Source organism: Enhydrobacter sp. (assembly GCF_030246845.1).
Classification (GTDB): Bacteria; Pseudomonadota; Alphaproteobacteria; order Reyranellales; family Reyranellaceae; genus Reyranella.
Genome location: NZ_CP126889.1, coordinates 994,353 through 1,050,858 on the forward strand (window position 1 = coordinate 994,353; position 56,506 = coordinate 1,050,858).

The 56,506-nt window shown below is 64.6% G+C and carries 53 protein-coding genes and 1 tRNA gene (2 of these 54 only partly in view); 31 read left to right on the top strand and 23 right to left on the bottom strand.

The features are described 5' to 3' along the window. The 5 genes from OJF58_RS05175 to OJF58_RS05195 all read left to right on the top strand — a co-directional run. Window positions 1–1,011 carry the 3' portion of a serine hydrolase domain-containing protein gene (locus OJF58_RS05175; protein WP_300782246.1) on the top strand. 216 nt of this gene lie to the left of the window's left edge, so 1,011 of the gene's 1,227 nt are visible here — the last part of the coding sequence; the start codon falls outside the window, past its left edge; it ends in the stop codon at window positions 1,009–1,011. Then, a complete protein-coding gene (locus tag OJF58_RS05180) occupies window positions 1,011–1,886 on the top strand; it encodes a TauD/TfdA family dioxygenase (protein ID WP_300782249.1) in 876 nt (291 codons plus the stop codon). Before OJF58_RS05175 ends, OJF58_RS05180 begins: the two co-directional genes overlap by 1 nt. Window positions 1,887–1,889: 3 nt before the next feature. Beyond that, the gene (locus OJF58_RS05185) at window positions 1,890–3,308 is read left to right on the top strand and encodes an MFS transporter (protein ID WP_300782252.1); all 1,419 of its coding nucleotides are present in this window, start codon (window positions 1,890–1,892) and stop codon (window positions 3,306–3,308) included. Window positions 3,309–3,312: 4 nt separating this feature from the next. Continuing rightward, window positions 3,313–3,441, top strand: a complete 129-nt coding sequence (locus OJF58_RS05190; RefSeq protein WP_300782255.1) for a hypothetical protein — start codon at window positions 3,313–3,315, stop codon at window positions 3,439–3,441. A 78-nt stretch (window positions 3,442–3,519) separates the two neighbouring features. Continuing rightward, window positions 3,520–3,678, top strand: a complete 159-nt coding sequence (locus OJF58_RS05195; protein WP_300782257.1) for a hypothetical protein — start codon at window positions 3,520–3,522, stop codon at window positions 3,676–3,678. On the opposite strand, the gene OJF58_RS05200 is transcribed toward OJF58_RS05195, so the two are convergent. After that, window positions 3,679–4,659, bottom strand: a complete 981-nt coding sequence (locus tag OJF58_RS05200; RefSeq protein ID WP_300782259.1) for a GlxA family transcriptional regulator — start codon at window positions 4,657–4,659, stop codon at window positions 3,679–3,681. Between the two features lie 86 nt (window positions 4,660–4,745). Between OJF58_RS05200 and OJF58_RS05205 the strand changes: the two genes are divergently transcribed. Continuing rightward, entirely contained in the window at window positions 4,746–5,432 is a 687-nt protein-coding gene (locus OJF58_RS05205) for a DJ-1/PfpI family protein (protein ID WP_300782262.1), read from the top strand. 87 nt (window positions 5,433–5,519) lie between these two features. Beyond that, on the top strand, window positions 5,520–6,917 hold the full coding sequence (locus OJF58_RS05210; protein ID WP_300782265.1) for a serine protease: 1,398 nt from the start codon (window positions 5,520–5,522) through the stop codon (window positions 6,915–6,917). Window position 6,918: 1 nt separating this feature from the next. On the opposite strand, the gene OJF58_RS05215 is transcribed toward OJF58_RS05210, so the two are convergent. From OJF58_RS05215 to OJF58_RS05230, 4 genes are all read right to left on the bottom strand, one after another. After that, a complete protein-coding gene (locus OJF58_RS05215; RefSeq protein WP_300782267.1) occupies window positions 6,919–7,467 on the bottom strand; it encodes a hypothetical protein in 549 nt (182 codons plus the stop codon). Between the two features lie 67 nt (window positions 7,468–7,534). After that, window positions 7,535–8,698: an acyl-CoA dehydrogenase family protein gene (locus tag OJF58_RS05220; RefSeq protein ID WP_300782270.1), complete on the bottom strand. Its 1,164-nt coding sequence runs from the start codon at window positions 8,696–8,698 to the stop codon at window positions 7,535–7,537. A gap of 9 nt (window positions 8,699–8,707) precedes the next feature. Next, the gene (locus OJF58_RS05225) at window positions 8,708–9,730 is read right to left on the bottom strand and encodes an ABC transporter substrate-binding protein (protein WP_300782272.1); all 1,023 of its coding nucleotides are present in this window, start codon (window positions 9,728–9,730) and stop codon (window positions 8,708–8,710) included. After that, a complete protein-coding gene (locus tag OJF58_RS05230) occupies window positions 9,727–10,515 on the bottom strand; it encodes a YdcF family protein (protein WP_300782275.1) in 789 nt (262 codons plus the stop codon). Before OJF58_RS05230 ends, OJF58_RS05225 begins: the two co-directional genes overlap by 4 nt. A gap of 245 nt (window positions 10,516–10,760) precedes the next feature. Between OJF58_RS05230 and OJF58_RS05235 the strand changes: the two genes are divergently transcribed. Continuing rightward, window positions 10,761–12,005 carry an MFS transporter gene (locus tag OJF58_RS05235; RefSeq protein ID WP_366526818.1) on the top strand — a complete coding sequence of 415 codons (1,245 nt, stop codon included), beginning with the start codon at window positions 10,761–10,763 and terminating at the stop codon, window positions 12,003–12,005. Window positions 12,006–12,015: 10 nt separating this feature from the next. Continuing rightward, window positions 12,016–13,263, top strand: a complete 1,248-nt coding sequence (locus OJF58_RS05240; protein ID WP_300782278.1) for an arsenic transporter — start codon at window positions 12,016–12,018, stop codon at window positions 13,261–13,263. 4 nt (window positions 13,264–13,267) lie between these two features. Here the strand turns inward: OJF58_RS05240 and OJF58_RS05245 are convergent, their stop codons facing one another. After that, window positions 13,268–14,620: an MFS transporter gene (locus OJF58_RS05245; RefSeq protein ID WP_300782281.1), complete on the bottom strand. Its 1,353-nt coding sequence runs from the start codon at window positions 14,618–14,620 to the stop codon at window positions 13,268–13,270. A gap of 86 nt (window positions 14,621–14,706) precedes the next feature. On the opposite strand from OJF58_RS05245, the gene OJF58_RS05250 reads away from it, so the two are divergent. From OJF58_RS05250 to OJF58_RS05280, 7 genes are all read left to right on the top strand, one after another. Then, entirely contained in the window at window positions 14,707–15,381 is a 675-nt protein-coding gene (locus tag OJF58_RS05250; protein ID WP_300782284.1) for an HAD family hydrolase, read from the top strand. A gap of 121 nt (window positions 15,382–15,502) precedes the next feature. Then, entirely contained in the window at window positions 15,503–16,669 is a 1,167-nt protein-coding gene (locus OJF58_RS05255; RefSeq protein WP_300782287.1) for an ABC transporter substrate-binding protein, read from the top strand. Between the two features lie 2 nt (window positions 16,670–16,671). Continuing rightward, a complete protein-coding gene (locus OJF58_RS05260) occupies window positions 16,672–17,448 on the top strand; it encodes an ATP-binding cassette domain-containing protein (protein WP_300782289.1) in 777 nt (258 codons plus the stop codon). Continuing rightward, a complete protein-coding gene (locus tag OJF58_RS05265; protein ID WP_300782292.1) occupies window positions 17,445–18,176 on the top strand; it encodes an ABC transporter ATP-binding protein in 732 nt (243 codons plus the stop codon). Before OJF58_RS05260 ends, OJF58_RS05265 begins: the two co-directional genes overlap by 4 nt. Next, window positions 18,173–19,027, top strand: a complete 855-nt coding sequence (locus tag OJF58_RS05270) for a branched-chain amino acid ABC transporter permease (protein WP_300782294.1) — start codon at window positions 18,173–18,175, stop codon at window positions 19,025–19,027. The genes OJF58_RS05265 and OJF58_RS05270 overlap by 4 nt, the downstream gene beginning before the upstream one ends. Beyond that, window positions 19,024–19,983: a branched-chain amino acid ABC transporter permease gene (locus tag OJF58_RS05275; protein ID WP_300782297.1), complete on the top strand. Its 960-nt coding sequence runs from the start codon at window positions 19,024–19,026 to the stop codon at window positions 19,981–19,983. The genes OJF58_RS05270 and OJF58_RS05275 overlap by 4 nt, the downstream gene beginning before the upstream one ends. Beyond that, on the top strand, window positions 19,973–21,538 hold the full coding sequence (locus OJF58_RS05280; RefSeq protein WP_300782299.1) for a GMC family oxidoreductase N-terminal domain-containing protein: 1,566 nt from the start codon (window positions 19,973–19,975) through the stop codon (window positions 21,536–21,538). Before OJF58_RS05275 ends, OJF58_RS05280 begins: the two co-directional genes overlap by 11 nt. A gap of 1 nt (window position 21,539) precedes the next feature. On the opposite strand, the gene OJF58_RS05285 is transcribed toward OJF58_RS05280, so the two are convergent. After that, window positions 21,540–23,915 (bottom strand): xanthine dehydrogenase family protein molybdopterin-binding subunit, encoded by a 2,376-nt coding sequence (locus OJF58_RS05285; protein WP_300785177.1) that lies wholly within the window; start codon window positions 23,913–23,915, stop codon window positions 21,540–21,542. Between the two features lie 28 nt (window positions 23,916–23,943). Continuing rightward, window positions 23,944–24,846 carry a polysaccharide deacetylase family protein gene (locus OJF58_RS05290; RefSeq protein ID WP_300782302.1) on the bottom strand — a complete coding sequence of 301 codons (903 nt, stop codon included), beginning with the start codon at window positions 24,844–24,846 and terminating at the stop codon, window positions 23,944–23,946. A gap of 90 nt (window positions 24,847–24,936) precedes the next feature. On the opposite strand from OJF58_RS05290, the gene OJF58_RS05295 reads away from it, so the two are divergent. Next, window positions 24,937–26,034 carry a hypothetical protein gene (locus OJF58_RS05295; RefSeq protein ID WP_300782304.1) on the top strand — a complete coding sequence of 366 codons (1,098 nt, stop codon included), beginning with the start codon at window positions 24,937–24,939 and terminating at the stop codon, window positions 26,032–26,034. A gap of 4 nt (window positions 26,035–26,038) precedes the next feature. On the opposite strand, the gene OJF58_RS05300 is transcribed toward OJF58_RS05295, so the two are convergent. Genes OJF58_RS05300 through OJF58_RS05325 form a run of 6 tightly spaced genes read right to left on the bottom strand, consistent with a single transcriptional unit; the run spans window position 26,039 to window position 32,102 of the window. After that, a complete protein-coding gene (locus OJF58_RS05300; protein WP_300785179.1) occupies window positions 26,039–26,734 on the bottom strand; it encodes an ABC transporter ATP-binding protein in 696 nt (231 codons plus the stop codon). Then, window positions 26,727–27,449 (bottom strand): ABC transporter ATP-binding protein, encoded by a 723-nt coding sequence (locus tag OJF58_RS05305; protein WP_300782305.1) that lies wholly within the window; start codon window positions 27,447–27,449, stop codon window positions 26,727–26,729. Before OJF58_RS05305 ends, OJF58_RS05300 begins: the two co-directional genes overlap by 8 nt. Before the next feature lie 4 nt (window positions 27,450–27,453). After that, the gene (locus OJF58_RS05310) at window positions 27,454–28,515 is read right to left on the bottom strand and encodes a branched-chain amino acid ABC transporter permease (RefSeq protein WP_300785180.1); all 1,062 of its coding nucleotides are present in this window, start codon (window positions 28,513–28,515) and stop codon (window positions 27,454–27,456) included. A gap of 8 nt (window positions 28,516–28,523) precedes the next feature. After that, window positions 28,524–29,390, bottom strand: a complete 867-nt coding sequence (locus OJF58_RS05315; protein ID WP_300782306.1) for a branched-chain amino acid ABC transporter permease — start codon at window positions 29,388–29,390, stop codon at window positions 28,524–28,526. Between the two features lie 28 nt (window positions 29,391–29,418). Then, complete coding sequence (locus tag OJF58_RS05320) at window positions 29,419–30,657, bottom strand: urea ABC transporter substrate-binding protein (protein ID WP_300782309.1); 1,239 nt, start codon at window positions 30,655–30,657, stop codon at window positions 29,419–29,421. Window positions 30,658–30,701: 44 nt separating this feature from the next. Further along, window positions 30,702–32,102 (bottom strand): amidase, encoded by a 1,401-nt coding sequence (locus OJF58_RS05325; RefSeq protein ID WP_300782312.1) that lies wholly within the window; start codon window positions 32,100–32,102, stop codon window positions 30,702–30,704. 455 nt (window positions 32,103–32,557) lie between these two features. On the opposite strand from OJF58_RS05325, the gene OJF58_RS05330 reads away from it, so the two are divergent. Continuing rightward, window positions 32,558–33,781, top strand: a complete 1,224-nt coding sequence (locus tag OJF58_RS05330) for an ABC transporter substrate-binding protein (protein ID WP_300782314.1) — start codon at window positions 32,558–32,560, stop codon at window positions 33,779–33,781. Window positions 33,782–33,833: 52 nt separating this feature from the next. On the opposite strand, the gene OJF58_RS05335 is transcribed toward OJF58_RS05330, so the two are convergent. Beyond that, complete coding sequence (locus OJF58_RS05335) at window positions 33,834–35,552, bottom strand: dihydroxy-acid dehydratase (RefSeq protein WP_300782316.1); 1,719 nt, start codon at window positions 35,550–35,552, stop codon at window positions 33,834–33,836. A gap of 91 nt (window positions 35,553–35,643) precedes the next feature. On the opposite strand from OJF58_RS05335, the gene OJF58_RS05340 reads away from it, so the two are divergent. Genes OJF58_RS05340 through OJF58_RS05355 form a run of 4 tightly spaced genes read left to right on the top strand, consistent with a single transcriptional unit; the run spans window position 35,644 to window position 37,530 of the window. Continuing rightward, window positions 35,644–36,222, top strand: a complete 579-nt coding sequence (locus OJF58_RS05340; protein WP_300782319.1) for an SDR family NAD(P)-dependent oxidoreductase — start codon at window positions 35,644–35,646, stop codon at window positions 36,220–36,222. Further along, complete coding sequence (locus OJF58_RS05345) at window positions 36,192–36,416, top strand: SDR family oxidoreductase (RefSeq protein WP_300782321.1); 225 nt, start codon at window positions 36,192–36,194, stop codon at window positions 36,414–36,416. Before OJF58_RS05340 ends, OJF58_RS05345 begins: the two co-directional genes overlap by 31 nt. A gap of 26 nt (window positions 36,417–36,442) precedes the next feature. Continuing rightward, window positions 36,443–37,201: a dienelactone hydrolase family protein gene (locus OJF58_RS05350; RefSeq protein WP_300782323.1), complete on the top strand. Its 759-nt coding sequence runs from the start codon at window positions 36,443–36,445 to the stop codon at window positions 37,199–37,201. 11 nt (window positions 37,202–37,212) lie between these two features. Then, window positions 37,213–37,530, top strand: a complete 318-nt coding sequence (locus tag OJF58_RS05355) for a DUF6295 family protein (RefSeq protein ID WP_300782326.1) — start codon at window positions 37,213–37,215, stop codon at window positions 37,528–37,530. Between the two features lie 172 nt (window positions 37,531–37,702). On the opposite strand, the gene OJF58_RS05360 is transcribed toward OJF58_RS05355, so the two are convergent. Continuing rightward, window positions 37,703–38,047, bottom strand: coding sequence for a hypothetical protein (locus OJF58_RS05360; RefSeq protein WP_300782328.1), 345 nt, complete (start codon window positions 38,045–38,047; stop codon window positions 37,703–37,705). A gap of 134 nt (window positions 38,048–38,181) precedes the next feature. Here OJF58_RS05360 and OJF58_RS05365 point away from each other — a divergent pair. From OJF58_RS05365 to OJF58_RS05385, 5 genes are all read left to right on the top strand, one after another. Next, window positions 38,182–38,271 (top strand) — tRNA-Ser (locus OJF58_RS05365). A gap of 595 nt (window positions 38,272–38,866) precedes the next feature. Continuing rightward, complete coding sequence (locus OJF58_RS05370) at window positions 38,867–39,868, top strand: ABC-three component system protein (protein ID WP_300782330.1); 1,002 nt, start codon at window positions 38,867–38,869, stop codon at window positions 39,866–39,868. A gap of 10 nt (window positions 39,869–39,878) precedes the next feature. Continuing rightward, window positions 39,879–40,367 carry an ABC-three component system middle component 2 gene (locus tag OJF58_RS05375; RefSeq protein WP_366526836.1) on the top strand — a complete coding sequence of 163 codons (489 nt, stop codon included), beginning with the start codon at window positions 39,879–39,881 and terminating at the stop codon, window positions 40,365–40,367. 3 nt (window positions 40,368–40,370) lie between these two features. Continuing rightward, window positions 40,371–42,230: a hypothetical protein gene (locus OJF58_RS05380; RefSeq protein ID WP_300782334.1), complete on the top strand. Its 1,860-nt coding sequence runs from the start codon at window positions 40,371–40,373 to the stop codon at window positions 42,228–42,230. A gap of 458 nt (window positions 42,231–42,688) precedes the next feature. Then, the gene (locus OJF58_RS05385; RefSeq protein ID WP_300779380.1) at window positions 42,689–43,888 is read left to right on the top strand and encodes an IS256 family transposase; all 1,200 of its coding nucleotides are present in this window, start codon (window positions 42,689–42,691) and stop codon (window positions 43,886–43,888) included. Between the two features lie 636 nt (window positions 43,889–44,524). Here OJF58_RS05385 and OJF58_RS05390 read toward each other — a convergent pair. Further along, a complete protein-coding gene (locus OJF58_RS05390) occupies window positions 44,525–44,992 on the bottom strand; it encodes a hypothetical protein (RefSeq protein ID WP_300782335.1) in 468 nt (155 codons plus the stop codon). A gap of 113 nt (window positions 44,993–45,105) precedes the next feature. On the opposite strand from OJF58_RS05390, the gene OJF58_RS05395 reads away from it, so the two are divergent. Then, window positions 45,106–46,302, top strand: a complete 1,197-nt coding sequence (locus OJF58_RS05395; RefSeq protein WP_300782337.1) for a DNA methyltransferase — start codon at window positions 45,106–45,108, stop codon at window positions 46,300–46,302. A gap of 5 nt (window positions 46,303–46,307) precedes the next feature. Here OJF58_RS05395 and OJF58_RS05400 read toward each other — a convergent pair whose 3' ends face one another. From OJF58_RS05400 to OJF58_RS05415, 4 genes are all read right to left on the bottom strand, one after another. Beyond that, window positions 46,308–48,857 (bottom strand): hypothetical protein, encoded by a 2,550-nt coding sequence (locus tag OJF58_RS05400; protein WP_300782338.1) that lies wholly within the window; start codon window positions 48,855–48,857, stop codon window positions 46,308–46,310. 35 nt (window positions 48,858–48,892) lie between these two features. Then, window positions 48,893–49,162 (bottom strand): hypothetical protein, encoded by a 270-nt coding sequence (locus OJF58_RS05405; RefSeq protein WP_300782340.1) that lies wholly within the window; start codon window positions 49,160–49,162, stop codon window positions 48,893–48,895. A 558-nt stretch (window positions 49,163–49,720) separates the two neighbouring features. Next, window positions 49,721–50,638 (bottom strand): bacteriophage abortive infection AbiH family protein, encoded by a 918-nt coding sequence (locus OJF58_RS05410; protein ID WP_300782341.1) that lies wholly within the window; start codon window positions 50,636–50,638, stop codon window positions 49,721–49,723. Between the two features lie 46 nt (window positions 50,639–50,684). After that, the gene (locus tag OJF58_RS05415) at window positions 50,685–50,933 is read right to left on the bottom strand and encodes a hypothetical protein (RefSeq protein ID WP_300782344.1); all 249 of its coding nucleotides are present in this window, start codon (window positions 50,931–50,933) and stop codon (window positions 50,685–50,687) included. 220 nt (window positions 50,934–51,153) lie between these two features. On the opposite strand from OJF58_RS05415, the gene OJF58_RS05420 reads away from it, so the two are divergent. From OJF58_RS05420 to OJF58_RS05430, 3 genes are read left to right on the top strand one after another with little or no spacing between them, the layout of a single operon-like run. After that, complete coding sequence (locus OJF58_RS05420; RefSeq protein WP_300785182.1) at window positions 51,154–52,725, top strand: recombinase family protein; 1,572 nt, start codon at window positions 51,154–51,156, stop codon at window positions 52,723–52,725. After that, window positions 52,722–53,594 carry a plasmid partitioning protein RepB C-terminal domain-containing protein gene (locus OJF58_RS05425; RefSeq protein WP_300782345.1) on the top strand — a complete coding sequence of 291 codons (873 nt, stop codon included), beginning with the start codon at window positions 52,722–52,724 and terminating at the stop codon, window positions 53,592–53,594. The genes OJF58_RS05420 and OJF58_RS05425 overlap by 4 nt, the downstream gene beginning before the upstream one ends. Window positions 53,595–53,604: 10 nt before the next feature. Next, entirely contained in the window at window positions 53,605–54,513 is a 909-nt protein-coding gene (locus OJF58_RS05430) for a plasmid partitioning protein RepB C-terminal domain-containing protein (protein WP_300782347.1), read from the top strand. Window positions 54,514–54,550: 37 nt separating this feature from the next. On the opposite strand, the gene OJF58_RS05435 is transcribed toward OJF58_RS05430, so the two are convergent. Together OJF58_RS05435 and OJF58_RS05440 are read right to left on the bottom strand one after the other, a co-directional pair. Further along, window positions 54,551–56,155 carry a recombinase family protein gene (locus tag OJF58_RS05435; RefSeq protein ID WP_300782348.1) on the bottom strand — a complete coding sequence of 535 codons (1,605 nt, stop codon included), beginning with the start codon at window positions 56,153–56,155 and terminating at the stop codon, window positions 54,551–54,553. After that, a protein-coding gene (locus tag OJF58_RS05440; RefSeq protein WP_300782350.1) for a DUF2924 domain-containing protein crosses the window boundary here: on the bottom strand, window positions 56,152–56,506 show its 3' portion. Its footprint extends 92 nt past the window's final position; 355 of the gene's 447 nt are visible here — the last part of the coding sequence; the start codon falls outside the window, past its right edge — the gene reads right to left on this strand; its stop codon occupies window positions 56,152–56,154. The genes OJF58_RS05435 and OJF58_RS05440 overlap by 4 nt, the downstream gene beginning before the upstream one ends.

Consider the following 56,506-nt stretch of genomic DNA (forward strand, 5'->3'; position numbering starts at 1 on the left):
ATCTACTCCATGACCAAGCCGCTCACCTCGACGGCGATCATGATGCTCTACGAGGAGGGCCGCTTCCAGCTCGACGACCCGATCTCGCGCTTCCTGCCGGCGTTCAAGAGCATGCGCGTCTTCGCCGGGGGCAGCCGAGGCAAGATCGAATCTGTGCCGGCCGAACGCGAGATCACTTTCCGCGATCTCCTGACCCACACCTCCGGCCTCACCTACGGCTTCATGGAAAGCAATCCGGTCGATGCGCTCTATCGCGCCAAGGATGGCGTCGATTTCCAGACGGCGGAGACGAGCCTCGCCGAGGTCGTCGACAAGCTCGCGACCTTTCCCCTGATCGCCCAACCCGGCAAGGCCTGGAACTACAGCGTCTCGACCGACGTGCTGGGCCGCCTGGTCGAGGTGATCGCCGGCGAGCCGTTCGAGAAGTATCTGGTCGAGAAGGTCATCAGGCCGCTCGGTATGGTCGACACGGACTTCCACGTGCCGAAGGAGAAGCATGGACGCTTCGCCGCGAACTACAGTGCCACGCCGGAGGGCAAGCTCTCCCTGCTCGACGATCCGGCCAAGAGCCGCTACCTCAAGCCGCGCAAGGTGAACTCGGGCGGCGGCGGCCTCGTCTCGACGGCCGCCGACTATCTGCGCTTCTGCAAGTTCATGCTGAACAAGGGCGAGCTCGACGGCGTGCGGCTGCTCGGCCGCAAGACGGTCGAGCTCATGACCATGAACCATCTCAACGGCGACATGGCCGACATGGGCACGCCGCGTTTCTCCGAATCGACATACTACGGCATCGGCTTCGGGCTGGGCTTCTCGGTCATGATCGATCCGGCCAAGGCGCATATCGTGGGCACGCCCGGCGAATATGCCTGGGGCGGCGCGGCCTCCACCGCCTTCTGGTGCGACCCCATGGAGGACATGGCGGTGGTGCTCCTGACCCAGCTCATGCCCTCCTCGACCTATCCGATCCGCCGCGAGCTGCGCGTGCTCGCCTATCAGGCGATCGTGGATTGATGCGCAATACCGGGTCCATCACCGTCAGGAAGCTGCATCCGCTCTTCGGCGCGGAAATCTCGGGCATCGACATCACCAGGCCGCTCAGCGTGCGCGAGTTCGGCCCGATCCGGGCGGCGTTCGAGGAGCACTCGGTGCTCCTCTTTCGTGATCAGCCGATGGATGACGAGAAGCAGATCCGCTTCAGCGAATATTTCGGCCCGCTCGAGACCACCGGCAGCGCCAATCCCGCGGCCGGCACCAAGTTCGCCCGTCAGTCGAATCGCGACATCCGGACGGGCGAGCCGATCCCGCCCGACGACATGCGCATGATCTACCAGAAGGCCAACTGCTTCTGGCACTCGGACTCCTCGTTCAAGCGCATCCCCTCGCTCTGCTCCGTCCTGACCGCGCGCATCTGCCCGCCGGAAGGCGGCAACACCGAGTTCCTCTGCATGCGCGCGGCCTGGAACGCGCTGCCGCCGGCGCTGCAGGCGACGATCGGGCCGCTCGTTGCCGAGCATGCGCTCGAATATTCGCGCAACCGCGTCCAGAAGGGAATCCTGAGCGCGAAGGCGCTGGCCGAGCTGCCGCCGGTGAAGCAGCGGCTGTTCCAGGACAATCCGATCAACGGCCGGCGCGCGCTCTATATCGGCGCACATGCCGGCTTCATCGTCGGCTGGCCGCGCCCGACCGGCGAGGCGCTGCTGGCCGAGCTGACGGCGCGCGCCGACCAGCCCGAATTCCGGCTGTCGCATGCGTGGCGCGAAGGCGACGTGATCGTCTGGGACAATCGTGCCGTCCTGCATCGCGCGACGTACTACGATGCGGTGAAGCACAAGCGCCTGATGCAGCGCACGACGATCGGCGGCGATGCACCGACGGTGATGCAATAGGCGATGCCCTACTCGACGTCCGTCGCCCAGCCCGTCAAGCCGACTGCCGCTCCGGACGGCCTTCCGCCCGGGGCGCCGCGCATCCTTGCCGTGGCCACCATCACGATCGGCCTGTCGATGGCGGTGCTCAGCAACTCGATGACCAACCTTGCCCTGCCCTATATCGCGCAGGACCTGGGCATCTCGGCCGAGACCTCGATCTGGATCGTCAACGCGAGCCAGATCGCGCAGATGGTGTGCCTTCTGCCGCTGGCGGCGCTGGGCGACATCGTGGGCTATCGCCACGTCTATCGCGCCGGCCTGCTTCTGTTCTGCATCGCCTCGGTGGGCTGCGTGCTCGCGCCGTCGTTCGCCTGGCTGCTGGCCGCGCGCACCTTCCAGGGACTCGGCTCGGCGGGCCTGATGGCGATTCAGCCGGCGCTGGTACGCGCCATCTACCCGCGCAGCATGCTGGGACGCGGGCTCGGCTTCAATACCACGGTTGTCGCCACGTCGCTTGCGGCCGGTCCCAGTATCGGTGCCGCGCTCCTCACCGTCTCGTCCTGGCCGACCCTGTTCGCGGTCTACATCCCGCTCGGCCTCGCCTCGTTCCTTCTCGGCGAGCGCTATCTGCCGCGCACGGTCCATGTGCAGCGTCCGTTCGACATCCTGTCGGCGATCCTGTCCGGCACCACCTTCGGCTTGTTGATCTTCGGCATCGACGGCATGGCGCACGGCCACACTTGGATGGCGATCCTAGCCGAGATGGGTGGCGCGGCGGCGCTGGGCACGCTTTTCATCTGGCGGCAGATGCGGCTTGCCCATCCGATGATGCCGATCGACATCTTCAGGCGGCCGATCTTCTCACTCTCGATCACCACTTCGAGCTGCACTTTCGTGGCGCAGGGCCTGGCCTATGTCAGCCTGCCGTTCTTCTTCCATACCGTGCTGGACCGCAGCGCCACCGACACCGGCATCCTGCTCACGGCCTGGCCGGCGGCGCTCGCCCTTGTCGCGCCCTTCGCCGGGCGGCTCGCCGACCGCTATCATGCCGGCATCCTGGGGGTGATCGGGCTGGGCAGCATGACGACCGGCCTCGTTCTGACCGCGCTCCTGCCGGAGCATCCTTCGACCGCCGACATCATGTGGCGGCTGATGCTGTGCGGCGCGGGCTTCGGCATCTTCGCCTCGCCCAACAACCGCTTGATGATCAGTGCGGTGCCGCGCGACCGCAGCGGCAGCGCGGGCGGCATCATCGCCACGTCACGCACGCTCGGCCAGACCATGGGCGCGGCGCTGGTGGCGCTGACCTTCGGTCTGTTCGATTTCTCGGCAGGCGGAGAGGAGGCGAACGCCGCCGCTCACGCCGCCCTCTGGCTGGGTGCGGGTTTCGCTGGCACCGCGCTCCTGATCGGCAGCACGCGCATGCGATTGCAGAGGTAGCGACATGATGCGGACAGCTCTTGCCTTGCTCCTGGCGGCCCTTCTCGGCGGCTGCGTCACGGCCTCCGATGGCGACAACTCGCTCGAACGAATGATCCGCAACCACAACGCCGCGGTTCAGTCGGCGGGCTGAGATCACGGCTTCCTAGCCAGTTCGTGATTCCCCATGGCGAGCGAGGCGAACCTATCCTGATCGCGTCAGGAGGTGCCCATGCCTCTTCTGCCGCTGATCATGATCGCGATCCTGATCCTGGACCTTTGCGCCTGCAGCACCGACCCGGGCAAGCAGGCCGCCATCGACGAGATGCAACGCCGGCACACGATTTGGGCGGAGACCATGGGTGGTGGCGGCGGTGGCGGCGGCATGTGATCAGCCGGGCCGGTGCATCTCGCGGAAGAGCGAGGGCGTCATGCCGAAGCCACGCTCGAACGCCGCCCCCAGCCGCGCCGGCGAGCCCAATCCGACACGGCCCGCGATCACCTTCAGCGGCAAATCCCTGGTCATCAAAGTACGCGCCGCCTCGAGCCGCAAGCGCTCGACGAACTGTGCCGGAGTCTTGCCGGTGGCCCCGGTGAACTTGCGATAGAAACTTCGTTCGCTGAGTCCGGCGCGACGGGCGAGCGCCGGCACGTCGAGCGCCGCGTCGAGGTGGGACTGCATCCACTCGATAAGGGCGGCAAACGGCGCCTCGGCCTTCGTCTGGACCTGCAGGAGCGGGCTGAACTGCGACTGATAGCCCGGACGGCGGGCGTAAAGCACGAAATGGCGCGCAATCAGGTTGGCGACGCTGGCGCCGAGATCAGCCTCGACCAAGGCCAGCGCCATGTCGATGCCGGTGGTGACGCCCGCCGAGGTCCAGACCTTGCCGTCGACGACGTAGAGTGCGTCGGCATCGACCGAGAGCGCGGGATAGCGCCGCGCAAGCTTCTCGCAACTCGCCCAGTGCGTGGCCACGCGCTTGCCGTCGAGCAGGCCCGCAGCGGCGAGCACGAAAGCACCGGTGCAGACCGAGCCGTAACGCGCGGCAAACGGTGCCATCCTCTGCAGCCAGCGCCGCACGTCGGTGCGCGCCGTCACTGCCGGCAAGCCGCGCGATCCGCCGGCCACCAGAAGGGTGTCGGCCCGGCCACCGAATCGGCGTGTCTGGATCGCGACTCCACTGTTGGTCGCCACCATGCCGCCGTCGGGCGACAGGATCCGCAGATCGTACGCCCGACGGCCCACCGCCTCGTTGGCCGCGCCGAATACCGCGGCGGGACCGGTGACGTCGAGAAGCTGGCACCCGTCATAGGCCAGGAGAAAGAGACGATGCGTATGCTGCATTGGCAGAAAGTAGATGATATTTGTCATTTCTGCCACCGCTACTTCTTGTCATCCTGAGCGCAGCCAAGAATCTCGCGCCGGCACCAGGCTCGACACACTCAAGAGAGACACCCATGACCGTCCCGCTCCATATCGGCATCCTGATCTTCCCCAAGGTGACGCAGCTCGACGCCACCGGCCCGGCACAAATGCTGGCCCGCGTACCGGACGCCCGGATCCACATGATCTGGAAGACCCGCGAGCCCGTGCCGACCGACGCTGGCTTTTCGATCGTGCCCAACGCCACCTTCGCCGACTGCCCGCAGCTCGACCTCGTCTGCGTGCCGGGCGGCACCGGCCAGATCGACTTGATGACCGATCGGGAGACGCTCGACTTCCTGCGCAAGCAGGCGGCCGGTGCCCGCTACGTCACCTCCGTCTGCACGGGATCGCTGGTGCTGGGCGCCGCGGGCCTGCTCAAAGGCTACAGATCGGCCTGCCACTGGGCCTGGCGCGACATGCTGGCGGATTTCGGCGCCATTCCCGTTGCCGAGCGCGTGGTGCGAGACCGCAATCGAATCTCGGGCGGCGGCGTGACGGCCGGGATCGACTTCGGGCTCGCCGTGGCGGCCGAGCTCGCGGGCGAGGAGGTGGCCAAGTCGATCCAGCTCGGCTTCGAGTACGACCCGCAGCCCCCTTTCGATTGCGGCTCGCCCGAGAAGGCCGGCCCCGAGCGCGTTGCCCGGATGCGCCACCAGCTCTCCGGGCTGCTCGAGATCCGGCGCCGGGCGAACGACGCCGCCGCAGCCCGACTACGCTAGGAGCCTCGCCGCGAAGCGATTGATACAGAAGGACCGTTGGCCGCAGCCCCGGCTGCGGCGATGATGCGACGGGGAGAAGCGTTTCCCGTGCCTTTGACCGTCGCCTCCGTCCGATCTGCTGTCTGTGCGCTCGCGAGCGGCCTCGCGCTGCTGTCCGCTGCCGGCGCATCGGCTCAGGAACTCCCGGCCGCCAAGGGCGACGACCTCCGCCGCGCGCTGATCTGGACGGGCCATTACAGCGTCATGGCCAAGGGTGACGCGACAACCATCTTCCACGACGCGTTCCAGGGTTGGCAGAAGTCGAAAGGCTACCCCGCGGCCGACAGTCTGCCGGACGAGCAGGTGTCCGAGCTCCTGGCCGAGGGAGACAAGCAGCGCGATGCCGTCGGCTGGACAACGCTCGAGGACAAATCGATCGGCTTCTCGATCGGTGTTCCGACCAAGCTCGTGAAATTCGTGGCGGCGCGGCCAAGCGACGGTTCGCTTCGGTACGACTTCGAGGGCAAGGTCGGCTACCGGATCTGGGTCCACTACGGCGATCTGAGCTGCAGCAGGATGGTGGCGACCTATACGAGGTTGCTGCGCTTCGCCCGCCCCTCCTACCGGGCCTACTATGGCGGCGGGTTCGTCATGGCTGCCAACGCCGGCGGCGGCCAGATGGACTACCTCTACGCCCTCTGCCGGACATCGGGCGGTGTCGTTGCCGAGATCGATATCCCCGGCGATCAGGCCGACCGGCAGGAATTTCTGTTCTCGGCCATGGTCGACAGCCTGCGCATCAGCCCCAACTTCAACCCCACGGCCCTCGCGCACCCCAGGATCGCGCCGCCGACACCGACGGCGGCCGACTTCTACGCCGTCTCGGCTTCGGGTCGTCCCAAGGCCGGCTCCAAGCCGTCAGGAACGACCGACGACGCCGGAAAGACCGCCGAGATCAAGCGTGAAGCGCGCGGCGACAGCGATCTCAACACCGAGCAGATCTTCGACAAGGCCTCGGCCGCCGTCTACAAGGTCGACGCCGGCGAGCGGCTGGGCTCGGCGGTGGCGATCAGCGAGCATGACCTGCTCACCAACTGCCATGTCGTGAAGGACAAGGCGCGCGTCACCATCGCCCACGACAAGACGCAGCAGTCGGCGGATGTGATCTCGGTCAACGAAAAGGCCGACCGCTGCGTGCTGCGCGCCGAGACGGCGCTGCCCAAATGGGTGACGGTCCGGCCCTATGACGACATCAAGGTCGGCGAACGCGCGGTGACGATCGGCACACCCCAGGGTCTGGAGCTCACGGTCGCAGAGGGGATCGTCTCCTCCAAGCGCACGCTCGACGGCCGGCGGCTGGTCCAGACGACGGCGGCGATCTCACAGGGCTCCTCCGGCGGCGGCCTGTTCGACGGCGAAGGCCATCTGCTCGGCATCACGACCTTCTATCTCAAGGTCGGGCAGAACCTGAACTTCGCCGTCGCCGCCGAAGACTTCGCGAAATAGCCTACGCCGAGCCGGCCGTCGCGCTTTCGATGGTGACCGCCTTGCCGGCGGCCATGTCGAACTTCAGCCGCTGAACGTAATCGAGGTCGCGGCCGGTCACGCGCACGAACCGGCTGCCCTCGGGGTAGTCGATGGCGTGGATCGCCCCCACATCGTAGATGCCGGCATGGCCGGGCTCGAGGCGGTAGCTCCTGACCTTCTCCAGCCTGGCCTCGCCTGCGCCGGTCCCGGCATCGAGGCGCCGGTACTCGCTCATGTCGGTATGCTTGACCGCCTGGCCGTAGACCGCCCAGGAGCTGCCGTGGTCGTGCGGCGGGCTCTTGTGCGGTTTGGCGTTGCAGTGTGCCAGCACGACGAAGCCGAGATCCTTGTCCTCGTAGAGCTTGCGCGTGCCCATCGGCGCCGAAGGTCCCACCGCCTCGTCGACGAACTGCTGGTTGGCCAGCAGTTTCTCCAGCAATACCCGCACGTGCTCGCGACCGGCGGGTCCAGCGTGCTCCCTGAGTGCCGCCTGCGCGTCCTTGATGAAATTGTCGAGCGTATAGGTCATGGGCAAGCTCCATCGATCACAGGAGAAAGCATCCGCGGCCCGCCGCGATCCGTCAACAAGGCCGCCTTCAGCGCGCCGCACCCAGAAGCCGGCGCGCGATCACCATGCGGTGCACTTCCGACGGGCCCTCGTAGACGCGCATGGTGCGCACTTTCTGCGCCATCAGCGACAGCGGCAGCTCCTGCGTCACCCCCATGGCGCCGAACGCCTGCTGGGCATGGTCGATCACCTCGGTCGCCATCTCGGTGGCGAAGACCTTGATCATCGAGGCTTCCATGCGCACGTCGCGGCCCTCGTCCTGCTTCACCGCGGCATCCATCACCATCAGCCGGCAGGCATGCAGCTTGGTGGCGGCGTCGGCCGCCCACCACTGGATCGCCTGCCGGTCGGCGAGCTTCTGACCGAAGGTCACGCGCTGGTTGGCGTGGGCGCAGAGCATGTCCAGCGCACGCTGTGTCATGCCGATGCACCACGCGCCCATCTGCAGGCGCCGCACGGTGAGGCGAAGCTGCATCGGCGCGAAGCCCGCGCCGACGCGGCCCAGCACCTGGCTCTCGTGCACGCGGCAATCCTCGAACACCACCTCGTAGGTGCGCTGGCCGGCGAGCATCGGAATCGCGCGTGCCACGACGAGTCCGGGCGTGCCCTTGTCGACCAGGAACGCGGTGATGCCGCCGCGCGAGCCGAGATTGGAGTCGGTGACGGCCATCACGATCGTGAAATCGGCACGGGCGATGCGGCTGATCCAGATCTTGCGGCCGTTGATCACCCAGTGGTCACCGGCCTTCACGGCTTTGGTCTTCATGCCGGCGGGATCGCCGCCCGCGCCGGGCTCGGAGATGGCGATGGCCGAGACCGTCTCGCCCGCGGCGTAGGGTTCGAGATACTTCTTGCGCTGCTCGGGATTGGCCGTGGCGAGCAGCATGTGCAGGTTGGGCGAGTCCGGCGGGAAGGTGAAGGGCACACAGGTATAGCCCAGCTCCTCGTTGACCCCGACCAGGGCGACGTTCGGCAGATTGGCGCCGCCCACCTCCTCCGGCACGTCGAGCGCCCACAGGCCGAGATCCTTGCACTGCTTGAAAAGCTTGGCGTTCTCCTCGTCCGACAGCGCGGCAGGCTGTCCGGACGCGAAGCGATCGAGGACGTTCTTCTCGAGCGGGATCAGCTCGTTGGCCACAAACTTCTTCACCAGATCGCGCAGCATCTGATGCTCTTCGCTTACCTTGTACATGTCCCGCTCCTATGGTTTTCCGATTCCCTTGTTCACGAACTCGAGCGTATAGGCCTGCCGCACGTCGAGCCCCTTGGGAAAGACGTCGACATCGACCATCTGCCGATAGAACTCCTGCCAGCGCCGGTCGCTCATGGCGCCAATGCCGGAGGCGAGCGCGTCGCCCGACAGCACGATGCCGCGCTCGGTCATCACCTTGACGGCATAGCGGATGCGGTCGTCGGTCTGATCCGGATTGTCGCGCTTGATGAGCGCGTTCGCCGCCTCGGTCTCCGGGCCGCCCTTCAGGTACTGCGCCCAGCCTTCCAGCGTCGCGTCGACGAAGCGCTGGATCAGCTCCCGCTTCCCGGTCGCGAGCCTGCGTGAGATCGCGATGGTCTCCTGATAGGCGCCGAAGCCTGCGTCGGCGATCAGCATCACTTCGGGCGCCTTGCCCAGGGCCTTGGCGATCGAATAGGGCTCCGAGGAAAGGAAGCCCTGCTGCACCGCATTGGGATCGGCGAGGAACGGCGCCGAATTGAAGGTGTAGGGCCGGAGCTGGCTATCGGAGAGACCATATTTCTTGCGCAGGTACGGCCAGTAGGTGACGCGCCCGCCGTTGCCGATCAGCAGCGTATGACCCTTCAGCTTGTCGAAGCTCGTGACGCCCGAGCCGGGATGGGCGATCAGGACCTGCGGATCCTTCTGGAAGATGGCCGCGATGGTGAAGAACGGCGCCTTTTCCCGGAGGTAGGTGAAGGCCTCGTAGCTGTTCGACATGATCATGTCGACGCGGCCGGCCAGCAGGAGCTGGCTGATATTGAGGCTGGGCCCGCCCGGCCGCAGGTCGCATTCAATGCCGTGCTTGCGGTAGATGCCGGCGGCAATTGCCTGATAGTAGCCGCCATGCTCGGCCTGGGCGCGCCAGTCCGTGTTGAAGCTCAGACGATCGAGCGTTTGCGCGCGCGGCCGCCGCATTACCGGCACGAGCAACGGTCCCGCAAGGCCGAGCACCAGCGCCGCGCGACGGTTGAGCCTCCAGACGCCGGTCATTTCGCCTCCGACCCGATACGCCAGTCGAGATTTATTGCCAGGATTTCCCGGACCGCCACACAGCCAATCAAAAGAGATTCAGCAGACGGTATCCAGTTCTCCCAGAACGGCCGCGTTTCCGGGAGCGCACGGAAATCGGTTGGAAAGGCCGAGACCGCAAGCTTCTCCCGCTTGGCGATCAGCAGCGCCCGCGGCATGTGCCAGGCCGAGGTCACGAGCGCTACACGCCGCTCGCCCACCATGCGATGGACGTACCGCAGGTTCTCGATGGTGTTGATCGACCGGTCCTCCGAAACGATCGCCTCGGACGGCACGCCGAGATCGAGCAGGAAGAGGCGCATGGCGGCGGCCTCGGTCGTCGCCGCCGCGTCCTCGCGGGCCATGAAGCCGCCGCCGCTCACGATGATGCGCGGCGCGATACCCTGGTGAAAGAGCCGCGCCGCGAGCCACATGCGATCGGCGTTGTCGTTCAGGTCGGGAAAGGGCCGAGCCGGTGGCACGGCCGGTATGATGCCGCCGCCCAGCACGACGATGGCGTCGAAGCAGCAGCGCGGCGCCGAAGCCGCGGCGACGCGCGCCTGGTTCTCGAGATGCGCCATCAGGGCATCGCTCACGGGTGGAAAGGACAGGATGGCTATCTCCGCCACCGCGAGTCCCAGGAAGGTGAAGGCCAGCCGCCGTCGGCGCAGGAGCAGCAGCAGAAGGCACAGGATCGCCGCAACGGCGAGCGACGCCGGCGGCAGGATCAGGCTGCCAAGAATTTTCAGGACGATGAAAGTGGTCATGCCGGGCGTGATCGCGGCGCCATACTAGCTCGCGATTGCGCCCGGCAAAGACGGCAAATACCGCTCGCGGCCGGCGATGATGCCGCTCTGCGGACAGGCTCGAATCGACTCCGCCCGCGAGGGAATGGTGCTGAAAGGCACGGGCTCGACGCACCATGACTGAGAGCCCGACCGGGGCCCCGCGAGGCAACCTTCGTGAACGGCGTCCGTTAGCAGGCGGCCCCTTCATCCGCCGGACACGCAGGTTGACCGCTGCCGCCGCATCTTCTCCGCCGCGCAGGCCGGGGATATGGCCTCTGCAGGCCCTGAACTTCTTCATGGCCGACATGCAAGCCGGGATCGGGCCTTTCCTCGGCGTTTTCCTGCTGGGCCATCACTGGGAAAGCGGCCCGATCGGAACTGTGATGACGGCGGGCTCGATCGCCGGCATGTTGATCGCGGCGCCCGCCGGCGCTTTTGTCGATTCGACCCGCCACAAACGCGCCCTGGTGATCGTCACCGGCATCTGCACGGTGCTGGCCTCCGGCATCGTGCTGCTCACGCAGAATTTCTGGCTCGTCGCCATTTCCCAGATCGCGACCGCGATCGCCGGTGGCGCGATCGGGCCCGCCGTCAACGGCATCACCCTCGGCATCGTGCGCCAGGCCGGCTTCAATCGCCAGAACGGCAAGAACCAGGCCTTCAACCATGCCGGCAACATGGCGGGGGCGGCGCTTTCGGGATATCTCGGCTGGCGCTTCGGCCTGCCGGCCGTGTTCTGGCTCGCAGCCGTGTTCGCCGTCCTCTCCATCGTCTCGGTCTCGATGATACCGGCTGGCGTCATCAATCGACGCGCGGCCCGCGGTCTCAAGGAGGAGGGCGCGGACGATGAAGGCCTGCTCGGCCTCGGCGTGCTTCACACCTGCCGCCCGCTCGTCATCCTGGCGGCGGCCCTTGCGCTGTTCAATCTCGGCAATGCCGGCATGCTGCCACTCTACGGGCTCGCGGTTGTTTCCGCCGGGCAAGGCGAGCCGGCGAGCTTCGTCGCCAAGACAATCGTGGTCGGCCAAGGCATCATGATCCTCGGATCGCTCGTTGCCATGCAGATGGCGGAGAAGAGGGGCTTCTGGCTCGTGCTCCTGATCTCGTTCGCCACGTTGCCGATCCGGGCCGTGCTCGCGGCCTATCTCGTCGCCGATTGGGGCGTCTATCCGGTCCAGATTTTGGACGGCATCGGTTCGGGCCTGCAGACGGCGGCCGTCCCCGCTCTCGTGGCCCGCCTGCTGCACGGCACCGGCCGCGTCAATCTGGGCCAGGGCGCGGTCATGACCATCCAGGGCCTGGGCGGCGCGCTCAGCCCGGCGCTCGGCGGGTGGCTTGCCCAGATCATCGGCTACAGCGCGACATTCCTCGTCCTGGGTGCCTTCGCGCTCGTCTCGATCGTCCTGTGGCTGGCTTTCGCCGATTCCCTGCGATCGGCATCGATGGTAGGCAAGGACCAGAAGTCGTGAATTCCACCGCATGCTGATCCAGTCGACGATCTGGGCGATCGCCGCCGTTGCCGCCATGGGCGTAGTCGTCCGGCCGTTCGGCACCCCGGAAGCGATCTGGGCCGTCCTGGGCGCCGCGATCCTCGTGGCCACCGGCCTTCTCTCCTCCAGCGATGCCCTGGTCGGCATCGGCAAGGGGACCGACGTCTATCTCTTCCTGTTCGGCATGATGCTGCTGGCCGAGACCGCGCGGGCCGAAGGGCTGTTCGACTGGGCGGCCGCCCACGCGACGAGACGGGCGAACGGCTCCGCAGGCCGCATGTTCACGCTGGTCTATGTCGTCGGCACGATCGTCACGATCTTTCTGTCGAACGACGCGACCGCCGTCGTGCTGACCCCGGCGGTCGCCGCGGCCGCCCGAACGGCGAAGGCGGAACAGCCGCTGCCCTATCTCCTGATCTGCGCTTTCATCGCCAACGCGGCCTCCTTCGTGCTGCCGATCTCCAATCCGGCCAACCTCGTCCTCTACGGCAGCCAGATGCCGCCGCTGCTCGAATGGCTGCCGCGATACCTGCCTGCCTCCGTCGTGTCGATCATGGTGACGTACGTCATCCTGCGCTGGACGCAGCGCAAGGCGCTCCACCGGCCGATCGCGACCGACATTGCCGTGCCTCGCCTGTCCCATAGCGGCAAGGTGGCGGCCGCCGGCATCGCGACGACAGCGGCCGCCTTGATCGTATCGTCCGCCCTGGACATCCAGCTCGGTTTGCCAACCGCGATTGCCGGCATACTCACGACGTTGATCGTGCTGGTCGTCGAACGCAAGGGGCCATGGGATACGATCAAGGATATCTCCTGGAGCGTGCTGCCGCTGGTCGCCGGCCTGTTCGTGCTGGTCGAGGCGCTCGACAAGACCGGCCTCATCCGGCTCCTCGGCGAGGCCATTCATCGCGCAGCCGAGCAGTCGGTGTCTCAGGCAAGCTGGGCCGTTGGTTTGGCCGTCGCCTTCGGCAGCAACCTGATCAACAACCTGCCGGCCGGCCTGATCGCCAGCAGTGCGCTGCAGACCTCGGCGGTTCCGGACCAACTGACGCGCGCCGCGCTGATCGGCGTCGATCTCGGGCCGAATCTTTCTGTCACCGGATCGCTCGCCACGATCCTCTGGCTGGCCGCTCTGCGCCGCGAAGGCTTGCGCATCGGCGCGGCCGCCTTCCTGAAGATCGGCTTCCTGGTGATGCCGCCCGCCCTTCTGCTGTCGCTGGCGGTTGCCCTCCTCTGAGGTCTCAGGTCTGGTGGCGAACGCGCAGGAAGCTCACGAGCGCCGCCACGCCGGCCACCCCTGCCCCGGCCACGATCGCAACATCGACCGCCTGCATGTGATAAATGCCGAAAAGCAGGGACACCATGGCCGCGCCGGTGGTCTGGCCCAGCAGCCGCGCCGTCGCCAGCATGCCGCTCGCTCCGCCCGAGCGCTCCCGCGGCGCCGACGAAAGCATGGTGCGATTGTTGGGCGACTGGAAGAGGCCGAAGCCCAGGCCGCAAATCGCCATGCGCCAGACGATGTCGAGACCGGACGGATGCGCCGGCAGCATCGCGAGCAGGGCCAGCCCCGCCGCCATGGTGAAGAGGCCGATGCCGCCCAGCAGCCCGGACGGATAACGGTCGGAAAGCCATCCCGCCGCCGGCGCGACGATCGCGGTCGTCAGCGGCCACGGTGTCATCAGGAGGCCGGTCGTCACCTCGCTCAGGCCAAGCATACCCTGGAAGTAGAAGGGCAGTGAGACATAGGCGAGCATCTGGGCGCCGAAGGAGCAGACGGAGGTCAGGATCGACAAGCGGAAGATGGGAATTCGCAAAAGATCGATCGGCAGCAGGGGCGACTTGAGCGCGAGCTGCCGGCGCACCAGCCATATGCCGGCGACCAGCGCGACAGCGAGCTCGGTGACTTCGAGGATTCGGCTTTCCCCCTGGCCCAGGCCGTCGATACCTGTGATGAGAAGCCCGAAGGTGAGTGCATTCAGCACCGCGCTGAGGAAGTCGAAACGCTGGCCCGTGCGGGGATTGACGGGCAGGGAACGCGTGGCGATCGCGAGCGCCACCAGGCCGATCGGGACGTTCACCGCGAAGAGCCAGGGCCAGGAAGCGACGGAGAGGATGCCCGCCGCGACCGTCGGGCCGACAGCCGAAGAGACACCGACCAGCAGCGCGTTGATGCCGATGCCGCGGCCAAGCTGGTTGCGCGGATAGATGTAGCGCACGAGCGCGCCGTTCACGCTCATGATGCCCGCGGCGCCGATGCCCTGCACCACGCGCGCCGCGGTGAGCGTGCCGAGAGAATTCGACAACGCGCAGGCGAGCGAGCCCAAGGTGAATATCGCCAGACCGATCTTGTAGATGCGGCGATAGCCGTAGTGCTCGCCGAGCGAGGCGCAGGGCAGCAGCGAAATGGTGATGATGAGCTGGTAGGCGTTGACCACCCAGATCGAGCTGGCGGGGCTTGCGTGCACGTCCGCTGCAATGGTCGGCAAGGCAACGTTCGCGATCGCACCATCAAGCACCGCCATGATGAGGGCGAGTGCCACCGTCAGCATCGCCCAGTAGCGTTGCGGCGTTGGCAAACCGTCGGAAGCTTCCATGAACCTTCTTACCATCCGGTCCATGGACCACGATCCATGCAGATTGGGCGCGGCTTCAACCCAGCGATGCGGCACAGGAGGAACAGATGCGACTCGAGCCGGCTTTTCTGTTCGATCTCGACGGCACGCTCGTCGATTCCGTCTACCAGCATGTCCTCGCCTGGAAGGAAGCGCTGGATGCCGAGGGGATCGATCTGTCCGTCTGGCGCATCCACCGCAAGATCGGCATGAGCGGCGGCCTGTTCACCAACCAGCTCCTGCGCGAGACCGGCCTCGAAATCAGCGCCGGCCTGGTCGATCGACTGCGGGAACGCCATGCCGACGGCTATCGCAAATTCGCGGCGACGATCCGTCCGCTACCGGGCGCGCGCGAGCTGCTCTCGTGGCTGACCGATGGCGGAATACCTTGGGCCATCGCCACCAGCGGCCGCATGGAGACGGCCGCCGTCAATCTCGCCGCGCTCGGCGTCGACGCCCACAGGACGCCGGTCGTCACGCGCGACCAGGTAAAGTATGCCAAGCCCGATCCGGATCTGTTCCTCGCGGCTGCGCAGCGGCTGGGCATTTCCACCGATACCGCCATCGTGGTCGGCGACAGCATCTGGGACATGCTGGCCGCCACGCGCTGTCGTGCGCTGGGTGTCGGCCTGCTGAGCGGCGGTTATGGGTCGGACGAGCTGCGCCAAGCCGGCGCGTTCCGGGTCTACGACGATCCCGCCGACCTCCTGCGCCACATCGACGAGGTCGGCGGCCGGCGATGATCCAGCGATGCCGACAGCACCACTTCCGACCGTCGAATTACGGCCCCCTGGTCGCATTGACTCTGCGCTGCGCCTGGCGGCAAGAACATTCTGAATGAACGTCCATTGATGGGTGTGGATCATGGGTTCGCTTAAGCTTGGTCGTCGTCAGTTCGCGATCGCCGCCAGTGCCGGGGCGGCCGGTCTTGCCTTTCCGGCTCTTGCCCAGGGCGAGCCGATCAAGGTCGGCGTGATCGTACCCCTATCGGGCGCCGCCGGCCCCAACGGCCAGGCGGTGCTGCACGCCGTGACGGTCGCGGCCGACATGGTCAATGCCGCAGGCGGTGTCATGGGCCGCAAGCTCGCGGTGGTGGCCAAGGACGACGAAAGCACGCCCGCCGTCGGCGTCACGCGCGCCAACGAGCTGGCGGCGGAGAAGGTTGCGGTCGTGATCGAGGGCTGGAACAGCCCGGTGACGCTCGCCATGCAGCCGGTGCTCGCCCGTGCCGACATCCTCGATATCACCGCAGTGTCGAAGGCGGACCAGATCCTGTCTGGAAAGGCCAATCCCTACGCGATCCGCATCAACAGCCCCAACGGACAGGACGGCGCGGTGATCGCCGATATCCTCGCCAACAAGCTGTCCGCCAAGCGCATCGGCTTCATGACCGAGAACGACGCCTACGGCAATGGCGCGCAGCAGGTGATCGAGGCGGAACTCAAGGCGACCGGAAAGCCCTGGGAAAACGTCGTCGTCGAGAAGTTTCCCTTCAAGCAGACGGACTTCCGCGTGAGCCTGACCAGCGTGAAGCAGGCCAAGCCCGACGCCGTGGTGGCGATCAACGCGGCCGAATCGTCAGGCATGCCGGCGCTGATCCAGCAGTATCGCCAGGCCGGCATCGAGGGTGTGCTGGTGGGGGCGGTCGGCACTATCCTGCCGACGGTCTTCAAGATCGCCGGCGAGGCCATGACCGGCGTGGTGTCGGCCGACATCTATTTCCCCGACCTTCCGCCGTTCAATGCCATCAAGGCGAACCTCGAGTTCATTGCTGCCTATCGCAAGGACCACAACGAGACGCCGGACAAAGGGGCGGCACTGGGTGCAACGGCGCTGCAGGTCTGGGCTTCCGCCGCCAATGCCACCAAGAGCCTCGACCGCAAGACGGTGGCGGGCGCGATCCGCGGCAAGACGATCAAGGGCACGATCCTGGGCGACCTCAGCTTCGAGGCCGACGGCCAGGCCAAGCAGCGATACACCGTCTTCAAGGTGACCGACGGCAAGACGGCCAAGATCGAGGTCCTGAAGTAGCTTTGAGCCCGGCAGCACCGCCGCTTCTGCGTGTCGAGGGACTGACCGTCCGTTATGGCGCCCTGACCGCGCTGAAGGACATGTCCTGGCAGGTCTCGGCCGGCGAGATCCTGGGCATCATCGGACCGAACGGCGCCGGAAAGAGCTCCTGCTTCGCCGCTGTCACCCATGCCGTGCCGCGGCTGGGCGACGTCTGGCTGGCCGGCGAGCGCGTCACCGATCTGCCGACCTTCCGACTCGCCCGCCTCGGCCTGCGCCGCACCTTCCAGCAGAACGCCTTCTTCGGCGAGCTCTCGATTCTCGAGAACGCCATGGCCGCCATCCTGCGCGAGCACTCGACTTCCCTGTCGCGCTCGATCCTGCTGCCCTGGAGAGAGGCGGCGACACGGCAAGCGGCGGAGCGGGCGGCGGCGGAACTTCTCACGTCGTTCGGCATCGAGGCAGCGGATCACGCCAAGCGTCCGGCCGATATCGCCTATGGAACGCAGCGGCTGCTGTCGGTCGTGCTGGCCTACGGCGCCGGCGCACAGGCGCTGCTGATCGACGAGCCGGCGGCCGGCACGGGCGGCCCCGACATGCAGCGGCTGGCGGACCTGCTGGTCGAGCTGCGCCGCCGTCGAGTGGCGGTCGTGGTCATCGAGCATCACATGGACCTCATCATGGCGGTCGCCGACCGCATCGTCGTGATCGAGCAGGGCCGCAAGCTCGCCGAGGGGACGCCGGCCGATATCCAGCGCAACGAAGCCGTGCTCGAAGCCTATCTGGGGCGGGCGGCATGACGGACGCGCTCGACGCCTCCGCGATCTCGGTTCGCTACGGTGGCAACCTGGCCGTGGACGGCGTCGATGTCGTCGTGCCGGCGGGCCGCATGATCGGCGTCATCGGCGCCAACGGCGCGGGCAAGAGCACGCTCGTCAATGCGCTGGCCGGCTGGTCCCGCGGCCGTCCGGCGGTGCGCGGCACGGTCCGGCTGGCCGGCGAGCCGATGGACGGCCTGCCGCCGCACCGGCGCGCCGCGCGCGGCCTCGTGCTCGTGCCCGAAGGCAAGGGCATCTTCGCCGACCTCACCGTGGCCGAGAACCTTGCCCTGGTGCGTCCGCCGGCCGACGTGACCGGACGGCATCTTTTCTCGATGGAAGAGATTTGCGGGCTCTTCCCGCGCCTCGCCGAGCGCCGCGAGCACAAGGGCGGAATGCTGTCGGGCGGCGAACGGCAGATGGTGGCGGTGAGTCGCGCGCTGCGCGCCGCGCCGCGGGTCCTGCTGCTCGACGAGCCGTCGGCCGGGCTGGCGCCACGACTCGTCTATGAGCTCCTGGCCACCATGCGGACGCTGGTCGACCGCGGCCTGTCCCTTCTGCTGGTCGAGCAGAACGTCCGCGCCACGCTGGAGCTGGTCGACGAGCTTTACCTCCTGGAGCGCGGCAGGCTCGTTGCCAAGGGAGCGCCCGCCGCGATGAAGGACGATCCGCGCATCCTCGACGCCTATCTCGGAAGCCTGAAGACATGAACCTCGCGCAACAGATCCTGAACGGTCTGGTGCTGGGCTCGGGCTACGCCCTGATCGCCATCGGCTGGACGGTGCTGCTGGGCGCGGCACGGCTGGTCAACTTCGCCCACGGCCAGCTCTACATGCTGGGGGCCTTCCTCGCCTGGCTGGCGATTCAGAAGCTCGGAGTCTCCTACTTCGTCGCCGTGCCGCTCGCGGTGCTGGTGCTCGGCCTGCTGGGGATCGTCCTGCAGGGCATGATGCTGCGCCTGGTGATGCAGCAGAACCTGACCAGCCTCATGATCGTGACGCTGGGCTTCGGTTACATAATCCAGGGCCTCGCCCCGCGCCTGTTCGGCGCCGATCCGCAAGTCCTCAAGAGTCCGCTCGAAGCGGCAAACCTCCGCTTCGGCACGCTCTGGTTCACCTGGCAGGACGTGGCGATCATCGTCGGCACGCTATTGCTGTTCGCCGTGCTCTGGCTGGTGCTGAACCGCACGCGTACCGGCGCCCTGGTGCGCTCCGTCGCCGAGGACCCCAAGCTCGCACAGCTATTCGGCATCAATGCCACGCTGGTCTATATCGGCGTGTTCGTCTTCGAATGCGCGGCCGTGGCACTGGGTGCCGGCCTGGTGGCGCCGCGCAGCCCGATTCTCACCAGCATGGGCTTCGACGAGGTCATCCTGACCTTCGTGGTCGTGGTGCTGGGCGGCATCGGCAGCATCGGCGGCAGCCTGCTGGCAGGCCTCGGGCTCGGCATGTTCACCGCCCTTTTTGGCGCCCTCGTGTCCCCGGCCTACACGACGGCGGCGGCTTTCCTCGTGCTGCTGGCGGTGCTGGTGATGCGGCCGCGCGGACTGGGGGCCCGATGACGGCGCGGCTTGCGACCCCGGCGGCGCTGGTTCTCGCGGCGCTCGCCTATTTCGCGCCCACCGTCGCGGGCGGCGCGCCCGTGGTCTATGCCGCCTGCACCACGATCGCGATCCTGGCGGTTATGGCCTATGGCGCCGATCTCATCCTCTCCTATCTGGGCGAGGTGAGCCTCGGCCACACGATCTTCTGGGCAGCGGGCGGCTATGCCGCCGCCCTGCTGGCCGTCAATGCCGGCTGGGACGGCTGGGCGACGGCCGGCGCCGCGATCGTGTTGTCCATGGCTCTCGCGGCGGTGCTGGGCTTCGCGACGCTCAGGACGCGCGAGTTCGTCTTTTCGCTCGTCACCTACGCCGCCGCCGTCGTGGCCATGGAGATCGCCTTCAACTGGTCCTTTCTGGGCGGATCCGACGGTATCGTGGGCGTGCCGCCGCTCGAGCTCACCCTGTTCGGCTACGGCATAAAGGGGTCCGACAATGCCGGCCTGTGGTCGGTGGCGTGGGCGCTCCTGATGACGACACTCCTCTTCATTCATCGCTTCCGCCGCTCGCGTCTGGGCACCAGCGCGCTGATGGTGCAGATGAATCCCGACCTCGCGATGGCGCTCGGCATCGACGCGCGGACCGTGCGCATCCTGGTGTTCATCGCTTCCGCCCCGATCTCGGCGCTGGCGGGATGGCTCTACGCCTATCAGCGCGCCTATGTCGGCCCCGATATGTTCGAGAGCTATTTCCTGGTGCTCATGCTGACGGCGATCGTGATCGTCGGCCGCCGGCTGCTGCTCGGGCCGCTGATCGGCACCGCGCTGATCATCGTGCAGCAGACTTTCTTCTCGATCGGCGGCGATGGCGACAAGATCGTGCTGGGCGCCGTCCTGGCCGGTATCCTGCTGTTGTGGCCGAGCGGCCTGATCGGTGTCTGGGAAATCCTGCGGCAGAGGCGGCGGCATGCAGGATGAATACGATTTCATCATCGTCGGCGGCGGCTCGGCCGGCGCGGTGCTGGCAGCGCGGCTGACCGAAAACCCGGGGATCCATGTGCTGCTGCTCGAGGCCGGCCGCGACTTCCGCACCGGCGAGACCCCGCAGCACATCCGCATCCCCAATCCGCTGCGCGCCATCGCCGACGACGACTACCGCTGGCCGAAGCTGCTCGCCCGCCGCACGGAACGGCAGGCGCCGAAGCTTCTGTGGCGCGGACGCGCGATCGGCGGCAGCTCCACGATCAACGGCCAGATCGCGATCCGCGGCCTGCCCGAGGATTTCGAGGACTGGGGCGCGGCGGGCTGCGCCGGCTGGGGATGGGCCGATGTCCTTCCTTATTTCTGCAGGCTCGAAAGCGACGTCGATTTCGGTGACGCGCCCTACCACGGCAAGGAGGGACCGATCCCTGTTTACCGCGCCCCGGTGGAGGCGTGGGGCCATGTCGACCGGGCGCTGATGAAGGCGGCGCTCGGCCTCGGCTACGGCTGGTGCGAGGATCACAACGCGCCGGAGGGAACAGGCGTCTCACCCTATGCCATCAACAGCCGCCATGGCCTGCGCATTTCGACCAACGACGGCTATCTCGAGCCCGTGCGCGAGCGGACCAACCTCACGATCGTCGGCAACGCCCTCGTCGACTGCCTGCAGCTCGAAGGCAATCGCAGCCACGTGAACGGCGTGCGCGCCCGGCTCGGCGGCGCGCTTCGGACGGTGCGCGCACGGCGCGAGGTGATCGTCTCCGCCGGCGCCATCCATTCCCCTGCCCTGCTGCAGCGATCGGGCATCGGGCCGCGCAAGGTGCTCGAGCCGCTGGGCATGAGGATAGTGGCCGATCGCCCCGTGGGCGAGCATCTGCTCGATCATCCGATCCTCGGTCTCATGCTCGATCTCCGCGAAGAGGCTCGCGTGAGCACCCTTGCGCACCGGCATACCAATTGCTGCGTGCGCTATTCCTCGAAGCTCGGCGGCGCGGGCATCAACGGCATGATCTTCATCGCCGGGAACCTGCGGCCGGAAGAGGACGGCGGCACCGGACGCGCGCGCCTCGCCGTCTCGGCCTTCCAGGCCTTCAGCGAAGGCAGCGTCCGCATCACGACGCTCGATCCGGGGACGGACCCTCGGGTCGACGAGCGCATGCTGTCCGATCCGAGCGACCTTCTGCGCATGCGCGACGGCGTGCGGCGGCTTCGCGAGATCTGCCTGCGCCCCGAGATCCAGGCCATATCGACCGGGATCGAATATGGGACGAGCGGCCGGCCCATCGACGAGCCGCTCGAGGGGGCGGCGCTCGACGACTGGATGCTGGCCGAGTGCTCCGATGCGCAACACGCCAGCGGCACCTGCCGCATGGGCGCGTCCGACGATCCGCGGTCGGTCGTCGATCCCGACTGTCGCGTGATCGGCTGCACCGGCCTGCGCGTCATCGACGCCTCGATCATGCCCAGCGTCGTGCGCGCGAACACGCATCTGACGACGGTCATGATCGCGGAGAAGATGGCCGACAGGCTGAAGCGGCCAGCCGACCGCTAGACTAGCAGGCGACGTCTTCCGTCGTGGGAGAGCACTGGGAAGCAGCCATCGCATTCCCCTCGCGAGACGCTGTTCGAATGGCGGACCAAACCGCTTGCGGCGTCGCCGGCATGTCCAACTGCGTGACGCCGAGCGGCGCCAGGGCGTCGAGGATCGCGTTCATGATCGTCTGCGGTGCCGCCATGCAACCCGCCTGGCCCGAGCCCTTCACGCCGAGGCGATTGGACTTCGTCGGCGCGGTATCGTCGAGACGACCGTCGAAGCTCGGCAGATCGGCCGCGCGTGGCAAGGCATAGTCCATGAACGAGCTGCTCAGGGACTGGCCGGAGTCGCGATCGAAGACAACATGCTCGAGCAGCGCCTGACCGATCCCCTGCGCCACGCCGCCATGCACCTGGGCGAGCGTCAGTCGAGGATTGAGGAGGCGGCCGAAGTCGTCGATCAGCAGATAGCGATCGAGCCGGACCACGCCGGTCTCGGGATCGACCTCGACCTCGGCGACATGGCAGCCGTTGGGGAAGGTGTAGAGGTCGGAGACGTTGTTGCCGAGCGCCCCGAGGCCCGGCGCCATCCCGTCCGGCAGGTTGGCCGGATCGCGCGCGGCCAGCGCGACCGCTTCGAGGGCGACGCTGCGCTCCGTTCCCTCCACCTTGAAGATGCCCCCGGCAAAGCCGATCCGCTCGACCGGCGCCTGCAGCAGATGCGCGGCGATTCGCCTTGCCTTGTCGAGCAGCGCCTCGACCGCCAGCACCAGCGCCGTTCCGCCAAGATGCATCGAACGCGCGCCGCCATGGCCGCCGCCGCTCGGCAGGAGTGCCGTGTCGCCCTGCCGGAAACGGAACGTGGAGATGGGCAACCCCAGCATGTCCGCGGCAACCTGCGCATAGGCCGTTTCGTGCCCCTGCCCGTTCGATTGCGTGCCAACCGCCAGCGATATCGTGTTGTCCGCCTCGAACGCGATGCGAGCCACTTCGTTGGGCGCACCGCGCGCCGTCTCGAGGAAGCACGAGATCCCCATGCCGCGCAGGAGGCCCGCCCTCTCCGATCGGGTCCGCCGTTCGGCAAATCCCGCCCTGTCGGCGGCGTGCGTCGCCTCCTCGAGATTCGCCGCGAAGCGCCCACCATCGATCTGCATGCCCATGGCCGTACGATGCGGGAAGGTCGAGATCATGTTGCGTCGGCGCAGCTCGACGGCGTCGATCCCCGTCACCCTCGCCGCCCGGTCGACCAAACGCTCGATGATGTAGTTGGCTTCCGGCTTGCCGGCTCCGCGATAGGCATCGAGCGGCGGCGTGTTGGTGAAGGCACCGCGCACCTCCATGAAGATCGAGGGGATGGCATAGACACCGCCCATCGCGCTCGCGGCGGCGGTCGTCGAGCTGATCGGCCCCACCGTCGACAGATAAGCGCCCACATTGGCACCCGCCCGCACCTCGAGCGCAAGGAAGCGTCCATCGGCATCCAGCGCCAATCGCGCCCGGGAGAAGTGATCGCGGCCATGGGTGGAGCTGACGAAATCCTCCACTCGCTCCGACACCCAGCGCACCGGCCGTCCGAGCCGCCGCGCCGCCCAGAGCACGAGCACCCATTCCGGATACATGTAGTTCTTCATGCCGAAGCCGCCGCCCACGTCCGGAACGCTGAGATGCAGGCGATCGGCCGGAACGTGGAAGATGGCGTCGGCCAGTTGGTTGCGGATGCCGTGCACGGCCTGCCCCGTGTAGGTGAGATGCATCAGATCCCGCCGGGCGTCGTATTTGCCGAGTGCCGCACGTGTCTCCAGGGGTGCAGCCAGCACGCGATTGTTCATCAGCTCGCACTCGATCACGTGCGCGGCGATAGCCATCGCGGCTTCGACTGCCTGGGCATCGCCCCGGCGGAACAGGAAGGCCGAGTTCCGCGGCGCCTGCGGCCATATCTGGGGCGCCCCTGGCGCAACGGCCGCCGATGCCTCGACGACGCACGGCAGGGGGCTGTACGCGACCTCGATCGCCTCGGCGGCGTCCATCGCGGCCTCGATCGATTCCGCCACGACGAACGCCACCGGGTCGCCGACATGACGGACAATTCCGCGCGCCAGCGCCGGCCGCGGCGGCACGACGAGCGGCTCGGCGGCCTCGAGCGTCATGACACAGGGCAGGTCGCCGATCCCGTCGGCCGCGAGATCGGCTTCGGTCAGGACGGCCACGACGCCCGGCATCCTCGATGCAGCGGTCGTCTCGATCCGCTCGATGCGGGCATGGCCGTGGGGCGAGCGCAGGACGTGCGCCTGCAGGCAGCCCGTCGTGCGGGCGTTTGCAACATACGTTCCTTTCCCAGTCAGGAACCGCGCATCCTCCAGCCGTGTCAGCGAACGTCCCTGGTAGCGATCTGCCATCCGATCCACCGAAGTTCGATCCTTGTCGCTATCGCGCCGGATGCGCCTGCCGCCAGTGCCGCGCGATGTCGATCCGTCGCGTGACCCAAACGCGCGGCTGCTCGGCCAGCCAGTCGAGCGCTCGCACGAGCCCCATGGCCCGTCCGGGATGGGCGATGATGCGGTTGTGCAGGCCGAAGCTCAGCATGCACGGCGGATCCTCGTCCAGCACGCACTGCACGGCATTCCTGACATAGGCGAAGTACTCGTCGCCCGTCGTCATGCCCTGGCGGCTGAAGCGGACGTCGTTGTGGACGATCGAATAGGGAACGACCAGCTGGGTCCGGTCACCCACCTCGACCCAGTAGGGCAAGTCGTCATCGTAGGCGTCGCTGTCGTACTCATAGCCGGCGTCGAGCAGCATCACCCGTGTCCGGAGGGAGGGCGCGTACCGGCTGTACCAGCCGAGCGGACGGGTGCCGATGGTGTTGGCGATGCTCTGCGTCGCCAGCCGGATCTGCTCGCGTTCGAACGCCTCCTCGAGATTGGCGTGGATCTCCCATCGGTTGCCGTGTCCCGCCACTTCCCAGCCGGCTTCGCGCATGGCGGCGCAGGCCTCGGGATTGCGCTCGAGCGCGCGGGCGATGGCGAACACGGTGCAGGGCAGCTTCCGCTTGGTGAAGATCCGGTGGAAGCGCCAGAAGCCGGCACGGCTGCCGTACTGGAACATGCTCTCGGCGCCGAGATCGCGCCCCTTCACCGCCGCGGTGGACCCTTCCGTCAGCCCGGTTTCGGACGCCGCATCGCCGTCCGGCACGGCATACTCGCCGCCCTCCTCGTAGTTGATGACGAAATTCACGGCGACATGCGCGCCGCCCGGCCAGTGCGGGTCGGGCCGGTTGCGTCCGTAGCCCACGAAGTCCCGCACGCGGCCGGCTTCTTCATCGGTCATCGATCACCTCCCGAGAACAGTCGCCCGCATCGTGCCATAATCAGACACGTGGCAGCATTGCCACTTCCATTGACACGGAGGAAGCGGCCAATGGCTGAGGTTCTTGGTGTCGGCCTGTCACACTATCCGCCGCTCAGCGGCCACGATGCGGACATGGCCGGCATCTTGCGCGGCCGCCTGGCGGATCCGGACATTCCGGCATCGGCCAAGGATCCGGCCGGATGGCCGCAGGCGATGCGCGAGGAATGGGGCGACGACCGCGGCGTCGCTGCCGCCGCCCGCCACCGCGCGGCGATGCTGAGCGGGCTGCGCCGCGTGCGCCAGGCGATCGATGCCTTCAGGCCGGACGTCATCGTCGTCTGGGGCGACGACCAGTACGAGAATTTCCGCGAGGATATGGTGCCGGCCTTCTGCGTGCATGCCTACGAGGACATGACCGTGTTCCCGTGGAAGCAGGCGACGGCCTCGGCGATGGTTGGCGCGAAGGCCGAGGACGAATGGGGCGGCGGCAAGCCGAACGTCTGGAACGAGGCCGCCGACACCGGCTTCCTCGTCCGCGGCCATCGGGAGGCGGCCAAGGCGATCGCGTCCGGCCTGCTGGAGAGCGATTTCGATGTCGCCTACGCCTACCGCCCGCTTCACCATCCCGGCCTGCCTCATGCCTTTCTCAACGCCATCCTCTATCTCGACAACGACCGCGTCGGCTTCCCCTACCCGATCGTGCCGTTCGCCATCAATTGCTACGGCCGGCAGGTGATCTCCTATCGCGGCTTCACCAGCAGATGGGCCGAACGCGGCCGCCCGCCCGATCCGCCCTCGCCCGCACCGCGGCGATGCTTCGATCTCGGCGCCGCCGTCGGCCGTATCTGCCGGGCGAGCCCGTGGCGCGTGGCGCTCGTTGCCTCGTCGAGCTGGAGCCACGCCTTCCTGGTCGACAAGACGTGGCGGCTGCAGCCCGACGTCGCGGCCGACCGGACGCTGTACGATGCGATGGTTGCCGGCGACTATGCGGCCTGGCGGTCCACGACCCTCGATCGCATCGAGGACTCGGGTCAGCAGGAGATGCTGAACTGGTTCGCTCTGATGGGCGCCATGCAAGCGCTCGGCGCGGCGCTTGAATGGTCGGAGTTCGTCGAGACGCGCGTCTTCAACTCGAGCAAGGTCGCGGCCGTCTTTGCTCCGGTGTAGGCGTTCAAATCCGCAGGTGGCTTCGCACACTGTCGCGCGAGACCGCTCCCTTGGGCATCTCGTGCACGATCTGGCCTTTCTCCATGACATAGCAGCGCTCGGCCAGCGCCAGGATGGTATCGAGGTTCTGTTCGACGAACACCACCGTCGTGCCGAGATCGTCGCGGATCGTCCGCAGCACGCGGCAGATCAGCTTCACGATCGAAGGCTGCACGCCTTCCGACGGCTCGTCGAGCAGGATCAGATCGGGCCCGCCGATCAGGACGCGGCCGATCGCGAGCTGCTGCTGCTCGCCGCCCGACAGTGTACCGGCCACCTGCCGGCGTCGTTCCTTGAGGATCGGAAAATACTCGAACACCAGATCGAGCCGCGACTGCCGGCGAGAAGCGCCGATCAGCTCGCCGACCAGGAGGTTTTCCTGGACCGTCATGCGCGGAAACACGTCACGGCCCTGCGGAATGTAGCCGATGCCGAGGCGCGCCCGGCTGTCCGCCGAGAGGGGCGTGATGTCCCGCCCCCGGTAGCGGATGCTCCCCGCCGAGGCTCGAAGAAGCCCGATCAGGCACCGCATCGTCGTCGTCTTGCCCACGCCGTTGCGGCCGATCACGGCGACGACCTCGCGCTGGGCCACGCTGAGGTCGATGCCGCGCAGCACCGGCGTCGCGCCGTACCGCGCCGACAAGCCCGCCACCTCAAGCATCGTGGGCACTCCCGAGATAGATCTCCTCGACATCGCGATTGGCGATGATCTCCTCGATCGTGCCGCGCGCGAACACCTTTCCCAGATGCAGCACGGTGACGTTGGTGGCGATCTGGCGCACGAACGTCATGTCGTGCTCCACCACGAGCACGGTCGCGCCCTCGGCATTCAGGCGCTGGATCAGCTCACCGGTGCGGAAGGTCTCGTCGGGCGACAGGCCGGCGGTCGGTTCGTCGAGCAGCAGCAGCCGCGGGCGGAGAGCGAGGGCCATCCCGATCTCCAGCCATTGCTGCTGGCCGTGCGCGAGCTCGCCGGCCGGCTTGGCGGCATCGGTCTGCAAGCCAAGCAGCGCCAACAGGCGTTCCTCTTCGTCGGGAATCCGCCGGAGCTGGACGTGATGCTGCAGGGCGATGTGCAGGTTCTGGCGCACCGACAGCGCTCGAAACACACTGGGCGCCTGCATCTTGATGCTCATGCCGCGCGCGACGCGGGCGAAAGCCGGCATGTGCGTGACGTCGGCACCGCCGAACAGGATGGAGCCGGCAGTCGGCGCATATGTCCCGACGATCAGCTTGAACAGCGTGCTCTTGCCCGCGCCGTTCGGGCCGATCAGGCAGTGGATTTCCCGTTCGGCGATCGCGAGGTCGACGCCGTTCACGGCAAACAGGCCGCCGAAGCTCTTGCTGACGCCGCGCGCTTCGACAAGGGCTTCCATCGCGCTATTGCTCCAGGAGAGACGGCTCGAGCACCGGCCGGCTGCGGGCGCGACGCCGGGCCAGCACCTTGGCGAGCGAGACGATGAGGCCATCGGGCGCGATCAGAACGGTGCCGGCCAGCAGTACGCCCATCAGGATCAGCGCCCACTGCTCGCTGTAGATGGTCAGCGCCTGGAAGCCCGCGATCAGGAACAGCGTGCCGACCAGGGTGGCGGTCACGTCCGAGCGACCGGAGAACGCCACCCAGACGACCGGCATCGCCGCGGCGGGAAGGCCGATGCTGGACGGCGAGATGAACTGGCCCCAGGAACAGTAGAGCGCCCCGCTCAACCCGCCGAGCATGCTGCCGATGACGAAAGTGACGAGCGAATATCGGCGGACGTCGTAGCCGAGCAACTCGGCACGCAGCGGATCCTCGCGGATCGCGACCAGCACGTTGCCGAACCGCGAGTTCACCAGGAGGCGCAGCAGCAGGTAGGTGAGGACCAGGAGCGCCAGGACGAAATAATAGAACGGCGTGCCTTCGAGATCGATGTCGTCGCCGAACCACGGCAGCGCCAGCGGATCCATGCCTTGCATGCCGTTGAAGCCGTTGAGCCTGGCGGCGCCGATATGCCATTCCGGTCCGGCGGTCTGATTGAGGAAGAAGGCCAGCGCCAGGGTCAGGGCGAAGGTCACGATGCCGAAGAACATGCCGCCGATCCGGCCATAGATCATGAAATAGCCGATGAGCGCCGCCGCCAGCCCCGTCACCGCCAGCGCCGCGGCGAGCGAGGCCATGGCGCCGCCGTGGGCGACGCCGAGATTGATCTCGATCACGCCGTAACCGTAGCCGCCGAGGCCGAAGAAGAATGTCTGGCCGAACGACATCATGCCGCCATAGCCCCACATCAGGCAGAGCCCGAGGGCCATGAAGACCCAGCACAGGAAGTAGGCCGAGCTGCCGACATCGTAGGAATCGACGAACGCGGGATAGACGAGCGCCATCGCCAGCACGGCCGCCGCACCGGACCAGAAGAGGCGGCCCTGGCCCAGCGTCTGTGGGCCGTTGAGCGGGTTCGACATGGCCGACATCAGCTCGAGCGCCTGGTCAGCCAACCCGAGAAGCCGTCGGGGAGGACGCGGATGATCAGCACCACCGCGATGAGCAGCCCGATCTGGCCGATCACCTGCCCGTACCAGGCGTTCAGGCCGGCGCGGATCACACCGAGGGCGATGGCCGCCGGCGCGGTTCCGAGCAGCACATTGGCGCCGCCCACGACCACCGTGACAAACGCCTCGACCAGGAAGCTCGCGCCCATGGTCGGGATCAGGTTCATGGTCGGAGCGTAGAGCGCACCGCACAAGCCGGCCAGGCCGGTGCCGATGCCGAAGCTCACGGCGTAGATGACGCCCTTGCGCACGCCGAGCGCCTGCGCCATGCGCGGATTCTGCATCGTCGCGCGCGCATGGACTCCGAAGCGGGTGCGCATGAACAGGACATAGACGAAGCCGAGCACGCACAAGGAAGCGGCGAACAGGACCATGCGATAGCTCGAGAAGGAATAGTCGCCGACGGAGAAGCTGTGACCCGGCATGCCGACGCCGGGAAAGGTCGAGCCCAGCACGATCAGCGTCCCCTGCGTGGCGACGAGGCTGATACCCCACGTCACCAGCAGGGAATCGAGCGGCCGGCTGTAGAGCGGCCGAATGATCGTCACCTCCAGCAGCACGCCGATCAGGCCGGCGGCGATGGCCCCGCAGGCCTGGGCCATCGGCAGCGGCAGGCCGGCATGATAGGCCGCCGAGGTGACGTAGACGCCGCACATGATGAACTCGCCATGCGCGAGATTGATGATGCCCATCATGCCGAAGATGATGGCGAGGCCCGCGGCCGAAAGGACCAGGAAGGCGAACACGTCCGCGAACTGATAGAAGTACGAAAACGAATCCGCGAACATGACGCCTGATCCTCGTATCGACCGGAGATCACCGCTTCGGCGGCAGGTGATCCGGCGTGTACTGCTCCTTGGGGTTCGACTTCGTCAGATCGCAGCCGACCTGGCCCAGCCAGTAGGGTTGAATGACGCCGAAATCCTTCTCTATATGGACCTTGTTCTCCTTGTCGACCGACAGCAGACGCATGTGATGCGAGGTGTGCTGGCTCTTGGGATCGATGACGATATGGCCTTCCGGCGCGTCGATACCGGCATCGCCCTTGGCGATCACCTTGCGGATATCGTCCTTGTCCAATGAGTGCGCCCGCTCGGCCAGCATCTTGTACATGTACAACGCGACATAGGCGTTGTAGCCCATGTCGTTGATGTAGGTCTCCTTCGGGAACTTGGCCCGCCACCGCTTCTTGAAATCCTCGGCCGCGGGCGTGTTCAGCTCCTCGAACCAGTTGGCCGTCGCATACATGTTGGCCATCACCGGTGGCGGGAACAGCTTGTGCTCGAAGCCCAGCATGATCTTGATCGGGCTGCCCATCGGGATGTCGAGATGGGCCGCCGAGGCCTGCGGGAAGAACGAGTTCTGCGCCGCGCCGACATTCAGCATGTAGAGCCAGTCAGGCTTGGCCTTCTGGATGTTCTGGATCGTCTGCGCGAACTGCGAGACGCCGAGCGGAATGAACTCCTCGCCCACGATCTCGCCACCCAGCGGCTTGAGCAGGGTGCGGCCCCACTCGGCCGAGAGATGGCCGAAATTGTAGTCTGCGGCGACCGTGTAGACGCGCTTGCCGAACTTCTCGACCATCCACGGGATCAGCGTCGAGAGCTGCTGCTCGGGCACCGCGCCGACGCTGATCATGCTGGCGTCGCACACGCCGCCTTCGTACTGGTTGGTGTAGAAGTAGAGCGTCTTGGTGCGATCGACGATCGGACGGATCGCTTCGCGCGAGGCCGACGTGATGCCGCCGATCAGGAGGTCGACTTTCTCCTTCTGCAGCAGCCGGCGGGCGAATTCCTGGTAGCGCGCATTGTCGCCCTGCGGGTCGAGATGCATCAGCTCGATCTGCCGGCCCATGATGCCGCCCTTGCCGTTGATCTCCTCGACCGCGAGCTGCGAGCCGTGCAGCTTCGGGATGCCGAACACGGCAAGATCGCCCGAGATATCCTCCAGCAGGCCGATCCTGATCGGCTTGGTGTCGGCGCGGGCCTGCTCGCCGCCGACGATGTTGACCAGCGGCAGCGCCGCCGCACCGGCCAAAAGTGCTCGCCTTTTCATGCAACGTCCCTCCTCTTCTTCTTTCAGCAGACGGACGGGCAGCGTCAGGTGAGATCGGGATGGTTCCGATGCCAGTCGGTTGCCTGCTGATAGGCGTGGGCCGCCCGTACCAGCATGTCCTCGGCGAAATGCGCGGCGACGAACTGGAAGGCGAGCGGCGTGCCCTGCTCGGTGAAAGCGCAGGGCAGCGTGATGGTGGGACTGCCGGTCATGTCGAACGGACAGGTGAAGCGCAGCAGCCCCTGAACGAGCGACGGGTCCTCGCCCAGCCGCCCCATCATCGCCTTGGTCGGCGATGCGAAGGGCTGGGCCGGCACCAGCAGCAGGTCGATCGCCTCGAAGAGCTTTGCGACGCGGCCGCGGAAGTCGTTACGGCGCAGCAGGATCTGCTGATAGTCGAGGCCCGACAGGGCGCGGCCGGTATCGATCAGCCCGGCCAGTCCCGGTCCGTATTCCGATTTGCGTTGCGGATACGTCGCGAGGTGGGCGACAGCGGTCTCCACGGCGCAGTTGGGAATCCAGTCCACGATGATCTGCGCGGGGTCGGGGAATCGCACCGGCCGGATATCCGCGCCCAGCCCTTCCACCACCTTCAAGGCCCCCTCGACCGATCGCGTCACGGCGGCATCGCTGCCCTTGGCATTCCAGTCGGCGTCGACCCCTACGCGCACGCCTTTCAGGCCGCGGCGGATGCCGGCCAGATAGTTCGGCACCAGCTCCTGGCTCGCCGTCGGGTCGCGATCGTCCGGCCCGGCGATGGCCCCGAGCATGGCGGCGCAGTCGGCGGCGCTGCGCGCCATGGGCCCGATATGGTCGAGCGTGGCCGCCAGCTCGAAGACGCCGTAACGGCTGACGCGTCCCCATGTCGGCTTGAGCCCGGTCACGCCGTTCGCCGCCGACGGAAAGCGGATCGACCCGCCGGTATCCGAGCCCAGCGAGCCGTAGCAGAGCCCCGCCGCTGTCGCCACGCCGGAGCCGCTCGACGATGCCCCCGACCAGTGGTCGGCATTCCAGGGATTCACCGGCGGCGTGATCTTGGGATGATGATCGGCATAGGCCGCCTCGGTCATCTGCAGCTTGCCGAGCAGCACCGCGCCGGCATCACGCAGCCGATGAACGACCGTCGCATCCTCCTGCGGGCGAAAGTCCCGATGGATTGTCGTTCCGGCCGCCGTGGGGATGCCTTTGGTCCAGCACAGGTCCTTCACGGCGATCGGCACACCGTGCAGCGGTCCCTTGACCTCGCCTTTGCGGATTTCCGCTTCCGCCTTGCGAGCCTGCTCCAGCGCAAGGTCGGCTGTGACGAGGGCATAGCTGCACAGGCGCCGGTCCAGCGCTTCGATCCGGTCGAGCTGGGCACGCGTCGCTTCGACAGGCGAGATTTCCTTCGCGTGAAGCCGGCGACCGAGCTCCATCAGTTCCAGGTAGTGCAGGCTTACCGACATGCCGGCCTCCTAGTCGAAACGGACTTCCTTCGGATATCGCCGCGCGATCCGAATCTATGTCGACTTCAATGGTTTATTTCCGATTATTTCCCTTTTCAACTTTTTTATTGAGGGCCGTGCCGCTGCCCACGACGACGGCAGGCTTCGATCGAACGCCCGTACCAGCGCCTCGACATGCGGCAGCCCGATCAGCGTCAGGTGTTCGCCCGGAATATCGACAAGCGTGCGGCCCTCCGATGCGATCGAGGCCAACCGCTGGGCGGCGGTTGGCAGACCGAAGGAGAGTGACCTGGCGACATTGGGCAGGATCGGCGAACTACGACCGGGATCGCTTAGCGGCACGGCACCCGAGCGGCGTTTCGATGAACGATGCGCGCGGGATGTCTGGCTGGAGAAGCGGTTGGTTCTTGGCTAGCTATCGGACTGAACCGAAGCATGCCAAGGAGGAAAGAATCGTGACTCTCGTTCGCCGTCGTACCTTCGCTGCCGGCAGCGCCGCGTTTGCCCTGACCGCGCCTTATGTTGCGCGCGCGCAGAAGAAGTACGATCCCGGCGTCACCGACAAGGAGATCAAGCTCGGCCACACCAATCCCTATTCGGGCCCGGCCTCCGCCTACGGCACGATCGGCAAGGCGATCGCGGCCTACTGGACGATGGTCAACGACAAGGGCGGCATCAACGGCCGCAAGGTCGATTTCATCAGCTACGACGACGGCTACAGCCCGCCCAAGACGGTCGAGATGGTGCGCAAGCTGGTCGAGAACGACAAGGTGTTCGCGATCTACCAGCTTCTCGGCACGCCCACCAACACGGTGGTGCAGAAGTACCTCAACCAGAAGAAGGTGCCGCAGCTCTTCGTCGCCACCGGCGCCTCGAAGTGGGGCGATCCCAAGCACTTCCCCTGGACCATGGGCTGGCAGCCCGACTACGCCACCGAGGCCGCGATCTACGCCAAGCACATCATGGCGAACCATCCCAACGCCAAGGTGGCGATGCTCTACCAGAACGACGATTCGGGAAAGGACTACCTCAACGGCTTCATCGCAGGCTTCGGCAAGGAGAAGGACAAGTTCCTGGTCAAGGTGGTGAGCTACGAGATCACCGATCCCACCGTCGACAGCCAGATCATCCAGCTCAAGGATTCCGGGGCAGACGTCTTCTTCAACCACGCGACGCCCAAGGCGGCGGCGCAGGCGATCCGCAAGGTCGCCGATCTCGGCTGGAAACCGGTGCAGTACCTCGTCAATGTCTCGGCGTCGGTCGCCGCCGTGCTGAAGCCGGCGGGTTTCGACAACGCCAAGGGGATCATCACCGCCCAGTACCTGAAGGACGCGACCGATCCACAATGGGCCGACCAGCCCGACTTCAAGGACTGGCAGGCCTGGATGAAGAAGTACCTGCCGGACGCCAATCCGGCCGACTCGGGCAACGTCTACGCCTATGCGGTGTCGGCGACGATGCACGATTGCCTGACGCGCTGCGGCGACGACCTGACCCGCGCCAACCTGATGAAGCAGGCGGCCAGCATGCACGACCTCAAGGTGCCGATGCTCCTGCCCGGCATCACGATCAACACCAGCCCGACCGACTTCTATCCCATCCAGTCGGTCCATCTCGCCAAGTTCGACGGCGCGAAATGGAGCCTGTTCGGCGACGTGCTCAGCAACGAGAGCGCCTGACAGCCGCCAATACCGGCGCCATTGCGGGAGCGCGGATCAAATCGCGCTCCCGTCACACCACGCAGCCGTGGTGGGCCGACGACACCAGGCGAACGTACTTGTGATGGACCGATCCGGGGCGTACCCGACCGGCCGGGTCGGGCGGCCGCCAATCGGCCATGCGCGTCGCGAGCTCGCTGTCGGAGACATCGAGGTTGAGCGTCCGGGCTCGTGGATCGATGACGATCGCATCGCCATCGCGCACCGCGGCGATCGGACCGCCGCGCGCGGCCTCCGGCGAGATGTGCCCGATCAGGATGCCGTGGGACACGCCCGAGAAGCGGCCGTCGGTGATCAAGGCGACGTCCTCGCCGAGGCCCCGTCCCTGTAGCTGGATGGTGAGCATCACCATTTCCGGCATGCCGGGACCGCCGACCGGGCCGACATTGCGCACGACGACGACGTTTCCCGGCACAATTTTGTTCTCCCGGATGGCCTGCATCGCCTCGGCCTCCGACTCGAACACGCGGGCGGTGCCCCTGAACTGTCCCTTCTCCAGCGTCTTGCCGGAGAGCTTCAGCAAACAGCTTTCCGGCGCGAGATTGCCCTTCAGCACGCTGATGTGATTGTTGGGCGGCGCGACCGGCCGCACCACCGGGAAGACGATATCCTGACGGCCGATCTCCTCCAGTGTCGGCACGGCCGCGAGGTTCTCGGCCAGCGTCCTGCCGGTTACCGTCATCGCGTCGCCGTGCAGCAGGCCGTTGCGCAGCAGCTCTTTCATGACGATCGGCACGCCGCCGATCGCATGCAGGCTCGTCATCGCAAAGGGGCCGTGCGGCTGCAGGTTGGCAATGAGCGGTATCCGCTCGCCGACCTCCTGGATGCGCTCGATCGTGATCGGCACCTGGGCCTCGCGCGCGACGGCCAGCAGATGCAGGTACATGTTGGTCGAGCCGCCCATCGCATAGACGGTCGCGATGGCGTTCTCGAAAGCGCGCTCGGTCATGATGTCCCGTGGCCGGATGCCGGAAGCGATCAGCCGATACAACGCGTCGACCGAGGCATGCGCCTGCGCCCGCACGTCTTCATGGATGTCGCTGCGCGCATCGTGGTCGGCCGGATGCGAGGCGCCGCGCGGCAGCATCATGCCGATCGCCTCGGCGGTCGTGCTCATCGTGTTGGCCGTGAACATCGCCCCGCAGGTGCCGCTGCCCGGCATCACGTTGCGCTCGAGTTCGAGCAATTCCGACTCCGAGATCCGGCCAGCCTCGGCCGCCGCGCGGCCCTCGGCATAGTCCATGATCGTGAGATTGGTCCCCTTGCTCGCCCAGGGGCCGAAGGCGACGCCGCCCGGCGAGCTGGTGCCGGGATAGAGCACCAACCCGAAGGCGTTGGTGCGGGCGAGCGGCATGAGGGCGGCGGCGCCGGTCTTGTCGCAGCCCGAGATCACGATCATGGCATCGCCGTGATGGGCGTAATGGCCGATCTCGAAGCAGTCCGCGGCGACATCGCGCGACACCAGGCTGTAGCCCGCCGTGGGCGTTCCCTGCGTCAGCGCGTCGGACACGGCCGGCGCGCCGACGATCAGGCCCTGCCCGCCGCGTTCGGCGATGGTGTCGACCAGCAGATCGGTGATGGCGCGAACCCGATTGTTGCACCGGTGCGCGTTGGTATAGGCGCTGGCGATCGTCACCACCGCGTTGGCCCGGGCGGCGCGGTCCGGATCGAACCCCGCCGCCCGGAGCTCCACGCGGGACTTCTTCCAGAAAGTGCTGCTGTCTTGGGTCATGAACGTCACATCTGTCGAAACGGGCTTGGAGACTAACCCAACGGTTTCTGTTCCTGTACGTTGAATCTTTCCCAGCGCGCAGGAGGGACTCATGGCCGGACTTCTCGAGGGGCACATCGCAGCCGTGACCGGCGGTGGGTCGGGCATCGGCCAAGGCATATGCCTCGCCTACGCGCGCGAGGGCGCACGCGTGATCGTCCTCGACGTCGATCCCGGCGGAGCCGGGGAGACCATCCGCTTGATCGAGGCCGCAGGTGGCACGGCATCCGCCGTGAGACTCGACGTGGCGGATCGCCAGGCCTGCAAAGCGGCGGCGGCGGAGATCGGCCGGAGTGGCAAGGTCTCGATCCTCGTCAACAATGCCGGCATCAATCGCCGCAATCCGATCACCGGCGACGCCGAGGCGGTGGCCAAAGACTGGGACGACATCCTCTCGATCAATCTCGACGGGATGTTCAACGTCACACACGCCTTCCTCGGCCAGCTCCGAGAGACCAGGGGCCGGATCGTCAATATCGGCTCGATCCAGTCGTTCGTGCATGTGAGCTGGCCGAACTCGGCCGCCTATACGACCTCGAAGCACGGCGTGCTGGGCTTCACGCGGGCGCTGGCGGCGGAGCTCGGCAAGGAAAGGACGGCGTGCGGGTCAACGCCATCGGACCGGGACTGATCGAGACCAAGATCAGCGCCGAGGCGCGCGCCAGGAACCCGGAGATGGTGGCCATGGTCATGCGGCACACGCCGCTCGGCCGCCCCGGCAAGCCGGAGGATATCACTGGACCGGCGGTCTTCCTTGCGTCGGAGATGTCGTCCTACATTACCGGCTGTATCATCATGGCCGACGGCGGCTTCCGCACGGTCTGAGAACTCACGCTCATGGAGGAAGATCGATGTCATTCTATCGAGGCATGACGTGCGAAAACGTGACCATCAAAGGCGACAAGGGAACACCGATCACGGCGTACGTGGCCAAGCCATCCGGTGCGGGCCGTTTTCCGGGCGTCGTGCTGATCCATCATCTTCCGGGCTGGAGCGAGCTCTATATCGAGACGACGCGTCGGTTCGCGCATCACGGCTATCTCGCGATCTGCGCCAACCTCTATGAGCGCGAGGGCGGCGGCAGCGACGGCAACCCCGACGACGTCGCCGCCAAGGTGCGCGCCGACGGCGGCATCGCCGATTCGCAGATGGTCGGCGATACCGAGGCCGCGGTGAAGTGGATACGCGAGCAGCCCAACCACAACGGCAAGGTCGGCCTTTTCGGCTCCTGTTCGGGCGGCCGGCACGCCTTCCTCTATGCCTGCCAGAAGAAGGACGTGGACGCCTGCGTCGAGCTCTGGGGCGGCCGCGTGGTGATGGGCAAGGAGGAGCTCAATGCCAAGACGCCGGTCGCGCCCATCGACATGACCAAGGACCTCTCCTGCCCGCTGCTCGGCCTGTTCGGCAACGAAGACCGCGCGCCCAGCCCCGAGCAGGTGAACCAGCACGAGGCCGAGCTCAAGAAGCACGGCAAGGCCTACGAGTTCCACCGCTATGACGGCGCCGGCCACGGCTTCTTCTACTGGCACCGGCCGCTCTACCGGGTCGAGCAGGCGATGGACGGCTGGAGCAAGGTGTTCGCCTTCTTCGGCAAGCATCTGGCGAAGTAGGAGGTCCCACGATGTGCACGTCCATCATCGAGATCGCGCGCGCCGAGGGCATGGCAAAGCGCGGAGACGACTGGTTCCCGCTGTCGCAGGCGGTGGTGGCCTATGACCACGCGCGCCATGCGCACCTGGGCGACGTCATCACGCTCGACTTCATCAACACCAGCCTCGACTCGGGGGCGCGGGCCGGCATCGAGCTCACGCTGGAGACGGCCAAGGAGCTGCGTGCCGCGCTCGACCGGGCGATCGCCGCCGCCGAGTTCGAGGAGGCGGAAGTGAGAGGCAAAGGAAGGGACAAGGGCGCCGTGGCGAGCCTCGTCCGAGCGGCGTGAGGCGCGAGCCCGGCCGGCCGCTGGCGGCGGAGCTGCAAGCCGCCCGCTGGGCTTCTCACGATTTTCTCACGGGTGTGAGAAGCCTCCGATGCCGATGCCATCGGCATTCGCGGCCCGTTTGTCGCTTTCTCGCGCCACATGCGGGGGAGGTAATACGATACCGCGCGAGACCTCAGGAGAGGCTGCTGCGCCGCCGGGGCGGCCGCGAGGCGGTGAGGAACGAGGCCTCGGGCCGGCCGCCGGGGCGACGGCCGATCCAGAGCAGGACTGCGCCCAGGATCGCGAAGGCGGGCAGCGCCGGCGTCATCAGCAGCGGCAGGGCGAGGTGCTGCCACAGCCAGCCCGGCGCCGGCGCGCCCGGCACCGGACGGAAGGCGGCATCGTCGAAGCCGGACCACAGGTCGCCGAGCAGCATCAGGCGAAACGCCCCCTCCGACCACCACGCCAGGCAATCGTGCACGATGGCCGCCACGGCCATCGCCAGCAGCACCCAACCCACCCCACGGAACAGAACCATCTCTTCCCCCAAAACACCCAATCCCAAATCCCCAGACAACCCTAGCCAACCGCGCCGTGCGAGGGAAGATGCCGTTGCCCCGGCCGGCGGCCACGCTATAAGGACGGCCGACCGCGCTCCACGAGCGGCGAGCTGGACAGGTGGCCGAGCGGTTTAAGGCACACGCTTGGAAAGCGTGCGTGGTGTAACAGCCACCGCGGGTTCGAATCCCGCCCTGTCCGCCAACCAGTCTGCACGCGGCGGTAGTTGTCGCGTATGCAGCGAGAAAGGCCGCGCAACAGGGCCTTTTTTCGTCGAAGGACCACTCGGAGAACGGACCGGCCGTACCTCAGCGCGCCATTTCACCCGATTTTCTCTGGGCCCTGATGGTCGAGTGGTCATTCGCGATGCACGACAATGCGGCGGCGACGATTGCTCTGGCAAGAGCACTACCACGCCACTTCGGGTTCGACTCCCGATCCGTCTGTTCACCAATGCCGGTCCGAAGGTTCCGATCGGTCCAACATCCGCTTCCTCTGTCCCTCGCGCCCCACTCGAACTGGCTGACATTGATTGGGTCATCGCCAACGGCGAAAGCGGCCCTGGTGCCCATCCGGGATGAAGGCCGATGGGTGCGAGCGATCCGCGAGGAGAGCCTGCGACCGGGTGTCGCGCTCCTTCCAAAGGCAGCGGGCGTCATTCGCCCGAAACGCTGGGACAATCGTGAGTGGAATGAGTCGCGGGCCGCGGGGCAGGAGTAGCGCTAAATCAGCGTCGGCTTCTTCCTCGCCATGTCGTTTTCTTGTTAGGTTCAGCGACCGGGGAGACGGAACGTCAAAATTGCTGCTTGCGGGGATCGTCAAGGCAATCCGTGCCTACGACGCTACCGAGTGGGAGATTTTCACTCGGGAGTGCGCCAAGGGAATGACGGGGTATGAAGAGGTCAAGCGGCTCGGCGGCGCCGGCGACCATGGAAGGGACGTTATCGGCCTATGCAGCCCTGCGGGGTGCTCAGGCGTCTGGGACAACGTCCAATGCAAGAACTATGAGGGGTTGCTCCAACCCTCCACCGCCTGTCGTGATGCCGGCAAGATCATCTTCCATGCGTACCGCGGAGTCTTCACTCCGCCGCGACGCTGCCGGTTCGCGGCTCCAAAAGGCCCGACGACAGCCCTGCGCGACCTGCTTCTCAACCCTGCGAGGTTCCGGCAGGAAGTGATCTCGACGTGGAACACCCGGGTGGCCAACCATGTTGTGGATAACGAGATCCACCTCTTGGAGGGCAAGCTGGAGGAGTACGTCCTACAGTATGACTTCAGCAGCTTCGGCTACCTCACCATCGAGGAGCTGCTCGATTGGCATCGGCAGACTGGGTATTGGGCACAGCGGTTCGGCGGCTTGCTGCCTCCTCCGCCCCCAGCAGATGCTCCCCCCGAAGCGCTGATGCCGCACGAGACCATCTATGTCGGGAAGCTGCTGGACGTCTACGCTGAAGCCGCCGGTTCGGAGATCAAGACCGTCAGCGACTTGGATGCTCATGCTGCTTGGAGGGATGATCTCCAGAAGCAGCGGGTACGCTTTTTCGAAGCAGAAGCATTCTTGGCGAACTACCGGGACCAGACCGAGCCAGGCACGACGGAGAGCTTTGCCGACCAGATTTTCGATGTCATCGAGCCTGGGCTGGCCCTTCCCGGGACAGGGATGGAAAGGCTTACCAAGGCTCTGACCGCCGCTGGGCAGACCACACCGGCGAGTGTGCTGTCGGCGCAGGCCAAAGTAGGAGTGAAACAGGGTGTCTGCCACCAGCTTGCCAACGACAACCGCGTGACATGGAAGGTCTGAGTTGGGTGAGATGAGCCCTCCCCGGCGGCGGCCGCGGACCTTCAATACTCCCTTCGAGACCGGGCTGCGGTCCGTCGTAATCCTGACGGCCTGCTATCCAGAAATGCTTTCGCTGAACAGGCTCGTTGTCTTCGACCATCTTGTCGTCCACACCGAGGACATCGATGGACCTAGGAGCATGCATCCGAAGGACAGGTCACGTGCGGCAGAGATCCTGGTCCGTCGCGGCCTCGTTGAGTCCGGTCTGGCCCTCATGCAGACGCGCGGTCTCGTCTCGCGCGCCGTGACGCCAGCCGGTTTCCGCTACAAGGCCGGCGAGGAAGCAGGATCGTTCCTCGACCTGCTGTCCAGTACGTATGTCAAAGCCCTGAAGCGGAGGGCCGCCTGGCTGATTACCAACATCCATCCGATGAGCGATGAAGCCCTGTCGAAATTGGTGCAGAGCCGGATGAATGAGTGGGAGCCTGAATTCCAGACCGGGCAATCGCAGGCTCAATGAGTCATGCAGCTTAGGTTCCTCCACATCACCGGCCCGGATGCCGAACCAGCGACCGTCGACTTTGCCGCCGGCCTCAATGTGATCAATGGCCCGTCGAACACTGGAAAGTCGTACATCCTGCGGATGATCGACTACCTGCTTGGTGCGCGGGATGCACCGGAGCCGATTAACGAACAGGCGCTCTATGATCTTGCCCATCTGGGGGTCGTGCTCGATGACGGCACAGAGAAAACCATCATCCGCGCCCTCGCTGGTGGTGAAATCCGGCTGCTGGATGGCCTGACCAAAGACAGGCCAGCTGCCAAGCAGGGCGAAGCAATGTCGGCCCGGCACAACGCGAAGTCCTCGCTTTCAAAATTTCTCCTGGGTCATCTTCCAGCTGGGAATGTCGCGGCGAACAATGCTCGCATCCGGACTAACGCCAAGATGGAAACCAAAGAGCTGAGTTTCCGCGATCTCGGGCTGTATGCTTTGGTCGATGAAGGCAAGATTCAGGCCCGGACCTCGCCCATCCTATCCGGTCAATACACGTCGAGGACCCCCGAGACGTCGGTATTCAAGTTTGTGCTTACCGGCGTCGACGATGCTGCTCTTGACGTAGGGAAGCCTGATACCACGCAGAGTCTCAGGAAGGCGGCCCAGCTGGAACTGATCGACCAGCAAATTCGCGATCTTGACCAGGAGATCGCGGCGGCAGACCACGATCGCGATGAGTTGGAGAAGCTGGAATCATCCATCGATAACGAGTTGACTTTGAGCTTCGTGGTACAGGAACGGACCGAAGCCGATTATCGGGAATTGACCAAGACGCGACGTGAGCTTCGTGCCGAGCTAGAAGCCGCCCAGGACCGAATGGCCGAGATCGATACGCTGCAAGCCCGTTTCGCTCTGCTTGAGCAGCACTATGGGTCGGATCAGGATAGGTTGGCTGCGATCATCGAGGCTGGTGTTCTTTTTTCGCTCGAAGACGGCGAGACCTGCCCAATTTGCGGTGCTCAACCAGCGAATCATCGCCCCTCCGCCGCTTGCGATGGCAACATCGATGAGATCGTCGAGGCTGCGAAGGCCGAGACTACTGATTTGCAGCAGAGGGCGGCCGAACTGAAGGAAACGATGGAGGGCCTTGCCGAGGAACGCGACGAGCTGGACGAACGAAGCCTCGAGATCATGGAGGAGCTCCAAGAGCTGCATAAAGATATCAGTCGCGAAGTGCCGTCTGTTCAGACCGTTCGAACCGCGACGAAGCAAATCGTTGACCGTAAGGTCGGTGTTCAGAAGAGCCTAGACCTGATCCGGCGTCGCGATGCGCTTCAAGCCCGCCGCGATGAACTCGGAGTAAGTCCCGGGTACGACAGCACGACTATCGTTGCAGAACAGTCGCTGAACGGTACGGTGCTGAACGAATTCAGCGTGGTCGTCGAGTCAGAGCTGAAGGCATGGGAATTCCCCAACGCAGACCGGGTCTTTTTCGATCTTCCCAAACTGGACATTTCGGTTTCGGGGAAACCGAGAAGCGCGAACGGGAAAGGCGTCCGTGCGCTGCTGCATGGCGCGTTTAGCGTCGGCTTAATGAAATACTGCCTCGAGCGCAAACGCTCTCATCCCGGCTTCCTCGTTCTCGACACGCTCTTCGTAACCTACAGGGATCCCGATGGCTTGGATGATGCGGCTATCAAGGCCACGCCGCTGAAGGACAAAGCGTTCGCGGCTTTTGCAGAACTATCGAAGCATTACCAGTTGATCATCCTAGACAACGTAGACGTCCCGGAGTGGCTGCCGGAACGTTCGAACTACATCCATTTCACTGCCCAACCAACGCAAGGTCGCGCTGGCTTTTTCCCGTTGCCACGCAGTTACTCCTGATCGGTTCCACCGGTCGTCGGTGCCGTCGAGAGGAGTGACGACATCGGTGACCTGATGGCCCACATTCTCCTCCACTGCGCCAGCTTGCTCAGGATTAATTGCCGTCCCCACCCGAGATGCCGTTCGGCAAAGGAACCGAGGCGCGTCGGCGTCAACGAAATCTTGATGGGGTTGTCGACGACCAGATCATAGAAATCGGCATCGTCTGCAAATAGATAGGACCTCGGCGAAAGTCCTAGCTCAATGGCGTCCAGGATAGTGGTTTTGGTCGAGTACCGGGGCCGATCAGGCAATTAAGCCGGTCGTGTCCCGGATGGTGGTGTAGCTGGGGAGAGCAAGGCCGCGAGCGAGCGCGCTGTTTGATGGCGCCGTAGCGAGGGAGCGGCCTTGCGGGGGTCACCGGCGATTTCCGGTTAGGGTTTGGTTGCGAGCTCCAACCTGCACGCGAGGAACCACCGATGACCGAAGAGATGATGGACCTGCGTTCGCTTGTCGAGAAGGCCCCTGACGCTGACGTTCTGCGCGAGATGATCGCCTTTGCTGCCGAGCGCCTGATGGAGATCGAGGTCGGTGCGCTGACCGGCGCCGCCCATGGCGAGAAGAGCGCCACGCGACTGGCCCAGCGCAACGGCTATCGCGACCGGGATTGGGAGACGCGGGCCGGCACGGTGGAGCTGCGCATCCCCAAGCTGCGCCGCGGCAGCTACTTCCCCAGCTTCCTCGAGCCGCGCCGCATGGCCGAGAAGGCCCTGACCGCGGTGATCCAGGAGGCCTACATCCAAGGCGTCTCCACCCGATCGGTCGACGACCTGGTCAAGGCCTTGGGCATGAGCGGCATCTCCAAGAGCCAGGTCAGCCGGCTGTGCGAGGAGATCGACCAGCGGGTGAAGGCCTTCCTCGACCGGCCGATCGAGGGCGACTGGCCCTATCTGTGGATCGACGCCACCTACGTGAAGGTGCGCCAGGCCGGCCGCATCGTCTCGGTCGCCGTCATCGTCGCCGTCGGCGTCAACGCCGACGGCCGGCGCGAGGTGCTGGGCATGGATATCGGCCCGTCCGAAGCCGAGACCTTCTGGACGGCGTTCCTCAGGAAGCTGACGCGCCGCGGCTTGCGCGGCGTCAAGCTGGTCATCTCCGACGCCCATGAAGGTATCAAGGCAGCGATCTCCAAGATCCTCACCGCCACCTGGCAGCGCTGCCGCGTCCACTTCATGCGCAACGCCTTGGCGCATGCCGGCCGAAGCGGACGCCGCGTGGTCTCGGCCTTCATCGCCACCGCCTTCGCCCAGGACGATGCCGAGCAGGCGCGTGCGCAGTGGCGGCGTGTCGCCGATCAGCTCCGACCCAAGGTCCCCAAGCTGGCTACCCTGATGGACGAGGCAGAGCCCGATGTGCTCGCCTACATGAGCTTCCCGGCACAGCACCGGGTCAAGCTGCACTCGATCAACCCCCTGGAGCGCCTCAACGGCGAGATCAAGCGCCGCACCGAGGTCGTCGGCATCTTCCCCAATGAAGCGGCCATCGTTCGACTCGTCGGGGCCATCCTGCTCGAGCAGAACGACGAGTGGGCCGTCCAGCGCTCCCGCTACATCACGCTGGAAAGCATCGCCCCCGTAAGCGATGATCCTCTCGTCGGGCTGCCTGCTGTGGCTGCCTGATCGATCCGGCTCACGCCGAAGATCGCTGTGCTGACTCAGCGCCAGCTACACCACGTCTCGGGGCACGATCATTAAGCCGGATGCCGGGGGCCAAGTGAGCTATTTGATGCCCCGGAAGTTCCTAATCTCGATCAGCACGATTCGCATTAGGCTCGGCCCCCTCCGACCTCCCGCTGTATTGTAAAAGCTCTGCTGCAAGGTGCTAGTCCGTTGGCGCCGAAATGGTCCGGCGCCCCTGCGCAAAACCGCGAGGCTCGACTCTATTCCGCTGACGCTCCACCGAGCCCGCTGCGCGGTCACGACCCTCCGGGTAACGATCGCTGGCGCTTGCGTCCCGTCGGATGCCGGCGGCCGGCGCGCTCTTCGCGCGCTGCCCTTGTTTTCTTCCAGGCTGCTCACTGGAACCGTCGGTAAACGTCAGATCGGCATCATCCACTAGTCTATTCTCGATCTCAGCCGGCTTCATGGCGGCGCTCGAGCAGCCCCCTGGGCGAGTGGTCGTTGGGGATGCTACACGCGAGTTCCTTGCCAAGTCTGGGGCGCTCCAACGGGCGGAGGCGCGGGTCGGCCCCTATCAGGCATTTCACCTTAAGCAGGCTCGTACAAAGATGAGGACACATAGCGGCCCGGAGTCAATCAAGACCGGTCAATAAGCGGGCAAATGCCGCGTTGATTCCGAGCATCTAGCGACGCCCAAATGCGCCATCCCTTCAGCGCGACAAGATCACCTGGGTTCGAGACCTTGCCCGCGGTGTTGAAGATCAGTACGTCACCGCCAGCCTTTGTCGAGCGAAAACGAAACTCCGGGCCGTGGGGCCCGAGCAAGAGGACGCCGGCATCATCGATGGATGAACTCACTCCCTTGGAAAGGTCTGTTTCCACAAGCCATTCGGTACCAAAACTGAAGCAAGCCGTGTCCGGCATGAGCGGCCAATGCCTGCCGAGTTCTTTAGGGTCTTTACTGGAGACGCAGCCGAACACCCGATTGTCGCCATCACGCCCGATGATCACCCCGAACGTTTCAGGGGCGGATGCGAGGAAGACCAGACTGCCATCGGGCGCCGATTTGATCTTCGTGTAGATAGGAGTATTCACCACGTTCATTGCGACCTCCCTGCACCGTCTGGCCAACTACCGGCGCGCGCCGGCGAACATAGCGTGTGGGATAGGCTTTCCCAGGGGATTCATGTGCGGCCGCACCTGAGGTATGATGCGGCATGGGGAGCAAGAAACGCCAACTACTACTGTCGTCAAAGGCAGAAGCAGCATTGATCGAGAGCGCTCGCAGTCTGGACCGCGTGAGCGGCTTGACACATACCTACTACAAGTACCCAGCTCGTTTTTCCCCCGGCTTCGCACGAGCAGCTATTGAGGCTTTTACAGACCCGGGTGATGTTGTTATCGACAACCATGTTGGAGGTGGCACGACGCTCGTGGAAGCGATTGCGCTCGGACGGCACGCTATCGGTGTTGATATCAGTTCTTTGGCTCACTTCGTGAGTCGCGCAAAGACTGTAATTTATAGCGGCATGGAACTAGAGCGTATCGAGAGGTGGGTTCAGCGCGTTTACACGGCAATCAACCTAGCCGAGCCGGCTCAACGGCTGGTCGGCTACGATGACTACTACAAGCACCTCGATCATCCTGGCCGATGGCGCTTACGGCATGCCATTGAGCAAGCGCTATCAAGCGCGCGGCGCCTCCGCTCAGACAGGCTAGAAATGTTTGCTCGGTGCGCAATCCTTCGAGCCGCACAGTGGGCGCTCGACGGACGCCGCGAGGCTCCTTCTATAGACGATTTCCGGAGTGCGCTGTCCGATATTGCGACTGAAATGCTAACCGGCGCCTGGGACTTGGCGATTGCAGCGGCGAGATACGATCACCGACCGAGAGCGACTGTCCTTCATCGTTCGGCGGCGCAACTCGATACGGATGGGCGACTTAAGAAAAGACAATCGCCCAAGCTCGTACTTACTTCTCCCCCTTACCCAGGCATTCACGTTCTTTATCACCGATGGCAGGTGGGCGGCGGCAAAGAAGCGCCTTTGCCCTTCATGATTGCCAACAAGCTCGATGGCGCCGGCGAATCCTACTACACAATGGGGAATCGAAGGCATCCCGGGTTGGACCCCTATTTCGAAAACATCGGCGCATCGATGGCCGCGGTGGCTCAGCTTGCGACGCGCAAGACCATCGTCGTGCAAATGTTGGCCTTCAGCGAGGCCGAATGGCAACTTCCCAAGTACATCGAAACACTATCCAAGGCAGGACTAGCAGAGGTCTTCTTGCCGACGCTCATCGGCAAGGGTGACGGTCGCTTGTGGCGACAAGTGCCCAATAGACGTTGGTACTCGCATCAACAGGGTGACACTCCCGGCAGCAAGGAGGTTGTCCTCATTCACCGCAAAAGCTGAGCCAGTCAGCCGGTCGCAGCCTCCAGTCCGTCGAGACCATCGTCACGCTCCGAAAGGTCTTCCAGGCTGAGTGACGTTAGCGCGAGCATAAAAGGGGCGAGCCCTCGACATGTTCGCTCAATCCGGTCTTCCACAGGTGGCGGCGCGGGCTGATCCTCAGCCTTCCCTTGGGGAGATGCTCCGGCCGATTTCTTCTCCGCATTGTGCTGATGAAGCATCGATAGTCCAACCAGGATGTTTCCGTACATGAACTGATTTCGAGCAGAAGCATCGTCGAGCTTGCGCAGCTTGATCTCGTTCAGCAGAGACACGTTGTCCATATTGATGCGGAAGACATTCCGTTCTTCGTTCGCCTCGTCGTAGTAGCATCCTACGGTCATCGCAGTGTGTTCATCGAACTTATGCGCGCCCCAGTGATCTCGATAGATGGGTTCGATCTTTGGCATATCTAGTTGCTGCGGACGCTCACGGTCTTTGCCATTGGCCTTGCTTGGCGCCCTCTGATCGGCGTTCTTCCTGCCGCCTTCACGATGCTCAGACCAGGGACGCACCACGACATCCAACTTATTTTCAAACTCCGTCCGTGTGTCCCTTGTCGTCGCAACAAATCGAAGGGTGGAGTTTACCTCTGCACCCTCCGGCAGAGTGACCATGACGCTAGCAGAACCGCGCCTCAATGTCGGGCCAACGAACGAGACCTTCTGCTGATTGCCAGCCTCATCGACGTAACAGAGCGAGAACTGTCCACCCTCGATTCGCCGGGAAAAGTAGTCATCCCTTGCATCGGTCTCGAAGGTTAGGCGCATTCGGTAGTTTATGGGGCAGTCTCGCTTCTGAACCTGACCATAAGGGACGTTCCGCCACTTGAAGAAGGTCGGATAGACTTCTCCTTTGAACGGCTTCTCGTCGCCCCGGCCGGCCGGCTGGGTGTTGAAAGGCGCAGTGATCCGCTGCCCCAGATGCAGCAGTGCCGTTAAGTTGGGTGATCGACGAATTAGCTGCTGAAGGACATCCGCCAAAGGCTTGTCGTCCTTCATCTTCTCGGAAGTCTGATCCTGTTGCCGCCTATTTCGGAGCTGCCTCAAGGTGTCATCGTTGCGCAGCGTTTGCTCAAGGCCATCGATTAGCTCGACCTTGAACTCATTCTCCGTCAAGCGATCACGAGACGGCATGAACAAGTCCTCGCGGACATCGTCGCTCATTCGGTCGCATTCGATGAACACTAGGAGGTCGTCCGCCAGCGGCTTCAGCTTGACCTCCTCGCGGCGAAAGAAGTCCTTCGGCAACGTCCCTTGTGTTTGGCCGTTCCGAACGAATAGAACGCCCTCGCGCTTTCTGTACCGTTTCAGCCCTCCGAGCTTCTTCCTGCTTGCGGTTTCTTCTTCGTCGTCCGCGCTACGTGATGTGCCCGCCGGCTTGAAGGCGTACACTACCGCCAGTAGCTGTTCTCCGGCAGGGGCGAAAGGCAACGCGATTGGAAAGCCAGCCTCGACGTTGGGAGTGTTGTTCAGCCGCCTTCTCAAGCCACTCAACGTCGTCTCGCGACTGCCCTGGGGTAGATATTTTCCACCAGAACTGCGGAATTCGTAGACGCGGATTGGCAGAGCGATCTCCGGCAACAGCAGATCAAGACGGCTCAAGATGCTTTGCCCGCGGAGGATATTTGAGCGCTCCCCCAGATACTTGTAATCGAAGAGTTTGATTGACGTGCCATAGCGCGCGGCACGGCCATACGGCTTCTCCTTATCTGGGTAGAAGTCCAGCGTCTCGGCTACGAATGCCAAGACACGGCCATTTCGATCAGCATACTCGGAGCCCACCCCGACGGGTGCAAGATAGGTGTAGATTGAGTTGCGCCGACCGCCTTGGGGCCGCTCGCGGCGCACGACCGTGAAGCCCCATTTCGAGTCGTCGGCATCTGGGTCAGGACCGAGAAGCTTCGGATTCCGGCGACTGATCACAAGTTGTAGATTGTGGTTTCCGCAAAATCTCAACGCACCCGTGCCGCCTTGGTTGAACTGTCCCTGAACGAACGGGATGTACATCTTGTTGGGCTTGCTCAACGACATGATGGTCGTTGGCAGCTTTCCTGGCGTTTGCCCTTCGCCACAATCGCTAACGGTCAGATTCAGGACGGGGCGCTGCCCAGTGGATGTCACCGTTATGCCCTGCGCCACCTCGCGGATGCGGTCTTCATGCCAATCATCAATAGTGCCACCAGTGGAGAGCTTTTTTCCCGTTCCACCTTCGAAAAACCGGGCCACGGCTTCTCTGATATTCTTGGGTGCTTCCGCACCGCGCGGGTCAATGTTCCGCTCTAAGCACTCGTTAATGAGCCGAGCATCAACGGCGTTAACGATCTTTTCGACCAGAGCGGCTTCGGCAAGGCTTTGCTGGTTGCCGCCTTGACCCCAATTGTTCTCCACGTCGCCGTAGTTCCTCCAAAGAGCCGGCTTGTCCCAAAAGCCCGCCTTGGACAACAGCGCGATCACTTCTTCCTCAGCCTCAGAGTGCAACAGGGCGATACAAAGGTCCCTGATCTGACCATTAGTCATGTGTCCCAACCCTCCCGGTGCAACTCTGGCCTATATTACAACTTGAAGTCTATGACCTCTTTGCCGCCCACCGACATCATGCGGGCCTTCATGGCCTCGATTTCCTTAGAGAGAGCGCTCGCGATCCGCTTCACGTCCGCTTCGCTGTACTCATAAGCGTTCTTGTTGCCGAGCTTGGCGATCACCCTGATAGCCTTGATGGCATTGGAGGTCCGCTTCTCGGCTAGCTCGACGAACTTCTCGCGCCGTCCGGCGGAACGGGCTTGGGGCGCTTTCTGCGCCAATTTCAGCTCAGCAGGTGCCATAAATTTTCTCCTAAATTATACGATTTTTGATGACTATATTGATCGAATTGTAGTGTCAAAGGGATTCTGTCCCCAAGCGCCACAAATTATGCGCAGTTAGACCTGCCGTACGGCTGCTAATTTGGAGAGAATCTTGAACGGAACTCAGCCTCGCACAGTCCCTAGACCGACAAGCCTGGTCCTGGCGGCCAAATAATTTGAGGACCGGTTTAGCTAAGCTGGGCTTCGATCTCCCAAGTAACATGTCGATCGCCGGGGCGAAGTTTACCTGCGCCGCGGTCGGTAACGTCGTAAGTCTCCCGTCGCCGGACTGGTTGTGCAGGGCCGCCACCCCGATCGTCAGAGAGCAATCCCACGATCGCCACGACTGACAGCCGGTCAAATGCGCCGGTCAACACCGGCTCGCCGCGAACGACCTGCACCCAAGCCATTTCGCGCAGGCTCGACACGGTTCAGATCGGCCCAGGTTCGCCGCCGTAGCGACAACCAGCAGGGAGGCCCTACTGCGGCGAGCGTAGCGGCGGCGGTCCCCTGCCTTTATCGGTGGATGCGATCGGCCTAGACCTCGGGCAACGACCAAAAGGTGGCCCTCTTGGCGGAAGCGATCTTGATAAATTGCTGTCGCACGGCTGTCGGCTCCCCGTGGAAGCTGATCCGCCATGCTGCATTGGGACTAACATTCGATGCGATTGCTTGCAGGTAAGGCAGATCGACATCTGAGAGCGAGTGACCGAGCACCCGAATGTCGTCCACATCATGAAGACTCGCGAACCTCGCAGCGTTCTCAGCAATGATGTTAGCGGTTGGCTTAAAGGTCTTCTTGAAATAGCTATCGATGATGAGAGCGCCACCGATGACCCTGGTATCGTCCCGTTCCAGATCTAGCTGCGCGTACTGCGTTTCAGCAGTGCTAGGGAGCCAAGCGTGGCCCAGTACCAACGGTTCTGCTCCGCCCACTACACCGTGAATGTGCCAAACTCTGTCATTCGGCACGCCGTATAGTTCTTGCAGCGTTCGAGTGTAGTTGAAGTTGATAAACCGAGCGAGGGGGTCGATTCGGGCCCGGGGCACCTCCTCCAAGCCATACGGGAGAGCGATCTGACCCACCCAGTCCGTGAAAGCCGCTAGTAGGCCTTTGGACAAGCCTTCCACGGCGCGGTCGAGTTCGTATTCGTAGTCGTGGTGGTAAGCATCGCTCCAATCATCGGCGCTATATGGCACAATGAAGTGCTCGAGATCCTGGACAAGCATCTCGACATCGAAATGCGCCAACTCTTCCTCGAAGTGGTGCCAGAAGTGCTCATCGTACGTCGCAAAATAGTTGTCTAGTAGCCTGCGCACTTCCCGATGGTTGCAACTTAGGAACTCTCCGAAGTCGACGTAGCTGGTTGCCATCTTGTGATGCCGATCAAAGCCGTTTCCGATCACATATAGGATTGTCATTGAGCGTTCTTCTTCAAGCACCCAGTTGGCCATGCGCGCCGACTAGCCTTTCCCAGTCTGGCGCGAAGGTCAGTGATACTCAGATTGCGGCGTCCCTTCCATCCGACATTTCGTCGATCAGCCTCAGCATCTGAAGTAGCAGAGCCCTTGTGTCAGCGAAGCGCTTTGCCATCAAGATTTCGCGGCGGCCTGAAGCTTCAAGCAGCGCTTCGAGCACGCAATCCGAATGCCGCACCAGCTGCACCAAGTGATGGCCGCGCGGTGCGTTCTTGGCCTCGAACCAGTTCTTGACCGCACGCTGATTGGCCTGGGTGACTGACACCACCATCTTTATCGAAGCGTGCGTCCGACCGTATTGCTGGTGAAGCGCGTCGGCGATCGTGCGGGAGAATCCCACACTAGTAAGAGGTGCCGTCTCGGGAAAGTTCCTTCCGGAACCGGACCGAAAGTTTCGGTCGCTCTTTGGAAGTGACATGCGTCGTCCCTCGCAGGTTAGCTACCGCCTTGTCTCTCCTCACATTTTGAGCACTACGAGTGGGTCTTTGGTGGTGCGTAGGCGCAACTCTCAGCTACCTCGCGCAGGCAAGCGGTCCGGCAGGGAAGGCCGGGCCGCGCAGTACGTACGCATGTCCACGGAGCATCAGAAATACTCGACGTCGAACCAGGCCGATGTGATCGCAAAGTATGCTGCCACGCACGGCTTCACGATCTGCCGGACCTACGCAGACGACGGCAAGAGCGGATTGCGCGTTGAGGGCCGAGACGCGCTTCAGCAGCTGATTGCCGATGTCCAGTCGGGCGACGCCGACTTCGAGGCGATCCTTGTATATGACGTGAGTCGCTGGGGCCGCTTCCAGAACGCAGACGAGAGCGCGCACTACGAGTTCATCTGCAAGGAGGCCGGCATCGCCGTCCACTACTGCGCGGAGCAGTTCTCCAACGACGGCAGCCTCTCCGCCACGCTCATCAAAAGCCTGAAACGGGCCATGGCGGGCGAGTACAGCCGCGAGCTCTCAGCCAAGGTATTCGCCGGTCAGTGCCGCCTCGTGTCGCTTGGGTATCGTCAGGGCGGAGCACCGGGCTACGGGTTGCGAAGGAAGCTCATTGACGAGCACCACAACACTAAATCCCTGCTGCGACGCGGCGAGCGCAAGAGCTTGCAAACGGACAGGGTCATCCTCATGCCAGGACCGCCGGAGGAGGTCGAGGTCGTGCGCAGGATCTTTCAGCTGTTCACGGTTGCCGGGCGCTCGGAGGTCGAGATCGCGGAAAGCCTCAATGCCCAAGGCCTGACGACTGACCTCGGCAGGCAATGGACGCGCGGTGTCGTGCATCAGATTCTGACCAACGAGAAGTACATAGGGAATAACGTCTACAACCGGATATCATTCAAGCTGAAGCAGACGCGCATCCGCAATCCAGAGGATATGTGGATTCGGGCCGAACGAGCGTTCGAGGCAGTGGTTGACCCTGCCGTATTCAGAGCGGCACGCAGCATCATCGAAGAGCGCAGCCGGCAGCTGACCGACGAAGAGATGCTCCAGTTGCTCAGCAGCACCTTCTCGAAAGAGCGCATGCTGTCGTCGCTGATCATCGACGAAGCGGACGGGATGCCGTCCAGCTCCGCATATAGGCAACGGTTTGGCAGCCTCGTACGCGCCTATCGGCTGGTCGGCTACGTGCCGGGACGAGACTACACTTATATTGAAACAAACCGGGCACTGCGAACGGTCTACAGCGATGTCATTGCGCAGACGATGGCCACGATCGAGGCGATGGGCAGCCTCGTGCTGCGCGATCCCGAAACCGATCTGCTGAGGATCAACGACGAGTTCAATGCCTCGATCGTGATCGCTCGCTGCCAGCAAACGGGCGCTGGCGCCTTGCGCTGGAAGGTTCGCTTCGATGCAGGGCTCAACCCGGACATCACCCTGGTCGTGCGAATGGCTCCGTCAAACGAAGCAATACAGGACCATTACCTGCTCCCGAGGATCGACTTTCAGCAATCCATGCTGCGCCTGCGAGAAGACAACGGCGTTTTCCTTGACGCTTATCGCTTCGATTCACTCGATGCCCTGGCGGTGCTGAGCCAGAGAATCCAGATAGAGGAGGCTGCATGACTGATGACGTTCCGGAGATCCGGCATCTGCCGATCGCTTCGATCACGGTTCTCAATCCCCGTTCGCGCAATCGCCGCGTGTTCAACGAACTGGTGGCAAGCATCTCCAAGCTGGGCCTGAAGAAGCCCATCACTGTCAGCCGCTCGGGCGCTGAAACCTACCACCTCGTATGTGGCCAAGGCCGCCTGGAGGCCTTCGCAGCCTTGGGCCAAACCCATATCCCGGCCGTCGTCATCGACGCATCGAAGGAAGATTGCTACCTGATGAGTCTCATCGAGAACATCGCACGGCGCAATCACACGCCCCTCGAGCTGATGCAGGAGATCGGCCGGCTGAAGAAGCGCGGGTACACGACCGCCCAAATCGCGGAAAAGACAGGCTTCAGCCAGGAATATGCATACGCGATCTGCTACCTGCTCGACCACGGCGAAGAGCGGTTGCTCGCGGCCGTCGATCGCGGCGTGCTTCCCGCCTCAATCGCAATGGAAATCGCGCGTGCCAAGGATGGCGACGTCCAGGATGCACTGGCCGAGGCGTACGAGAAAGGCACACTGCCCGGAAATCAGATAATTGCGATCCGCCGGATCATCGACCAACGGAATGCGATCGGCAAAGGCGTCCATAGCATCGCGCAGAGCCACCAGAAGCCGACGAAGAAAGTTACGGCAGTCTCGCTCGTGCGGGCTTACCGGAAAGAAACACAACGGCAGGCGTTGCTGGTCAAGAAGGCAACGCTAACCCAAGGCCGTCTTGTCTTCATCGTCTCGGCCCTGAGAAAGCTTCTGCAAGAAGACTCATTCATAACCGTACTTAAGGCGGAAGGGCTTCATACCTTGCCTCGACCACTGGCCCAGCGCCTCGGTCACTAGGGAGGCCGACATGCAACTCAACGACGTTCGCATCGCTTTTGAGAAGCGCATTGCAGTGCTTTCGATCGACGCAGTCCTGCCCGCGCGGCGCGTTCCGGACAACGTCAGGAAGTCTGTGAAGTATAGAAAAATCGCCCGATCGATCAGTGAGATCGGCATTGTCGAGCCGATCGTCGTCGCGCCTCTCAATGTCGAGAGCGGCCAGCATGTCATCCTTGACGGGCATATACGCTTCGAGGTCCTGAAAGGTGTTGGCGCACAAGAAGTGAAATGCCTCATCGCAAGTGACGACGAGGGTTTCACATACAACAAGCGTGTGAACCGGCTGTCGACGATTCAGGAGCACTACATGCTGATGCGTGCCCTGGATCGTGGCGTTTCCGAAGAGAGACTGGCGAAATCGCTCGATGTCGACGTCAAGCACCTGCGTAAGCGGCGGACAATGCTCGACGGCATTGCTCCGGAAGTGATCGAGCTGCTCAAGGACCGGACGGTCAGTCCAATCACGTTCGAGGCGCTCCGAAAGATGAAGCCGATGCGGCAGATAGCGGCGGTCGAGCTGATGGAGTCCGCCGCGAATTTCTCGAGCAGCTATGCCAAGGCTATCCTGGCAGCCACAAGACAGGCAGACCTAGCCAAGCCGGACAAGCCGAAGGCCGTCCACGGCATGACCCCGGAGCAAATGTCCCGGATGGAGCGGGAAATGGAGGCTCTTCAACAAGAGTTCAAGGCGGTCGAAGCCACCTACGGCGACGATGTCCTGCTGCTGGTGATCGCGACTGGATATCTTTCGAAGCTCGTTGGAAACCGGAAGGTGGAGCGGTACCTGTCCCACAATCAACCTGAAATCCTCAGCGAGTTCCGGTCCATCATTACGGCGGCGGCGCCGGAGCGGCTGAGCGCAACGGCCCCTATATAGAGGTCGAAAGGAGCGCGCCCTAGACGGGGTGGCGGTGTCAGGCCGACCGGTATCCCGCCCAGCTCATGCTAGCCTGGTCAGTCACGAGATCGGCCAGCATCCAGGAGCGCGGTTGCCTTCCGGCGATGATTGCCTCGACGATATCTGGCGCCAGGAACGCGAGCGGCAAGTGCCGCTGAACGTAGCTCACCCGGCAACCTTCAAGTCGGGCCAGATCATATGCCGACCGGGCCGTTGCAGCTTCAAGAAGCTCGCGCCAATGGTTGGCGCGCGCCACAGCGCGCAAGAGGGCGCGGTCGAAGTGGCTCTCCTCAGGGCCACGCCCGTCCAGGGTAACGATCGACTTGCCGCCCGCAGTAACCTTTATGGCGACAGGAAGCTTGATCACTCGCTCGCCTCCTGCCGGGCCACTGCCTGGGACCGTGTCGGCGAGCGCCCCATCCGCATCATCCGATAGACAAATCTCGATCTCACGCTCTCGGACGACGACATTGGCAACAAGCATCCGCAATCGTTCGGCACGGTCTGCGAGCGCACTCGACTTCCATCTCTTCTGCTCGGTCGGAGACAAGCGGCGGATGACTTCTTCTTCCACAAGCCGTTCGACGGCTTCCGCTGGAACACGCGTCACCGATCCGATGGAGCCCTTTGCCGGATCAAGCAACCCTTGGCTCACGTAGTACCTGTACTGCTGGCCGTTGGCCTTGCGGGTGTAGGTCGGGATCATGGGATTGCCGGCTTCATCTCTCAGCCGGCCCGCCAGAAGGTGCGTGACCCTCTCCGCCCGGGCACGGAGATGCTGCGATCGGTTCGCCGCCAGGGTCCGCTGTACTTCGTCCCATAGCTCGGCCGGCACGATCGCCGGATGTTGGCCGGGATAGGCCTGCCCCTTGTGGGTAATCTCACCCGGGTAGAGCCTGTTCCGCAGCAGATGATAGAGGGCGCCCCGCCCGAACGGCTGCCCACCATGCTGCCTGCTGCGCCGGGATACCGTGACCTTACTGACGAAGCCGTTGCCACGCAGGTTCATGGCCAGCGACCGCACGCAGCCCAGTTCCAGATACCGCCGGTAGATCAGCCGGACAGTGTCGGCATCTTGTTCATTCACGACGAGCTGGCGATCCTTGATCTCGTAGCCGAGCGGCGGCGTGCCGCCCATCCACATTCCTTTGCGCTTGGAGGCCGCGATCTTGTCGCGGATGCGCTCGCCCGTGACCTCGCGCTCGAACTGGGCGAATGACAGCAGCACATTCAGGGTCAGGCGGCCCATCGAGGTCGTGGTATTGAACTGCTGGGTGACCGACACGAACGACGCGCCGTGGGTGTCCAGCACTTCGACGATCTTGGCGAAATCCGCCAACGACCGGGTCAGACGGTCGACCTTGTAGACGACCACGACATCGACCAGTCCCTGCTTCACCTCTGCCATGAGCCGCTGAAGGCCCGGCCGGTCTATGTTGCCGCCAGAGAAGCCGCCATCGTCATAGGCGCCCTTCACCAGCTTCCAGCCTTCGTGCGCCTGACTCTTTATATAGGCCTCGCAAGCCTCCCGCTGCGCGTCCAGGGAATTGAACGCCTGATCGAGCCCCTCCTCGGTCGACTTGCGGGTATAGATGGCGCAGCGGCGGGCGACGGGCTTCATCGCCGACTCTCCCGGACGCCGAAGAACACCGGTCCGGACCACTTGGTGCCGGTGATCAGGGTGGCGATCTCGGACAGGGACTTGTAGCGCTGCCCCTTGTACTCGAAGCCCTCGTCCATCACGCCGACCCGGTGGGTCACGCCCTTCCATTCCCGGGTCAGCATCGTGCCGGGCTTCAATCCATAGTTCGGCACGGGCGTGTAGGCCGGATCGGCCGTGAAGGCCTTGTGCAGCTCTCGCAGCCGCCGCTTGGTTTCCGGCTTGAGGCCCCCATAGGCCCGGACCTGTAGCGCGTAGGCGATCCGGCGGCGCATCAGGTCCGCGCTTCGATGGTCTGGAACGGGGCCGAGG

Coding starts and splice junctions, on each gene's coding strand:
- OJF58_RS05375 (WP_366526836.1), top strand. CDS start 39,879: ATGAGCCCTCCCCGGCGGCGGCCGCGGACCTTCAATACTCCCTTCGAG.
- OJF58_RS05295 (WP_300782304.1), top strand. CDS start 24,937: ATGGCTGAGGTTCTTGGTGTCGGCCTGTCACACTATCCGCCGCTCAGC.
- OJF58_RS05305 (WP_300782305.1), bottom strand. CDS start 27,449: ATGGAAGCCCTTGTCGAAGCGCGCGGCGTCAGCAAGAGCTTCGGCGGC.
- OJF58_RS05270 (WP_300782294.1), top strand. CDS start 18,173: ATGAACCTCGCGCAACAGATCCTGAACGGTCTGGTGCTGGGCTCGGGC.
- OJF58_RS05215 (WP_300782267.1), bottom strand. CDS start 7,467: ATGACCTATACGCTCGACAATTTCATCAAGGACGCGCAGGCGGCACTC.
- OJF58_RS05340 (WP_300782319.1), top strand. CDS start 35,644: ATGGCCGGACTTCTCGAGGGGCACATCGCAGCCGTGACCGGCGGTGGG.
- OJF58_RS05265 (WP_300782292.1), top strand. CDS start 17,445: ATGACGGACGCGCTCGACGCCTCCGCGATCTCGGTTCGCTACGGTGGC.
- OJF58_RS05350 (WP_300782323.1), top strand. CDS start 36,443: ATGTCATTCTATCGAGGCATGACGTGCGAAAACGTGACCATCAAAGGC.
- OJF58_RS05400 (WP_300782338.1), bottom strand. CDS start 48,857: ATGACTAATGGTCAGATCAGGGACCTTTGTATCGCCCTGTTGCACTCT.
- OJF58_RS05200 (WP_300782259.1), bottom strand. CDS start 4,659: ATGACAAATATCATCTACTTTCTGCCAATGCAGCATACGCATCGTCTC.
- OJF58_RS05355 (WP_300782326.1), top strand. CDS start 37,213: ATGTGCACGTCCATCATCGAGATCGCGCGCGCCGAGGGCATGGCAAAG.
- OJF58_RS05325 (WP_300782312.1), bottom strand. CDS start 32,102: ATGTCGGTAAGCCTGCACTACCTGGAACTGATGGAGCTCGGTCGCCGG.
- OJF58_RS05415 (WP_300782344.1), bottom strand. CDS start 50,933: ATGGTGGTGTCAGTCACCCAGGCCAATCAGCGTGCGGTCAAGAACTGG.
- OJF58_RS05335 (WP_300782316.1), bottom strand. CDS start 35,552: ATGACCCAAGACAGCAGCACTTTCTGGAAGAAGTCCCGCGTGGAGCTC.
- OJF58_RS05230 (WP_300782275.1), bottom strand. CDS start 10,515: ATGACCACTTTCATCGTCCTGAAAATTCTTGGCAGCCTGATCCTGCCG.
- OJF58_RS05310 (WP_300785180.1), bottom strand. CDS start 28,515: ATGTCGAACCCGCTCAACGGCCCACAGACGCTGGGCCAGGGCCGCCTC.
- OJF58_RS05430 (WP_300782347.1), top strand. CDS start 53,605: ATGCAACTCAACGACGTTCGCATCGCTTTTGAGAAGCGCATTGCAGTG.
- OJF58_RS05410 (WP_300782341.1), bottom strand. CDS start 50,638: ATGGCCAACTGGGTGCTTGAAGAAGAACGCTCAATGACAATCCTATAT.
- OJF58_RS05240 (WP_300782278.1), top strand. CDS start 12,016: ATGCTGATCCAGTCGACGATCTGGGCGATCGCCGCCGTTGCCGCCATG.
- OJF58_RS05195 (WP_300782257.1), top strand. CDS start 3,520: ATGCCTCTTCTGCCGCTGATCATGATCGCGATCCTGATCCTGGACCTT.
- OJF58_RS05190 (WP_300782255.1), top strand. CDS start 3,313: ATGATGCGGACAGCTCTTGCCTTGCTCCTGGCGGCCCTTCTCGGCGGC.
- OJF58_RS05315 (WP_300782306.1), bottom strand. CDS start 29,390: ATGTTCGCGGATTCGTTTTCGTACTTCTATCAGTTCGCGGACGTGTTC.
- OJF58_RS05300 (WP_300785179.1), bottom strand. CDS start 26,734: ATGCTTGAGGTGGCGGGCTTGTCGGCGCGGTACGGCGCGACGCCGGTG.
- OJF58_RS05385 (WP_300779380.1), top strand. CDS start 42,689: ATGACCGAAGAGATGATGGACCTGCGTTCGCTTGTCGAGAAGGCCCCT.
- OJF58_RS05320 (WP_300782309.1), bottom strand. CDS start 30,657: ATGAAAAGGCGAGCACTTTTGGCCGGTGCGGCGGCGCTGCCGCTGGTC.
- OJF58_RS05180 (WP_300782249.1), top strand. CDS start 1,011: ATGCGCAATACCGGGTCCATCACCGTCAGGAAGCTGCATCCGCTCTTC.
- OJF58_RS05285 (WP_300785177.1), bottom strand. CDS start 23,915: ATGGCAGATCGCTACCAGGGACGTTCGCTGACACGGCTGGAGGATGCG.
- OJF58_RS05255 (WP_300782287.1), top strand. CDS start 15,503: ATGGGTTCGCTTAAGCTTGGTCGTCGTCAGTTCGCGATCGCCGCCAGT.
- OJF58_RS05225 (WP_300782272.1), bottom strand. CDS start 9,730: ATGACCGGCGTCTGGAGGCTCAACCGTCGCGCGGCGCTGGTGCTCGGC.
- OJF58_RS05250 (WP_300782284.1), top strand. CDS start 14,707: ATGCGACTCGAGCCGGCTTTTCTGTTCGATCTCGACGGCACGCTCGTC.
- OJF58_RS05290 (WP_300782302.1), bottom strand. CDS start 24,846: ATGACCGATGAAGAAGCCGGCCGCGTGCGGGACTTCGTGGGCTACGGA.
- OJF58_RS05435 (WP_300782348.1), bottom strand. CDS start 56,155: ATGAAGCCCGTCGCCCGCCGCTGCGCCATCTATACCCGCAAGTCGACC.
- OJF58_RS05405 (WP_300782340.1), bottom strand. CDS start 49,162: ATGGCACCTGCTGAGCTGAAATTGGCGCAGAAAGCGCCCCAAGCCCGT.
- OJF58_RS05275 (WP_300782297.1), top strand. CDS start 19,024: ATGACGGCGCGGCTTGCGACCCCGGCGGCGCTGGTTCTCGCGGCGCTC.
- OJF58_RS05390 (WP_300782335.1), bottom strand. CDS start 44,992: ATGAACGTGGTGAATACTCCTATCTACACGAAGATCAAATCGGCGCCC.
- OJF58_RS05245 (WP_300782281.1), bottom strand. CDS start 14,620: ATGGAAGCTTCCGACGGTTTGCCAACGCCGCAACGCTACTGGGCGATG.
- OJF58_RS05205 (WP_300782262.1), top strand. CDS start 4,746: ATGACCGTCCCGCTCCATATCGGCATCCTGATCTTCCCCAAGGTGACG.
- OJF58_RS05395 (WP_300782337.1), top strand. CDS start 45,106: ATGGGGAGCAAGAAACGCCAACTACTACTGTCGTCAAAGGCAGAAGCA.
- OJF58_RS05425 (WP_300782345.1), top strand. CDS start 52,722: ATGACTGATGACGTTCCGGAGATCCGGCATCTGCCGATCGCTTCGATC.
- OJF58_RS05360 (WP_300782328.1), bottom strand. CDS start 38,047: ATGGTTCTGTTCCGTGGGGTGGGTTGGGTGCTGCTGGCGATGGCCGTG.
- OJF58_RS05185 (WP_300782252.1), top strand. CDS start 1,890: ATGCCCTACTCGACGTCCGTCGCCCAGCCCGTCAAGCCGACTGCCGCT.
- OJF58_RS05380 (WP_300782334.1), top strand. CDS start 40,371: ATGCAGCTTAGGTTCCTCCACATCACCGGCCCGGATGCCGAACCAGCG.
- OJF58_RS05220 (WP_300782270.1), bottom strand. CDS start 8,698: ATGTACAAGGTAAGCGAAGAGCATCAGATGCTGCGCGATCTGGTGAAG.
- OJF58_RS05280 (WP_300782299.1), top strand. CDS start 19,973: ATGCAGGATGAATACGATTTCATCATCGTCGGCGGCGGCTCGGCCGGC.